Below are 56,528 nucleotides of genomic sequence, written 5' to 3'. Positions count from 1 at the left end.
CCGCACCGTCGCGCCCGGCGCGCCGGTGACCGCCGAGCCGGTCACCGTCGGCTGAACCCGAACCCACGAAAGGGGCTCATCCCATGACCTCGACCCTCGCCCGCCCCACCGTCACCGTGCAGCAGCTCGGCGGGAGGATCGGCGCCCGCATCGACGGCGTACGCCTCGGCGGTGACCTGACCGCCGACGTGGTCGCGACCGTCCGCGAGGCTCTCCTGCGCCACAAGGTCGTCTTCTTCCGGGGCCAGGACCACCTCGACGAGGCCGGTCACCAGGCGTTCGCCGAGACCTTCGGCCCGCTCACGTCGGCGCACCCGACGGTCAACACCGGCAGCGGCCGCGTCTTCAAGGTGACGGCCGACAAGGGCATGGCGGCCAACGCGTGGCACACCGACGTCACCTTCGTCGACCGCGTGCCGGCGATCAGCGTCCTCCGCGCGGTCCACCTTCCGCCCTACGGCGGCAACACCGTGTGGGCCAACACCGTGGCGGCGTACGACGCGCTGCCGGCGCCGCTGAAGGCACTGGTCGACGACCTTTGGGGGGTCCACACCAACAGCTACGACTACGCGCAGCGCGACGAGGAGTCGGAGGAGCCCGACGCCAACTACACGCGGGCCGACTTCGCCTCCCAGCTCTTCGAGACCGAGCACCCGGTCGTGCGGGTGCACCCCGAGACGGGGGAGCGGTCGCTGGTCCTGGGCCACTTCGTCAAGGCGTTCACCGGCCTGAACACGGCCGAGTCGATCGCGCTCTTCACGCTGCTGCAGAACCGCGTCACCCGGCTCGAGAACACGATCCGGTGGACCTGGCAGCCCGGCGACGTCGCGGTGTGGGACAACCGGGCGACGCAGCACTACGCGGTGGCCGACTTCGGCACGGAGTACCGGGAGATGGCCCGCATCACCGTCGCGGGTGACGTCCCGGTGAGCATCGACGGGCGACCGAGCCGGGTCATCCGCGGCAACGCCGAGGCGTACTCCCGGCTGGACGAGCTGATCAGCTGATCAGCTGCTCCTCCACCCCTGCGGAGGAACCAGCGGGGCGAGGGCGGGATTACGTTGGCGGGACTCGGGGGCCGGGCGTGGCCCCCACGCCCTCGGAGCGCCGCATGAGTCCTCGTCGCATCTTCGCAGTCCTCGTCCTCCTCGTTGCCGTGGTCCTGGCCTCCGGTGGACCCACCGTCGCGGCCAAGCCGCTGCCGAAGCCCCCGGAGATCACCTCGGCCGTCGCCGTCGACAGCCGCTCCGTCGACCTCACGTGGACGTCGGTCAAGGGGGCCGACCACTACGTCGTCACCGCGCCGGGGCTGTCACCCGTCTACGTGTCCACGACCACCGCTCGCATCACCGACCTCTCCCCGGGCGACCTGCACGCCATCTACGTCACCGCGGAGACGCGCCGCAACGCCTCGCTCGGCACGAGCCCAACGGTCTACGTCGCGACGCCGCCCGAGGGACCCAGGGGCCCGCTCGGCTGGGCGGAGGCGTCGGACGGCCAGGTGCGCATCTGGAGCGGGTCGGGGACCGGGTGCGTGACGCAGGACCTCGGGATCCTGGCAGCGGACGGGACCTGGACGTCGCTGGGGGACGGGCTCGACCAGGGCGGTCCCCGCACCTGGACGATCTTCCAGGGCGCCGGGACGACGGAGACCTACGCCGTCAGGTGCCAGGGCAGCGGCGGCCTGTGGTCCGGCTGGTCGGAGCCGCCGACCGTCGTCACGCTGTCCTAGCCGGGCCGAGGGTCCTCGACCGCTGTCGTCAGAGCAGCCCGAGGCCCTGTGCGTGACGGCGTACGGCATCGGTGTCCGCGGCCAGCACGAACGGCACGTCCGGGCCCCAGGCGTCGGAGACCTTCTCCACGCGACCGTCGCCCGGGTCCAGCCGCACCTCGCGGATGTAGACCGCCAGGATCCGCCCGGGGTGCTCGCGCACGATGTCGGCGTAGATCGCGGGGTCGTGCTCGCCGGAGTCGCCGAGGAGCACGAAGGACAGTTCCGGGTGGAGGTCGAGGACCTCCCGGATGCGGTCGTGCTTCTGCTCGCGTCCCCGCCAGGTGCCGAGCAGGTCGCGCAGCAGCACGGGCCCGAGCGGGAAGCCGCGGTGCCGCAGGAAGCCCACCAGGAACGTGTACAGGTTCCACGGGCTGGACGAGACGTAGAAGACCGGGTTCACCCCGGCGGCGAGGTCCTGGTAGAGCTCGACCGCCCCGGGGAACGCCGTGCGGGTGAGCGAGGAGCCGGTGAAGGTCTGGACGATCATCCGTACCACCCGCTGGACGCCGGTCTGGAGGATCGTGTCGTCGACATCCGAGACGATCCCGAAGCAGGCATCGGCGGACGGGACGCGTACGTCGACCGCCGCAGCGCGCTTGCCGCGCACGCCGCGGTAGTCCCCACGGAGCTCGACCGTTCCCGGTGTCCACGGGCTCTCGAGGGCGTCCGTCGGTGCGATCCTGGCCAGGAAGTAGCCGTCGCCGTCGGTGGCTGTGTCGACGCTGGCACCGCCGACCGTGATCCTGAGGGGGACGCCTGGCAGCTCGTCGGTCAGGAAGTGCCGCACGGTTCGGCGCGCAGCAGCCCTGATCCCCTCGCCGTCCACTGCCTCGGTGGCCAGGGGGTTGTCCAGCACGCGACCGCGTACGACGACGCCCGCTGGTCCGCCGTGGCCGATGTAGGGCTCGATCCGGAAGTGCTCGGGCGTCCCGGAGCGACGGCGGCGCAGCCGGACGCCGTCCCACGCACGCTCTGCGGAGACGACCAGGCGATGGAGGTTCAGGAGCCGGGCGCCGTCCCACGCGCGCTCCAGGGCGGCGACCAGGCGATGGAGGTTCACGCAGTCACCGTATGTGGACAGGAGGCGTCCGCCCCGCGCTCCCACGCCTCACGCGCGCAGGAATCCCAGGGGCCAGCTCGTGGCAGAAGCTGCTGCTGACGCTGATGCACCGGGGGCCGATGGGACGTCTCGTCGCCCGGGTGTGGGCCTCGTCCCTGGACGACCATGCACGGGCGGACGACGCCTGAGGACCGGCTCCACGACCCGGCCGACCCCGTGAGTTGCCTCACGCGGACCGGTCGGATCCCGGCGTCCCGGCACGCTCACGGCAGGAGTGCGGGCCGGGACCCTGCCCTGCCCGGGATTCGACATGACCGGTCGATCGTGTTCTGGTGGAGGAGCCGCAGGCCAGGGTCCCCGTCGTGAACGGGGCGCCTCCCATCGCGAGGTGTTGCCCGCCGCGGCCTCGACGCCTGACTCGACGGTGTCGCGTCCGAGCGCCCCCGGAGGCGCACAACCCGTGAGGTCCGAAGCACGTGCGTGCCACCACCACACCCGCCCTGTCCGCCCGCCTGCGAGGTGCCGCCGCCGGCGCCGCCGCAGCCGCTCTCGCCCTGACCCTGGTGCCCGGCAGCGCCGTCGCGCAGGAGACGAGCCGCGACGCCGTCGCCGTACGCCTCAAGGTGGCCGACCAGCCGCCCGTCGACGTGGCGACCGTGCCGCGCGTGTGGCCCGGTGAGCTCCTCGAGACGCAGGGCGTCCCCGTCGACGGCAACGACCTCGTCGACGTCGTCCGCGACGGCCGCGAGGTCAGCGGTCCCCGCAAGCGCCTGCGCCAGGGCGACGTCGTGCGCCTGACCGACGTGGTCAAGGAGCGCAAGTCCAAGCGCGAGCGCGTGCGTGCCGGCACCGTCGAGGTCCCGACGACCAAGCTCAAGCCCGGCCGCCGCAAGGTCGTGCGCGAGGGTCGCGCCGGCGTCCGCAAGGTCGTCGCCGTCAAGACCTTCCACAACGGCGAGCCCGTGAAGTACCGCGTGGTCAAGCGCAAGGTCGTCAAGGACCCGCGCCCGCGCCGCGTGCTCGTCGGCCGCCAGGCCTACGCCGTCACCGGCGCCGACGGCCTCAACTGGGGCGCGCTCGCCAACTGCGAGTCCGGCGGCAACCCGCGTGCGGTCAACCCGGCCGGCTACTACGGGCTCTACCAGTTCGACGTGGGCACCTGGCGCAGCGTGGGCGGCTCCGGCATCCCCACGAACGCCTCGGCGGCCGAGCAGACCTACCGCGCGAAGCTGCTCTACAAGCAGCGCGGCCGCTCGCCGTGGCCGAACTGCGGGCGCCTGCTCTGAGTCGGTGACGCCCTCACCGGGGCGGGCACAGCCTCACAAGCCGCGGCTGCGCACCATCCGCAGCACCTCTTCGGATCGCTCGGTGAGGGCGCTGACGACGACCGGCGCGGCCTTCGCCGCGGCAACCTCGCGGGCGCGCGCCACCCACGCCTCGTCGATCGCGAACAGCGGGAAGAGGTTGGCGGTCAGCGCCAGACCGGGAATCATCCCGCCCTCGTGGAAGGTGGACAGCCCCTCGAGGTAGCGCTCGGTGCAAGGCGCCAGCACCTCCTCCTGTCCTGGCCGCCACAACGCTGCGGCCACCGTGCTCGCCGACTGGATGGGCACATTGCGATCCACCACCTCGGTCCACGCCTCCTCCTTCGCCGCCGCGAAGGGCGAGCTCGCGCGCACCCGCAGGGCGCGGATCCACGAGTCGGGGTCGGGGTCGCGATGCTCCAGGGCCTGCACGGCGTCGGCGTCGACCGTGCCGAGCTCGGCACGGCGCTCGAGGACGTACCACTGGAGGTCGACGTCGTCCCCGACCTGCTCGAGGAGCGCGTCGAGGTCACCCTCGCTCGCCGCCGTGCGCACCAGCACCCGCCGCGCCGTCTGACGCGACACCCCGGAGTCGAGAAGGTGACGCGCAGCAGCGGCGACCCGCGCCTCGAGGCCGGCCCGCTCCGACTCGGGCGCCCACTGCTGGGCGGCGGTGATGGCCAGCTCGAGACACGGGTCGACGACCGTCTCGACGGTCTCGACCGACAGCACGTCGGTGATCGCTCCGACGGCCTCGGCGGCGGTCGCGTCGCCGCTGGCGAGCATGTCCCACACGGTCGCCATCGCCACTGCGCGCGTCAGCGTCGTGGGCAGTCCCGAGGGACGTCCCACCAGGACCCCACGACCGGCAGCGTCGGGTCGCGTCGTGGCGAAGGTGGTGTCGTCGTGGTTCACCAGGTAGAGGTCGGCAACGGGCAGGCCCTCGACCGGCGTGCGCTCGCCGTCGACCTCGACGAGGACGGAGCCGACCTCCTCGAGGGCGTCGCCCGCCCGGCGGTAGCCACCGACGCCCACCACCTGCGGGTGCGGGACGCCGTGAGCGCCGACCGCGGTGAGCACCAGGCCGTCGGCCGTCTGCTCGATGCCGAGCCTGTCGACGCCGGCGGTCTCGAGCCACGCCGTGCGCCACGGCTGCAGGTCGCGCCCGCTCGCCCTCTCCAGCGAGTCGACGAGGTCGTCGAGGGTGGTGTTGCCCCAGGCATGCTCGGCGAAGTAGTCGCTCATGCCCCTGCTGAACGTCTCCTCGCCCACGAAGTACATGAGCTGCTTGAGCACTGCGGCGCCCTTGGGATAGGTGATCGAGTCGAAGATCGACTCGGCGTCGGCGACCGATGGCACGGGCTGGCGGATCGGGTGCGAGCTGGGGCCCTGGTCGGCGAGGTAGGCGGCCAGCTTCTCGTGCACGAGGTTGTTCGCGGCGGTGTCGCCGTACGCCGTTGCCCGCTCGGCCGCCCACATGCACGCGAACTCGGCGAAGGCCTCGTTGAGCCAGAGGTCGTCCCACCACCGCATCGTGACGATGTTGCCGAACCACATGTGCGCCATCTCGTGCAGCAGCACGTTGACGAACCACTGCCACTCGCCGGTGGTCGGCTCGTGGCGGCGCAGGATGTCATCGGTCCACGTGACACAGCCGTAGTTCTCCATCGCCCCACCGAACTCGGGCAGGAAGACCTGGTCATAGCTGCGCTGCGGGAACGGCATGCTGAAGCGGTCACCGTAGAACGCGAGTCCCTGCTCGGTGAGGGTGAACAGCTGCTCGGAGTCGCGCTCGAGGACGGATGCGAGGGTCTGGCGGCCATACAGACCCATGTCGTAGCCGCCGGCCTCCTTGCGCAGCTCGACGAACGGACCGGCTACCACGACCGGGTTGTACGTCGACAGCGGCGGCGTGGGCGAGAACGTCCACCGGCGGCCACCATGGACCTCCTCGACGACCGGGTCGCCCGAGTTGCTGACCACGGTCCACGACTCCGGCGCGGTGACGGTGAACGCGTGCGGGGCCTTGAGGTCCGGCTGGTCGAAGCAGGCCCACGCGTAGCGCGCCTCGTCGGGCTCGAAGGAGGTCCAGATGTAGACGTTCTTGTCGGCGGGGTCGACGGCGCGGTGCACGCCGCGACCGTCCTTGGTGTCGCGCTGCACCGTGGCCACCACGAGCTCGTTGTCCTGCTGGAGGGTGGCAAGGGTGATGCGCCCCTCCTCGGCCGCCGGCAACGGCTTGCCGTTGAGGGTCGCCGACTCCACCTCGGCACAGCAGTCGACGAACGTCGACGCACCTTCGGTGGCCGTGAACTGCACGGTGCTGACGGCCCGGAACGCGGGCCCCTCGAGCAGGTCGGTGAGGTCGACGGCGATGTCGTAGGAGGTGACCGACAGAAGGGTCCCGCGCTCGATCGCCTCCTCCTGTCGAAGGCTGCGGACGGACACGGGTGTGGTCCTCAGGGTCGGTGGACGGCGCCAGGGTCGAGCGCCTCTCGCAGCCTAGAGCGCTGCGGTTCACCGGAGCGAGGTCATTCCGCTCAGCGCCCGGGCCTGACCCCGGTCCAGTCGTATCCGTTGCGCGACACGGCGACAGTGTCGTGCCCGGTGCGCGCCACGATCATCCCGCCGGACACGGAGATCCCGACCATGCCGAAGTGGCCGAACAGCTGGGGTGCCTCTGGGAGGAGCTCGAACTCCGCGCCGTGGGGCCCGAGCCGCCAGATCCGGCCGGGTCTGTCGCACGCCAGCGGATCACCACTGCCGCAGTACGCAGTGGGGCCCTGTACCTCGGCAAGCAGTAACGCGCCGTCCGAGGCATATGCGATGCCTCCGAAGAATTCGAAGTCCTTCGGCAGCCGGACCCGACGGAACGTCAGCTCGTCCTCGGTCTGCCAGAGTCCGTGCAGGAGCGACGGAAGGTCCAGCAAGGCCTCGGTCATGGCGACGGTCTGACGGTGCCCTGGTCCTACAGCATGGTCGGACACACCCGCGTAGATCGACGGGAACCTGCCCTTGAGAGGAAGGGGGACGTCCGCGGTGTGCCACGTGCGGCCGGCATCGGTGCTGGTGTCGAAGCGCCACGTCTGCGTCCGACGCTTGTAGCCCTGCATGCTGAGGACCGCTCCATCGCGACCTGGCACATGTTCCCAGAGCTCACCGAATCGGGACCCCTCGATCGGGAAGAGCTCTGCCGCGTCGACGTCCACTGCCCAGAGCCTTGTGGACCTGAAGTGACCGATGCCGAAGGCGAATCCGTAGCGTTCTGCATCGAGCAGCCGGGCGTTCCCGTCCAGCGTCCTTCGCCCCGGGGTCTGTAGGGGCGACACCGTCCGATCGGGGTGGAGGACGAAGGGCGGGATCGGGCGCCGCGAGTACTCGTCGCCGACCTTGACGACGGCGGCGCCATCGTCGATCAGGACAGATTCGAAACCGTTCGCAACGCTGTGCGGCACGACCAGCGTGGTGGCGTGTCTCCAGTTGTCCTTGGTGATCGCGACAGCAGTCGCCCAGTCGTCGATCCCACCGCCGGTGCGGACGAACTCTGCGATGGCGTCCCTTGCGGAGACGTAATGCACCTCGCGCAGCTCGAATCCGGGTTTCAGCCGATCCGGGAACCTGACGTTGCTCAGGAGCTTGTCGAGCCTGTCCAGCTGCTTCTGCGGAATGGGCTTCGGAGTCGACGGTGTCGGCTCCGACGCCTGGTTGGTCGCATCTGTGGGGGATGACGGGGTCACTGGCGCGCGGCCGGGCTCGCGCTCGTTCCCGCTGCAACCCATGGCAAGCACCGGAAGGACCAGCAGCGCAACGTAGGGCCGTGCTCCCGGCATGCCGCCTCCCAGATGCCCGGGGTGGGTGTCACCTTGACCTTCAGGTTGCCCACGCGTGGAGTGTCTGGCAAGCGCTTCGCATCGCCGGGGCGGAGACCTACTCCCCGATGCGCGTCCGCACCTCGTAGAGCTCCGGGAAGAAGGTGAGCGACAGCGCCCGCCTGAGGAAGTCGACGCCCGACGACCCGCCGGTGCCGACCTTGTGGCCGATGACCCGCTGCACGACCTGGAGGTGGCGGAAGCGCCACTGCTGGAAGGCGTCCTCGACGTCGACGAGCTCCTCGCAGGTCTCGTAGACGCCCCAGTGCTCGGCGGGCGCGGAGTACACGGACGCGAAGAGGTCGACGAGCTCGGCGTCGCTGGTGTGCGGCAGCGTCCAGTCGCGGTCGAGCAACCGCTGCGGGACGGCGTACCCCTGGCGGGCGAGGTAGGCCAGGAACTCGTCGTACAGCGACGGCTCGTGCAGCAGCTCGTCGAGCGCGGTGCGGGCGGCCTCGTCGTGGGAGAAGACCTTCACCATGTCGGCGTTCTTGTTGCCGAGGAGGAACTCGACCTCGCGGTACTGCGCGGACTGGAAGCCCGAGCTGGTCGCGAGGAACGGCCGGATCTCGGCGTACTCCGACGGCGTCAGCGTCGCGAGCACCGACCACTGGTCGGTGAGCGTGTGCTGGATGTGCTTGACCCGTGCCAGCCGCTTGAGCGCGGGGGAGAGGTCGTCGGTGCGCAGCAGCGCGCGGGCCGAGCGCAGCTCGTGGATCATCAGCTTGAGCCAGAGCTCGCTCGTCTGGTGCTGGATGATGAAGAGCAGCTCGTCGTGCTGCGGCGGGTCCGACAGCGGTTGCTGGGCCGCGAGCAGCGTGTCGAGGCGCAGGTAGTCGCCGTAGGACATCGACTTCGAGAAGTCTTTCTGGATGCCGTCCTCGAGGTCGCGTCGGTTCGGTGTCTCGCCCATGGCTGCAAGGTAGTCGACGGTCGCCACCACGCGGAGGACGTGCACGTCCTGGACTGAACGGCGTCGGTGGCCCCGTCGGTGTCCTCGTCTACCGTCGTCCCATGGCCACCCCGGACGAGCGCACCCGCACCTGGGTGCCCGACTGGCCGTGCGCGCCCGCGCAGGTGCTGCGTCCGCAGCGCCGGGGGGCGGGTGACCCGACGCAGCGGCACGAGGAGTCCGGCCGGATCTGGCGCGCCATGCGCACGCCGGAGGGGCCCGCGACGCTGTGCGTGCAGCCCAGGGCGTCGGCGGGCGAGGTCCTCGGCTGGGCCTGGGGGCCGGGAGCGGAGTGGGCGCTCGACCGGATGCCGGCACTGCTGGGCGCCGACGACGACCCGTCCGCCTTCGAGCCGCACCACCACCCCGAGGTCGCTGCCGGGTGGCGCACCCACCGCCACTGGCGCATCGGGCGCACCGGGCTGGTGACGGAGTCGCTGGTGCCCTCGATCCTCGAGCAGAAGGTCACGGGCAAGCAGGCGTTCGGCTCGTTCCGCGAGCTCGTACGCCGCCACGGCGAGCCCGCGCCGGGTCCCGTCGCGCCGCTGCGGCTGATGCTGCAGCCGACCCCGGACACGATCGCCTCCATCCCGTCGTGGGAGTGGCTGCGCCTCGGCGTCCAGCCCGCCCAGTCGCGCACCATGGTCACCGCCTGCCGGCTGGCGTCGTCTCTCGAGCGGGTGGCCGAGGTGTCGGGCGACGAGGCCGAGCGGCGGCTGTGCTCGATCCGCGGGGTCGGCGTGTGGACGAGCGCCGAGGTGCGCCAGCGGGCCCTCGGCGACCCCGACGCGGTCAGCTTCGGCGACTACCACCTCGCCAACTGGGTCGGCTGGGCGCTCGTCGGCCACGACATCACCGACGAGGAGATGGGGGAGCTGCTCGAGCCCTACCGCCCCCAGCGCGGCCGCGCGGCCGCGATGGCGATGGCCGGCGGTCAGGCACGGCCGCGGCGCGGTCCGCGGATGAGCATCCCGACGCACCTCCCGACCCGCTGACGGGCCGCCCGGACGCGGTCCAGACCCCCAGAAATGGTGTCGCCGCCCGCGGCGGGCCCGGAGTAGCGTCGAAGCCGATGTGAAGGCTTGAGGGAGGGCCGACATGGGAGACGTCGATCCCGTCCTGCTCCTGGCCACGACCGACGAGACGTCGAGGGACGTGCTGGGGTCGGAGCTGCGGCGCAGGTACGGAGGCGACTACGAGGTGGTCGTGTGCGCGAGCTACGAGCACGCCCGTGCGGTCCTCGAGGGGCTGCGCCGGTGGGGCCGGCAGGTGGCGCTCGTGATCGCCTGCTTCGGCCCCGACGACCGCGACGGCCTCGACTTCCTGCGCCGCGCCTACTCGCTGCACCCGTCGGCGAAGCGGGCGGTCGCCGCGATCTGGGGTGACTTCGCCAGCACCGGCGACGTCTTCGCCGCCGTCGCCCACGGGCACGCCGAGCTCGTCCTCCTGCGACCCGAGCGCCGGCGCGACGAGGAGTTCCACGGCGCGATCACCGACACGCTGGACGACTGGCACCTCGCCCAGGGCATCGGCTTCGAGGCGGTGCGGATGATCGGCGAGCAGCGCGACGAGCGCACCCACGCGCTGCGCGACCAGTTCGGGCGCAACCACATCCCGGTCGGCTTCCACCAGGTCGGCACGGAGTCCGCCAACCGGCTGCTGGCCGGGCTCGGGCTCAAGGACCCGGAGCTACCGGTGCTCCAGCTCGCCTTCACCAACCCACCGACGACGCTCGTCGCGCCGACCGACCTCGAGATCGCCGACGCCTTCGGGCTCATGGCACCGCTGCCGGCCGACCGCGTGTACGACGTCGTGGTGGTCGGCGCCGGGCCCAGCGGCCTGGCGGCCGCGGTCTATGCCTCCTCCGAGGGGTTGTCGACGATGGTCGTCGAGCAGTCCGCGGTGGGCGGCCAGGCCGGCACGTCCTCGCTCATCCGCAACTACCCCGGCTTCTCCCGTGGCGTCAGCGGCGCGCACCTGGCCTTCCGGTCGTTCCAGCAGGCCTGGTCCTTCGGCAGCGAGTACTCCTTCCTGCGCGAGGTGCAGGCGCTCGGCACCGACGGCGACCTGCGGACGGTCTCCATGTCCGACGGCAGCATCATCCGCACCCGCAGCGTCGTCATCGCCACCGGCGTCGACTACCGCCGCCTCGGCGTGCCCACGCTGGAGGGCCTCGTCGGACGAGGGGTGTTCTACGGGGCGGCCGTCGCCGAGGCGCCCTCGATGACCGGGACGGAGGTCTACGTCATCGGCGGCGGCAACTCGGCCGGGCAGGCCGCCCTCCACCTGGCCCGCTACGCGCGCCACGTGACGCTGCTGGTGCGGGGCGCGTCGCTCGCGGCCAGCATGTCCGAGTACCTCATCGCGCAGCTCGACGCCACGCGCAACGTCGGCATCCGCTACGGCACGGCGGTGCTGGACGGGCGCGAGGATGACGGGTGCCTGGCGGCGCTCACCCTGGGTGAGCAGCACGGTGGTCCCGGTGGCGGTGAGGAGGTCCCGGCCGGCGGCCTCTTCGTGCTCATCGGATCGGTGCCCCGCACGCAGTGGCTGCCCGCGGAGATCGAGCGTGACGCGGCCGGGTTCGTGGTGGCCGGCGGGGAGGGGCGGCTGCCGCTCGAGACGACCCTGCCGGGTGTCTTCGCCGTCGGCGACGTGCGCGCCGGGTCGATCAAGCGGGTCGCGACGGCCGTCGGGGACGGCGCGACGGTCATCGCGACGCTGCACGGCTACCTCGCGGCGCACCCGCAGGCGACCCCGACCGCATGAGCCGGCACCGGGCCGGGACCGGCGCGCCGGTGACGCGCGGGATGCGGGTGCTCCTCGTCGTCGCGGCGGTGCTCGTCTTCCTCGCCGGCTTCCAGCTGACCGTCTTCGCGACCCGGACGGCGGAGTGGTTCTCGTGGACCATCGACGTGCCCATGACGGCGGCGTTCCTCGGCGCGGCCTACTGGTCCAGCGCCGTCCTGGAGGTCGCCGGCGCGCGCTCGCGCACCTGGGGTCGAGCTCGCCTCACCGTGTGGACCGTGCTCGTGTTCACCGTCCTCACGCTGGTCGTCACGCTCGTCCACCTCGACAAGTTCCACCTCGGCGCCGCGAACCCCGCCAGCGCCCGCGCGATCACCTGGGGCTGGCTGGCGATCTATGCCGGGGTGCCGGTCGCCATGGTCGTCGGCCTGGTGCTGCAGGGGCGCGCCGGCGGCACGATGGTCGTGGACGTCCTACGCCTCCCGGCGGGCCTGCGGTGGCTCCTCGTCGGCCTGGCCGCGCTGCTGCTCACCACCGGCGTGGCGCTGCTGCTGGCGCCCGACTGGGCCGCTGACGCGTGGTCGTGGCCACTGACGCCGCTCACCGCCCGCGCCATCGGGGCGTGGTTGGTCGGGCTGGGCTGGGCCTCGGCCCACGCCCGGCTGGTCGACGACCGGGAGTCGGTGCGGCCCGTCGGGCTCACGGGGGCAGCGTTCGTCGTCCTCGAGGCGGTGGCACTGCTCCGCTACGGCGACGTGGTCGACTGGTCGGGCTGGCAGGCGGCGGCGTACGTCGCCGGGCTGGCGTGGATCGCGGTCGTGTCCGCCTGGATCCTCGCGCTCCGGGGTCCCCGGCTACCCGTCGCGTAGCGCGCTGACCGCCCGGGTCAGCCGACTCTCGAGGTCGGCCCGGTCGATGCCCTCGCCCGTGCTGAGCAGGGCGCGGTCGCGGTCCTCCATGACGGCAGCCGTCACGCCGTCGACGCCGGCGAGCGCGCCCTCGAGGTCGGCGTACGCCGCACGACCGAGTCGGGCGTCGATGTCCTCGGGGAAGGACACCTGCCACCGCCCCCGGTCGACTGCCGTGACCTCGACGAGGTCCACCTCCTGCTCGGGACGCGCGCTCCCCGAGGCAGGCAGCTGGGCCAGGCTGTGCTCCACCACGCTGCGCAGCCGGCCGGGGTCCGTTCCCGACTGCACCTGCCGCACGGTGCCGATCACCTGCCGCCACGGGGGAGCGATCCCCTCGACGGCCACCACCGGCTTCAGGTGGTAGGCGCTCTTGGGGTCCTCGTCCAGCACCCAGGGGAGCGGGCGGCCGAGTCGCGCGGCATAGACCTCCGCGACGAAGGCCGTCAGGCCCTCGGCGAGGGCGGCGCCGTACGCCGACCACCCCGCCGACGCCAGCGAGGCGTCGTACCACTCGGGGACGGGCTCGATCACGCGCTCCTCGCCGATCCGGTCGACGACCGCGACGACGAGGCCGTCGAGGGCCTCGGGGCCCGGTGCACCAGCGCCGACCTCCGCCACGAACCACGCCAGGCGATCGCGGAGGAGGCCCGGCCACCGGGCGACGAAGTCCCGCGCCCGCTCCGGCGACGCCGGGTCCCCGATCAGCATGGCGTCATCATGGCAGCCACACCTTCACCGCGATCCCCTTCGCCTTCAGCTGGGCGAGCAGGTCGGCGTCGGGGCCGACGCGGTCGGACCGACCGCTCGGGAAGAAGTTCCAGGTGTAGTCGTCCACGTCACCGTTGTTGACCAGGTAGGCGTCCTTGTCGATCTGGGTCTGCGCGCGGGAGTCCAGCCGCCCGTCGCCGGTCTTGACCTCGTTCACCCGGACGGTGCCGGCGTCGTCGACGAAGTCGTCCACGATGCGGAACTTCCCGCCGTTCACCGGCGCGGAGAACCGCTTGGCCTTGCCGCCGCTCGCACCCCTGACGAAGTCCTCGGCCTCCCGGCCCCAGTAGCCGCGCGTGGCGGTCTCGTCGAACCACTTGCCCCCGGTCGACGCGATCTCCACGGCGGCGTCGTCGATGAGCGCCTTGATGTGGTCGAGGTTCTGGCCACCGCGAGCCAGCCTCCGGATCGAGGCGTCGGACATCTTCCCGCTGAGGCTCGAGTAGGTGCCCGGCTTCAGGACCCGCATGATCGGGATGAAGAGGACCTCGAAGGCCTTGCTGTCCTTCGACGCCTTGGCGAGCCACACGATGAGCTCGTCCGCCTTCGCCGTGCGCGCCACCCACTTGCCCGCGTCCTTCACGATGCCCGGGATGTCGCCCGCCACGGGGACGAAGAAGCCCAGGGCCCCGGCGGCGACCTCGAAGATGGCCCAGCCCCACTCGCCGCGCATCGCTGCGCCGATGGTGTCGCGGACCGCGACGACGATGTCCACGAAGGGGATGAGGCCCAGCGTGATCATGCCGGCGAGGTACTCCGGCTGGTCGGCGAGGAACGGCTCGAACGAGATCAGGTCCTGGCAGTTGGCGAACGGGATGTCGCACGGGTCGATCGCGTTGATGCCAGGCACCAGGGTCGGCGGGATGGGTCCCGGCGGGTCCAGCACCTTGATGGTCGGCGTCAGGCCGCGGTCCGCGATCCAGTAGCCGATCTCGCCGAGGAGCGCGCCGGCGACGAACGCCCGGGTCCGGTCGCCGAGCGAGGGGTCGTAGGTGAAGGGGTCGGTGTCGCCCTCGAGCTCCTCGGAGTCGTCGAAGCGGTCGCCGTCCGCATTGCCCGCGAGGAGGTCCCAGCCGCGGACGTACTCCTCGCCGTCGTCGACGCCGTCGCCGTCGACGTCGCTGCGCATCGCGTCGCCGCCGGCGTCGACCTCCTCGGCGTCGGAGAGGCCGTCGCCGTCGGAGTCGCCCTGGTGGGGGTCGCTCACCATCCGGTAGAAGAACGCCGGGTAGGGCATGCCCCAGTCGCGCTCGAAGGTCAGCTCGTCGCCGTCCCACAGCCCGTCGTCGTCGGTGTCCGCGTCGAACGGGTCGGTCATCACCGTGAGGCCGGTGCCGGTGACGACACCGCGCACCTCGTCGCCGTCGAGCAGGCCGTCGCCGTCGGTGTCCGCGCCCTCGTCGATGTCGCCGCCGATGCGGTCGAAGACCTCGGGCAGGTCCTCCGCGTTGGCGACCGCGAAGTACTGACCGCCGGTCGCCTCGGCGATCTGTCGCAGCAACGTGTCGTCGACGAACTGGCCCAGACCGATCGTGTAGATCGCGATGTCGTTGTCGACCGCCTCCTGGGTGAGGCTGTCGGAGTAGGGGCCCTCGCCGTCGGTGAGCAGGATCTGCGCCTTGAGGTGCTCGGGGGCGCCGTTGTCGATCAGCTCGCGGTTGGCCACCGAGACCCCGGCGCCGATGTCCGTGCCCCCGCTGTCGTCGATCGCGTCGATCGCCGCCTTGGCGGTGGCGAAGTCGCGGGTCAGCGGCTGGGCGAGCGTCGCCCAGGAGTCGAAGTCGACGACGCCGACCCGGTCGCCCTCGATGAGGCCGTCCACGAAGCGCTTCCCGGCGTCCCGGCGCAGGCCCTCGGGGTCGTTCCACGACATCGACCCGGAGGAGTCCAGCGTGAGCATCACGTCCACGAACTCGGCGCCGCCCGGCTCACCGGTGCCCGGGTCGGTGGGGTCCCAGAGCTCGAAGACGCTGTTCCAGTTGGGGACGTAGAACAGCACGAAGGTCGTGAAGTGGTCGGTGGTCGCCGTCGCCACGCCGTTCCGGACAGTGGTCGGGAGCGGCACGATGGCGCCGGCCTCGTCGTCGTAGTAGCCGACGGCCAGTCCGTCGACGTTGCCGTCCGGCACGGCCGCCGGGTCGAAGGAGAAGCTCACTGCCGCGGACTCGAAGTCCGCGGTGGCGGACACGTCGACGGCGGCGGACAGGCGGCCCGGCATGTCGGCGTAGAGCGGCCGCGAGGTCTCGACCGTGGTCGCCGCGGTGCGGGCCACGTCGCCGACACCCGTCAGGCGGACCGACAGGCCCGCGCCCGGTCGCTCGACGGTCGAGGTGTAGACCTCCTTGCCGTCCGCGATCCCGTCGCCGTCGGTGTCGGCCTTGCGCGGGTCGGTCCCGAGCCGCAGCTCGCTGTCGTCGAGCAGGTCGTCGTCGTCGGTGTCCTGGTCGGAGGGGTCGCTGTAGCTGCCCTGCACCTCCCGGCCGTCGAGCAGGCCGTCACCGTCCGTGTCGGGCTCGATCGGGTCCGTTCCCGCCCGCTGCTCCTGGGCGCTGGTGAGGCCGTCGTCGTCGACGTCGACGTCCTGGTCGGCGATGCCGTCGTAGGTGGACGAGCGGGTGGGGTCGGTGAAGGTGTTGAGCAGCTCGACGGCATCGGTGAGCCCGTCGCCATCCGTGTCGGCCTTGTCGGGATCGGTGCCGGCGGAGATCTCCCGGTCCCGGGGGATCAGGTCTCCGTCCGGGTCGGACTGCGCCCAGTAGTCGGTGACCGCCGTGTAGGCGACCTGCCACGCGCGCCCGGCCTTGGTGCTGGCCTGCGCGAAGCTCTTGTCGCGCACGTGCTGGAGGACCTGGCGGTACTCCTTGTCGAACGCCGCGACGACGGCGTTGCGCGCGCCCTCGCCCCCGACCGCCGACGGCGGCAGCGCGAGGAAGGTGTCGAGCTCGGTGACGGCCGCGATGCGGTCTGCCTCGGCGATCCCGGCGCCGATGGTGTCGCGTGACCCCGCCGCCGAGGAGGACAGGGCGTTGAGCTGGTTGATCATGGCCGAGTCGGCGTCGAACAGGCCGAGGTCGAGGCCGCGGTCACCGCTCTGGTGCGGCAACGCTCGCTGGAGCTGGCGGTCGGCCTTCTCGAGGCTCTGCACGACCCCGCCGGTCGTGAACCGGGCCTGGACCCGGGCGAACTCCTCCAGGGCGGCGAACCTGGCCCGCACGCCGGAGCCGGGCTGGAGGTCCGTGACGTACGACGGCTCCGTGGGCGCCGCCGGCGCGGCGGACGCGGTGACCGTGCCGATGCCGGACAGCACCACGGCCAGGGAGACGAGCATCGCCACGATGCTCGAGAGGGTGGACGAGCGACGCGAGGCAAGCAACGTCTGAGCCATGGGCGGACTCCCGAACTGCACGAGTGCAGGAGTCCCCCGTCGGCCCCCTACGGTGCGGGAAACCTAGGTTCGGCGCCGTCGGGCGCACAAGGCTCTCCCCGAAGATCGCCTCTCCTGTCTAGACCTCAGCGTCCGCCGGACGCGCCGGCCCCGCTCAGAGCAGCGGGCGCAGGGGAGCGAGGAAGCTCTCGGTGAACTTCCGGTTGAGGTCGCGCGCCTCCCACTCCGACAGGGTCAGCTCGAGGCAGTTGGACTCGTCGTTCGTGAAGACCTCCTCCATCACCGCGGCGAAGGCCGGGTCGATGACCTCGAGGTTGATCTCGTAGTTGCCCTGCAGGCTGAGGCGGTCGATGTTGGCGGTGCCGACGGTCGACCAGCTGCCGTCGATGGTGGCGGTCTTCGCGTGCACCATCGCGTCCTTGAACCGCAGGATCCGCGCGCCGGCGGTGAGCAGCTGACCGTAGTAGCCGCGCGAGATCCAGTCGGCCACGATGTGGTTGGACTTCAGCGGCAGCAGGATGCGTACGTCGACGCCGCGCCGCGCCGCCTCGGCGAGCGCGTCGACGAAGTCCTGGTCGGGCAGGAAGTAGGCGGTGGTGAGCCAGATGTTGCGGGTCGAGCGGGCGATCGCCTCGAGGTACATGCTGCGGATGGGGAAGTTCCACTGCCGCGGGATGTTCTTGTGCACCCGGATATGGGGGTCCCAGTCGGACGCCGTCTCGATCAGCAGCGGCCGGTCGTTGCGCCGTAGCCGGTGGTGGCGGTTGAGGTTCCAGAAGTCGGCGAAGGCGCGCTTCATGTCCCACACGCCGGGCCCGCTGATCCGGACGTGGGTGTCGCGCCACTCGGTCGCGTAGGCCGAGCCGATGTTGTAGCCGCCGAGGAAGGCGACCTCCTCGTCCACGATCAGCATCTTGCGGTGGTTGCGGCCGTAGCGGCGCAGGTCCCAGACGCGGAAGCCGGCCGTCCAGACGGGGTAGCGCAGCACCTTCAGCGAGGGCGGGAAGCGCTTGAACGCCGGCGAGACGACCATGTTGGCGAAGCCGTCGTAGATGCAGTGCACGTCGACCCCGCGGTCGGCGGCGGCGGCGAGGGCGGTCTTGAACTTCCACCCGATCTCGTCGCCCTTCCAGATGTAGGTCTCGAAGAGGATCTGCTTCTTGGCGCCGTCGATGGCGGCGAGCATGTCGTCGTAGAGGTCGCGGCCGAAGGTGTACGTCGTGATCTCGCCGTCACCGACCGGCACCGTGCCCGGACCGGTCACGGGGAACGGCTTGGGCCGCTTGCCGCGCCGGCGGTAGGAGTCGACGAGCGAGAGCGCCACGGCGACCGTGAGCTGGAGACCGACGAGTCCCATCAGGGTGCGCCGGACGGCGGTCAGCGTGCGGGCGACGGTCACGGGCTCAATCTAGCGATGGCACCCAGCACGGGGCTCAGGCCAGGTCGAGGGCTGCGTAGCGCGCGACGTCGCACGGCTCGTCGGACAGCACCCGGAACAACGCGGCCCGCAGCATCGCCTGCCGCGCGACCCCGGCCCGCCAGTCGTCGAGCGCCGCCATCGGAGTGCCCAACCACAGCACCGCGTCGAGCACGCAGACCGCCTCGGCCCACAGCGGTGAGCGCCAGGCGGGGGAGAGGTCGATGACGAACGGGGTCCCGGCGGCGTCGAGCAGGACGTTGCCCGCGAGGTCGGCGTGGACCAGGTGCTCTCGGCCGAGGTCGGTGTCGTCCAACCCGGCCGCGAGCCGCTTGACGAGCCCCGCCAGGCCCGGTTCGGCGCGTTGCGCCGCCGCCGCGACGGCCGCGTCGGCGTCGTACGCCTGACGCTCGGCCAGTGCCCAGCGGTCGGTGCGCGCGTCGAGCTCGCCGGGTCGCTCGGGCACCGCACTGGCGAGGTGGGCGTGCAGGAGGTGGGCGGTCGCCCTCAGGGCTGCGAGGTCCAGGCACGGTGTCGTCGCTGGCTCGAAGCGGGTCGCGGCCCAGCCGTCGACGACGAGGTTGCCGTCGCGGGCGGGCACCGGCAGCACCAGCCGCACCGAGCGGGGCGACTGCTCGTCGAGCCGCACCGCCAGCCGCGCCTGGATCGGCGCCAGCCAGGCCTCGGAGGCGTCGTGCCCCGGGGAGAGCGCGAGGTCGCCGGCCCGCCAGGTCGTGCCGCGGCCGCCCGGGAGGGGCTCCAGGACACCCTCGGCCACGAACAGGTCGAGCACGTGGTCCGGCGGTCCTCCGGTGTCGCCGCGTGGATCCCGAGAAGGCATGGCAGCGAGCGTAGGACGGCGGGTCGACGGGCTGGGCAGGGGGAGGGCCGCTGTCGGTGGCTCCGCGTACGCTCGACGCATGCGTCCAGTCACCGATCTCCAGCGCCGGGTGGCCCCCTTCAAGGTGGTGTCCGACTACGAGCCGTCAGGCGACCAGCCGGCCGCGATCAAGGAGATCGTCGGCCGGATCCAGGGCGGCGAGCAGGACGTCGTGCTCCTCGGCGCGACCGGCACCGGCAAGACGGCCACCGTGGCGTGGGTGGCCGAGCAGCTGCAGCGTCCCGTCCTCGTGCTCCAGCCCAACAAGACCCTCGCCGCGCAGTTCGCCAACGAGCTGCGCCAGCTCTTCCCGGACAACGCCGTGGAGTATTTCGTCTCCTACTACGACTACTACCAGCCCGAGGCCTACGTCCCCCAGACCGACACCTACATCGAGAAGGACTCCTCGATCAACGAGGAGGTCGAGCGGCTCCGTCACAGCGCCACCAACAGCCTGCTCACCCGCCGCGACACGATCGTGGTCTCGACGGTGTCGTGCATCTACGGCCTCGGCACCCCGCAGGAGTACGTCGACCGGATGCTGCGGCTCAAGGTCGGCGAGGAGCACGACCGCGACTCGGTGCTCCGCCGCCTCGTGGAGATCCAGTACACCCGCAACGACATGTCCTTCACCCGCGGCACGTTCCGCGTGCGCGGCGACACCCTCGAGATCTTCCCGGTCTACGAGGAGCTCGCGATCCGGATCGAGTTCTTCGGCGACGAGGTCGAGCGGCTGATGACGCTCCACCCGATCACCGGTGAGGTGATCTCCGAGGACACCGAGCTCCACGTCTTCCCGGCCACCCACTACGTCGCCGGTCCGGAGCGGATGGAGCGGGCGATCAAGGGCATCGAGCTCGAGCTCGACGACCAGCTGGCCACCTTCGAGAAGCAGGGCAAGCTCCTCGAGGCGCAGCGGCTGCGGATGCGCACGACCTACGACGTCGAGATGATGCGCCAGGTCGGCTCGTGCTCCGGCATCGAGAACTACTCGATGCACATGGACGGTCGCAAGCCCGGCAGCGCGCCCAACACGCTGCTCGACTACTTCCCCGAGGACTTCGTCCTCGTCGTCGACGAGTCCCACGTCGCTGTCCCGCAGATCGGCGGCATGTACGAGGGCGACATGTCGCGCAAGCGCAACCTCGTCGACCACGGCTTCCGGCTGCCGAGCGCCATGGACAACCGTCCGCTGCGCTGGGACGAGTTCGTCGACCGGATCGGCCAGACGGTCTACCTGTCGGCGACCCCCGGCAACTACGAGCTCGACCGGGTCGGCGGCGTCGACAACACGGTCCAGCAGATCATCCGCCCGACCGGCCTCGTCGACCCGGAGGTCGTGATCAAGTCGACCAAGGGCCAGATCGACGACCTGATCCACGAGATCCGCACCCGCGCCGACAAGAACGAGCGCGTCCTGGTCACCACGTTGACCAAGAAGATGTCCGAGGACCTCACCGACTACCTCCTCGACGCCAACATCCGCACCCGCTACCTCCACTCCGAGGTCGACACGCTCCGGCGGATCGAGCTGCTGCGTGAGCTGCGCATGGGCGAGTACGACGTCCTCGTCGGCATCAACCTGCTGCGTGAGGGCCTCGACCTGCCCGAGGTGTCGCTGGTGGCGATCCTCGACGCCGACAAGGAGGGCTTCCTGCGCTCCGACAAGTCGCTCATCCAGACCATCGGTCGCGCGGCCCGCAACGTGTCCGGCCAGGTCCACATGTACGCCGACAAGATCACGCCGTCGATGGAGAAGGCGATCGACGAGACCAACCGGCGCCGGGCGATCCAGGTCGCCTACAACACCGAGCGCGGCATCGACCCGCAGCCGCTGCGCAAGAAGATCGCCGACATCACCGAGATGCTCGCCCGCGAGGACGAGAACACCGAGGAGCTGCTCCGCACCTGGGCCGACGTGGGCCAGAAGGGCCGCGCCGGTGGGGTGAAGGCCGGCAAGTCGCCGACCCCCGCGCTGTCCAGGATCCACGCCGAGGCGCCCGACACGGCCGGGATCCCGTCCACCGACCTGGCCGAGCTCATCCAGGCGCTCACCGACCAGATGAAGCAGGCCGCTGCCGACCTGCAGTTCGAGGTCGCGGCCCGGCTCCGCGACGAGATCGGCGACCTCAAGAAGGAGCTCCGCCAGATGATGGAGGCGACGAAGTGACGAGCGGTGCGCGCGAGCCGAGGAACGAGGTTCGTGGCGCACCCGAGGAGCGGGGAGCTGCGCGAGCGAAGCGAGCGCCGGCGACGCGATGAGCGCCTGACACGCACACCGACGGTTGCGCGCTGAGGCTGGACGTCAGGACTCGTCGTCGCCCTGCTGGAGCTCCTTGCGCTCCTTCTTCTCCAGCTTCCGGGTGTGCTCCTCGATGACGTCGCGCTTGTTGACGACGATGCGCACGAGGTTCATCAGCGCGAAGCCCATCGGGAAGAGCGGCCACGGGAACCCGCCCCACATCGTCACCGCCCAGATGGTCCAGAGGAGGGCCGAGAGCCCGATCAGGCCGAGGAGGGCCTCGCGGCGGTCGGCCTCCCACATGCGCACCGCCTGGTCGCGGAGGTCGCCGCTGCCCGACCGGCGCGTCGGGCCCACGGGCAGGTCGCCGATCAGGGGCACGAGCTCGCCGAGGGTACGGCTGGCGAGGGCCGTCTCGGTGCGCTCGTCGTACTCGTCGCGCGTGAGGCAACCCTCGGCGAAGGCGTCGGCGAGGACGGCCTCGACCACCGCGCGGTCGCGGTCCGACGCGCGGATGCCCGCGTTGGCGGGACTGCGGGGGTCGTGGTCGAACTGCCGCCACACCTCGATCTCGGGCACCTCGACATCGTAGGCGCGCCCACCCCTGCGGACGTGTGCGGTGTGTCATGGGCCGGCCCCGGGGCTAGCGTCGGCTCCATGAGCACTCCCATCGACCTCGGCCGCCCCGTCTCCGGTGACGTCATCGACCTGATCCTCGAGGACCACCGCCGCTTCGAGGCCCTCATGCGGCAGCTGCGCGACAGCACGTCGGACCGCGACGCCGTCCGCAGGGCGCTCGCCGCGCTGCACGTCGCGCACGCGGAGGCGGAGGAGAAGCACGTCTACCCCAAGCTGCGCACGAAGGACGCGATCACCGAGCACGAGGCCGAGCACGGCGAGGAGGAGCACGCCGAGGGGCACGAGGCGATGCTGAAGGTGCTCGAGCTCAAGGGCACCGACACCCAGGCCTTCGACGACGCCGTGGAGGAGCTCGCCACCGCGCTCAACCACCACCTCACCGAGGAGGAGCTGACGATCCTCAACCCGGCGCGCGAGGAGGTCAGCGAGAAGGTCCGCGTCGAGCTGGGCGAGGCCTTCGCGACCGAGCGCAACGCGCAGCTCGACGCCGACTGCGGCAGGATCGACAACGTCCGGCACATCGTGAAGGAGGCCGAGAAGGAAGGCCTGCTCGACGACGACGAGGACGAGGACGACTGATCGAGCCGCACACAGGCTGACCCGGCGGGAGGTGACCGCGTGGACGTGACGCAGGCGGAGGCGCTGTGCGCCGGGCTCCCCGGCGCGTGGCCCGACAACCCCTGGGACCACGAGCACCCGGTGTACAAGGTCGGACCGGGCGAGCGCGGCAAGATCTTCGCGTTCCTCGGCGCGACGACGGTCGGCGTCAAGGCCGGCGCGACGCGTGAGGTCGCCGACGAGTGGCTCGACCGCTACCCCGACGATGCCGGCGTGATGGCGTACATCGGCAGGTCGGGCTGGAACGACCTCTCCCTGGCCGGCGCGATCCCGGACGAGGAGCTGGTCGAGGCGGTGGAGGAGTCCTACCGGCTCGTCGTCTCGCGGTTGCCGAAGCGCGACCGGCCCGAGGGCTGGGAGGCCGTCAGCGGCGGTAACGCATCATCGTGAGGCCGACCATGCGGGCCACGACCATCGCGATGTAGAACACGCCGACCATCATCTCGATCATGACGACCGAGCGGGCCTGCTCACCGACGGCCACGATGTCGGACAGCCCCACGCTGGTGAGCGTCGAGAACGACAGGTAGAGCAGCTCGAACCACGTGAAGCGGAAGCCCTCGGCGTTGGAGAACGAGTCGGGCCACACCACCTGGGTGACGACGAAGAGGTAGGCGAAGCCCCACGCCACGACGGTGAAGGCCGCGCCGGTCGCGAAGTACTCGTCGGTGGTGACGACGTCGTCGTGGAGCAGGTAGCGCAGCATCGCGTAGGAGACGTAGAAGTAGAACGGCGCGTGCAGCAGGCCCGACACCAGCACGATCGGGTCGGTGGTGGGGAAGATCGCCTCGAGGAGCGTGAAGACGATCGTCGGGGCGCCGAGGAAGAAGACCACGCGGCTCACGTGGGGAGTACGCCGGACCGCGAGCACCGCGGAGCCGACGGCGAGCATCCCGATGACACCGAGGAACGCACCGCCGACCTTCGAGCCGCCGAGGAACGGCCACGCGAGCACCTGGAGCAGCTGGGCACCGAGCAGCATGCCGGACGGGTGCGCGGTCACCTGGTCGATTCGTCTGCCCACGACGACGCAGTCTAGGGACGCGCGGATCACCCGCACGGCGACGCTCCGCTGGGCTAGGTTCGCCCCGTGGGCGAGCGAGCGGGGCGATGGGTGGCCGGCGGCCTCGCCGTCGTGCTCGTCGCGCTGCTGGTCGCGATCGGGCTGGTCGTCACCCGGCAGGACGACGTCGACGCCGACCTCACGGCTGCTCAGCAGGACGTCGCCGGCGCGGCGCGCCGCGAGGCGATGGCCTTCCTCACGGTCGACCACCGCGACATGGACCCGCTGATCGACGCCGTCCTCGACGGTGCGACCGGAGGTTTCGCGAAGCAGTACGCCTCCCAGCGCGAGACGCTGACGAGCGAGGCCGTCCGCACCGAGGCGACCTCGACCCCGGAGGTCGTCGCGCTCGGCGTGGGGGACCAGGACGAGGAGTCGGCGACGGTGCTGGTCGCGGCCAACAGCACGGTGACCAACACGGGCACGGGCGCCGACGGCCAGGTCCGCTACTACCGGCTGCGCCTGCGGCTCGTCCGCGAGGACGACCGCTGGCTCACGAGCGACCTGCAGTTCGTGCGGTGACGACGTGACGGGCAGGACGACGGTGAACCGGTGGCTGGTGGCGCTCACGGCGTTGGTCGTGCTGGCCGCAGGCGCGCTGGTGTGGGTGCTGCGCGACGACGGGGACGACTCCGGCGCCGACGTCAGCAGCGCGGACTCGGCGGACGCCGCCGTGGTGTCGTCGGCGGTGAAGGAAACGGTGCGTGAGCGCGCCGCGGAGGGCGCCTCCACGGCCTACGGCTACTCCTGGAGGACGCTCGCCGACGACAAGGCCGCCGCGCGCGTGCTGATGACCCCGGCGATGCGTGACCGCTACGACCGCACGATGGCCGGCGTGACCACGTCGAGCCGACGTGACCGCAGGGTGGTCGAGGCCGAGGTCGTCGACACCGCGCTGGTGACCGCATCCTCGACGTACGCCCGGGTGCTGGTGTTCGTCAACCAGCGCACGTCGGGTGACGACCTCGACCGTCCGACGCTCGACCTGGATCGCGTGCTGGTGACGGTGCAGCGGGTGGGTGGCGACTGGAAGGTCAGCGAGCTCGACGCCCTCTGAGCACGACCCCGCACGGGGGACAGCCGCGGACCGGCCCTTGTGGCCGGGACGCCCCGACGGAAGGATCCGCGACGTGGACGACGTGACGACCGACCTGCTCATCATCGGCGCGGGCCCGACGGGGTTGTTCTCCGCCTACTACGCCGGCTTCCGCGGCCTGAGCGTCGCGGTGGTCGACTCGCTGCCCGAGCTCGGCGGCCAGATCACCGCGATGTACCCCGAGAAGGCGATCCTCGACGTCGCCGGCTTCCCCAGCGTGAAGGGCCGCGACCTCGTGGAAGGTCTGGTGGCGCAGGCCGCCACCGCCGACCCGACGTACCTGCTGGACCGCACGGCCACCACGCTCGAGCACGGCGAGGACCAGGTCGTCGTCACCCTCGACGACGGCACCCGCGTCACGGCCGGCGGAGTCCTCATCACCTCGGGCATCGGCAAGTTCAGCCCGCGGCCGCTGCCGGCCGGCGAGGGCTGGGTCGGGCGGGGCATGGAGTTCTTCGTGCCCAGCTTCGCGCCGTACGCCGGGAAGGACGTGGTCATCGTCGGGGGAGGTGACAGCGCGTTCGACTGGGCCCAGCACCTCGAGCCGATCGCCACGTCGGTCACGCTCGTCCACCGCCGCGACGCGTTCCGCGCCCACGAGCGCACCGTGGCCGCGGTCAAGGACTCCAGCGTCCAGATCATCACCAACGCCCAGGTGACCGAGCTGCGCGGTGACGCCCACCTCGAGGAGGTCGTGGTCAGCGTCGACGGCGAGGAGCCGCAGACCCTGAAGGCACAGGCGCTCGTCGCCGCCCTCGGCTTCATCGCGGACCTCGGCGCGATCCAGCAGTGGGGACTCGAGACGCAGAAGCGGCACGTCGTCGTCGACTCCTCGATGCGCACGAACCTGGCGCGGGTCTTCGCGGCCGGTGACATCACCGACTACCCCGGCAAGGTCCGGCTCATCGCCGTCGGCTTCGGGGAGGCCGCCACCGCCGTCAACAACGTCGCGGTGGTGCTCGACCCCTCGGCCCACGTCTTCCCCGGTCACTCCAGCGAGGGATGAGCGACGCGATGGGACTGTTCACACGATCGTCCGGGGCTGCCGACACGCGCGACCGGGACTACGTGCTCACCGGCTGTCCTGTGGTGGCGCGCGACGAGATGCTGGTGCTCGTCGACCTCACCGTGCGACTCGCGGTGCGCCCGGCACGTGACGACGAGTCCGAGCCGCTGGGCTACGACCCTTCCGACGAGAGGTCGTTCCACGCGATCTGCGTGCTGGTGCTGCGCCAGCTCGGCGCCGAGGTCCCGTCCGACGAGCTGCTCGTGGGGCGTGCGCGGATCGTCGCGGCGGTGGAGCAGGGGCTCGCGTTCGCGCCGGTCGGTGCCGGCGTCTCCGGGCGAGTGGCGGACGTCGAGGTGAGGCCGTACGACGCGGCCGGCGCGACCTTCGACCACGAGTTCCGGGTCGTCGCGGGTTCGTGAGGCCCGGAGCCGTCTCAGCCGCTACCGACGAGTAGGCATAATGGGGCACTCACGAAGCGCCACGAAAGGCAGACCACAGTGCGCATCGCCATGCTGTCCTACCGCAGCAAGCCGCACTGCGGCGGTCAGGGCGTCTACATACGCCACCTCAGCCGCGAGCTCGTCCGGCTCGGGCACGAGGTGGAGGTGTTCTCCGGCCAGCCCTACCCCGACCTCGACGAGGGGGTCGTGCTCACCAAGGTGCCGAGCCTCGACCTCTACCGCGAGCCCGACCCGTTCCGGGTGCCGAAGCTGCGCGAGTTCCGCGACCGGATCGACATCGAGGAGTTCCTCACCATGTGCACGGCCGGGTTCCCCGAGCCCAAGACCTTCAGCTCGCGCATCGCGCGGCTGATGAAGGAGCGCGCCGGCGACTTCGACGTCGCCCACGACAACCAGGTGCTGGGCACCGGGATCATGGAGCTGGAGTCCTACGGCCTCCCGGTGGTCGCGACCATCCACCACCCCATCACCATGGACCGGCAGATCGACCTCCAGACCGCGCCGACGTGGCGCAAGCGGCTGACCCTGCGCCGCTGGTACGGCTTCCTGCGGATGCAGACGAAGGTCGCCAAGCGCTACCGCACGGTGCTCGTGCCGTCGGAGTCCTCGCGTCGTGACGTGGCGCGCGACTTCGGGGTCGACCCGGCCCGGATGCGGACCATCCTGCTCGGGGTCGACGACGTCTTCGTCCCACCGACCATCCCGCGGGTTCCCGGCCGGATCCTGGCCATGGCCAGCGCCGACGCGCCGATGAAGGGCATCGCGACCCTGCTCGAGGCCTTCGCCAAGCTCGCCGTCGAGCGCGACGTCTCGCTGGTCCTCGTGACCCGGCCGGAGCCCGGCGGGCGCACCGAGCAGCTCATCGACCAGCTCGGCATCGCCGACAAGGTGACCTTCGTCAACGGCGTCAGCGACGCCGAGCTCGTCGAGGTGATGGGCTCGGCCGAGGTGGCCTGCGTGCCCTCGCTCTACGAGGGCTTCTCGCTCCCGACCGCCGAGCTCATGGCCTGCGCGACCCCGCTGGTGGTGTCGCGGGCCGGGGCGATCCCGGAGGTCGTCGGCCCGGACGGGGTCTGCGCCGACCTGGTCACCCCCGGCGACGTGGGCGAGCTCGAGCAGGCGGTCGCGGCGTTGCTCGACGACCCGGAGCGTCGTACGGCGATGGGTGCGGCCGGACGGGCCCGCGTCGAGGAGCTGTTCAGCTGGCGTGCCGTGGCCGAGGCCACCGCCGCCGCCTACGAGGAGACCATCGCCGCCTTCCACGGCGAGCAGGGCGCGCGGCGCCAGGAGGAGAGCTGACGTGCTGACCGTCGACTTCGACCGGCTCGGGCTGCGCCCGGGCGACCGCGTGCTCGACATGGGCTGCGGCGCGGGCCGCCACGCGTTCGAGATGTACAAGCGCGGTGCCGACGTCATCGCCTTCGACCAGGACGCCGACGAGCTCGCGACCGTGCGCGAGTGGTTCGCCGCGATGCGCGAGGCCGGCGAAGTGCCGGCGGGTGCCGAGGCCGACGTGAAGGAGGGCGACGCGCTCGCCCTGCCGTTCGCCGACGGGGAGTTCGACCGGGTCGTGGCCGCCGAGGTGCTGGAGCACATCCACGCCGACGTCGACGCGATCAAGGAGCTCGTGCGGGTCGTTCGCCCGGGCGGCACGCTGGCGATCTCCGTGCCGCGCTGGCTGCCCGAGGTCGTCAACTGGAAGCTGTCCGAGGACTACCACAACGCCGAGGGCGGCCACATCCGGATCTACACGGCCCAGGAGCTCGTGGACAAGGTCACCAAGGCCGGACGTCCCAACGACGGCACCCCCGGCGACGCGATGGTCTTCACCGGCCGCGACCACGCCCACGGCCTGCACACGCCCTACTGGTGGATCAAGTGCGCCGTCGGCGTCACCAACGACGACCACCCGCTCGCCAAGGCGTACCACAAGCTGCTGGTGTGGGAGATCATGAAGAACCCCAAGGCGCTGCAGTACGCCGGCAAGGTGCTCGACCCGCTCATCGGGAAGAGCATGGTGCTCTACTTCCGCAAGCCGGACGCGGCGTGAGCGGAGCCCCCGCCGTCGACGCGATCCTCACCCGCGCCCAGGTCGAGCAGACCGCTGCCACCATCGCGGCGGTGCAGGAGCCGTCCGGGGCGATCCCGTGGACGCCCGGCGAGCACACCGACGTGTGGAACCACCTCGAGGCGGCGATGGCGTTGGTCGTCGGCGACCAGCGGGACGCGGCCGAGCGAGCCTTCTCGTGGGCGCGCGAGACCCAGCGGGTCGACGGCTCCTGGCCGATGAAGATCGTGGTCGGCGAGGTGGAGGACCACTCCGGCGAGACCAACATGTCGGCCTACGTCGCCGTCGCCGCGTGGCACCACTGGCTGGTCGAGCGCGATGAGGCGTTCGTCCGGCTGATGTGGCCGACGGTGCGCCGCGCGCTGGACTTCGTGGTCTCGATGCAGCTGCCGTTCGGCGGCATCGCCTGGTCGCAGGAGTGGCACGACGGCCGACCGGGGCCGGTCAACGAGGACGCCCTGCTCGCGGGATCGTCGAGCATCTACCACTCGCTGCGCGCGGGCGTGGCGCTTGCGGAGCTGGTGGGGGAGCCGCAGGTCGAGTGGGAGCTCGCGGGCGGCCGCCTCGGCCACGCCCTGCGCGAGCACCGCGACCTCTTCCTGGACAAGTCGACGTTCTCGATGGACTGGTACTACCCGGTGCTTGGCGGGGCGGTGCGCGGGCCCGAGGCGCACGCGCTGCTCGCGGAGCGGTGGGACACCTTCGTCGAGCCGGGCCTCGGCATCCGGTGCGTCTCGGAGAACCCGTGGGTGACGGGCGCGGAGACCTGCGAGCTCGTGCTCGCCCTCGACGCCCTCGGCGACCGTGCCCGGGCGTTGCAGCTGCTCGCCGACATGCAGCACCTGCGCACCGCGGAGGGGTCCTACTGGACCGGCTACGTGTTCCCCACGGACGTCGACGAGGTGGGCGTGAACTGGCCCGCGGAGCAGACGACCTACACGGCGGCGGCGGTGGTCCTGGCCGTGGACGCGCTCAGCGACGGGACGCCGGGTGCGGACATCATGCGCGGCACGACGCTGGCGCCGGACTTCGCGGAGATCGGGCTGGAGTGCGGGTGCCCGTCGGCCGACGGTTCAGCCGAGCGGGTCGCCGGCGTCGCCGGACGTACGGCGTAGCACCCGCATCGACCCGACCGCCTCGACCTCGGTGAAGGCGCCGCTCGCCAGCGCGGGGAGGTAGATGTCCTCGTAGGGGGGACGGCCGCCGTCCGCGGGGTCGGGGAAGACGTCGTGGATGGCGAGCACGCCGCCCGCCATCACCCAGTGCGGCCAGGTGCGGAAGTCCGTGCGGGCGGGCTCGACCCCGTGGCCGCCGTCGATGAAGAGCAGCGAGAGCGGCGTACGCCACCACGCGCCGACCGTCTCCGAGCGGCCGACGACCGCCACCACCTGGTCCTCCAGACCCGCCGCCGCGAGGGTGCGGCGGAAGGTCGGCAGCGTGTCCATCACGCCGAGGTCGTGGTCGACGAGGCTGTCGTCGTGGTGCTCCCAGCCCGCCTGGTTCTCCTCGGATCCGCGGTGGTGGTCGACGGTGACGACCGTGCCGCCGACCTCGCGGGCGGCGGCGCCCAGCCAGACGGCCGACTTGCCGCAGTAGGTGCCGACCTCGAGGGCGGGACCGAACGGGAGCCGCTCGCGGGCCCAGCGGTGCAGCAGCGCCCCCTCGTCCTCGGGCATGAAGCCCTTCGCGGCGCGGGCATGGGCGAGCAGGTCGGCGGGCATCACGGGAGACGACCCTAGTGCGGTCACACCTGCGTCCCGGCACGCGTCAGGTGGGTGAAGGCATCCAGTCACCCACTCTCCGAGGAGCAGACATGAGCAACCACACGATCGTCATCCCCACCGCCGACCTCGAGGCCGCGACGGCGTTCTACCGCACGGCGTGGGGCGCCGAGCCGCACACCGAGACGCCCTACTACGTCGGGTTCAACCTCGACGGCCAGGAGGTCGGGCTGAACCCCAACGGCGAGCGCGACCGGATGACCGGTCCGGTCGTCTACTGGGCGACCGACGACCTCGCGGCCAAGGTGGCCGAGGTCGAGGCGGCCGGCGGGACCGTCGTACGTCCCGTGACGGAGGTCGGCGGCGGGACGTCGCTCGCGCTGCTGACCGACCCGGCCGGCAACCAGGTCGGGTTCATCACCCAGGGCTAGCTGGCGGCGCCGTCGAGCTCTGCGGGGTCGACGCCGCTGTCGGCCTCGAGGCCGTGGCGCCAGGTGTTCCAGTGCCAGGTGAGGTAGCGGTCGACGGCCCGCACCGCGTGGGCGCTGCGGATCGAGTGGAAGACGTCGAAGGCGTGCTGGGCGCCCGGCAGCTCGGCGTACACCACCGACTTCTCCGACGTGCGTCGCAGCTCGGCGACGAACATCCGCGCCTGGTCGACGGCCACCAGGCTGTCCAGCTCGCCGTGGATGACGAAGAAGTCCGACGCGTCGGGCGTGATGCGCAGGATGGGGGAGGCGGCCTCGTAGACGTCTGGTGCGTCCTTCCACGTCGTCTGCATGACGCGGGGGCCGAGGAAGGCGTCGCGCATGCCGATGGCGTTGGCGAGCCCGGTCGACCCGGCGAAGTCGTAGACCCCGTAGAACGGCACGGCCGCCTGCACGGAGGTGTCGGCGTCCTCGAAGCCGGGCTGGAACTGCGGGTCGCCGGGGGTCAGCGCCGCCAGCGCGGCGAGGTGGCCCCCGGCTGATCCGCCGGTGATCACGAGGTAGTCGGGGTCACCGCCGTGGTCGGCGATGTTGTCCCTGACCCAGGCGATGGCGCGCTTGACGTCGACGATATGGGCTGGCCACGGGTCGCGGGGGGCGAGGCGGTAGTTGATCGCCACGCACACCCACCCCTTGGCGGCCATCCGGTTCATCAGGGGCCGGCCCTGGTGCTCCTTGGCGCCGAGGGTCCAGGCCCCGCCGTGCACCTGCAGGAGCACGGGCGCGTCCTTGATCGCCTCGTCGCCGGCCGGCAGGTAGATGTCGAGGTGACCGCGGCGTCCGGCCTCGGAGTAGGGCAGGTTGCGGATCACCCGGACCGCGTCGTCCCGGAAGTCGAACGGCCGGGCCAGGCTGCGCCACGGCGTCGCCAGGTCGGCCGGGTCGGGAGCCGCGTCGAGCTGCTCCACGTAGTCGACGCCGAGCCCCTCCACGAGCGCGTCGTCCAGCACGTCGGCCGCGCGGCGGCTCTGCCGCACCAGGTGGGCCAGGCCGAGCGCACTGGCCCCGGCGAGGGCGAGTCCCGCCTTGGCGCGCAGGCCCGTACGACGGCCCTTCGTCAGGTGGGTGGCGGCGTCCAGCGCGGTCAGGGCGAGCATCTGCGGCGCGGTCTCGCCGAAGAGCCAGCCGGCGGCGAAGGACGGCACACCGGCACGCTGGCCGCGCGGTGGGCGCACGGCGTTGGCGGTGAGGGCTGCGATCACTGACTGGCGGAACAGGAAGCTCACGGGGTCAATGTTACTTGCCGGTACCGATTCCTCACGGGGTGGTCCCCGGCATCATCTCGGGGTGGACTCACGTGCTGCGGATCCCTGGACCTACGTCGTCACCGACGTCGAGCTCGACGGCCCGTGGCCGGGCATCAACTCCATGCGCTCCTTCGCGTCGGTCGCCGTGACCGCCGACGGCGTCGAGCACGGGCGGTTCGAGGCGGTCCTGGAGCCACTGCCCGGCACCTCCCCGGACGCCGCAACGATGGCGTGGTTCGAATCCCACCCGGGCGCGTGGGAGGCGGCGACCCTCGACCCCGAGCCGGTCGTCCGCGTGATGGAGCGCTACGTCTCGTGGCTGCAGGACCTGCCCTGGCCGCGCATGTTCGCGGCCTTCCCGCTGGCCCTCGACGGCATCTGGGTGGACCACTACCTCCGCCGCTTCACCCCCTACGGCATCAGGCAGGGCCACCACGAGGAGGACCGGCTGTTCGTCGGCGGCGGCCTGTGCCTGCGGAGCTATGCGGCGGCGGTGACGGGGGAGCCCGCGGGGCTCGTGGACGTCGACACGCTCCCGAGCGCGTGGTTCGGCGAGGTGGAGCACACCCACCGGGCGATCGACGACACCGTCGGCTACGCGAACCTGCTGGTCGAGCTGTTCCGGCGAGCCGGATGACGTCGTCCCGGAGGTCCGGGGCGCGCACGACTGCGCTCGGCGTCAGGTGGAGGCCTTCTCGGCGGCGGTCATGATGACGTCGGCGACGGTCTCGGCCTGGGTGAGGTAGACGGCGTGGCTGCCCTCGACGGTGGTGATCGTGGCGCCGGCACGCTCTGCCATGTGGCGCAGCATCGCCTGGTCGAACGCCTTGTCCTGGGTGCCCCACACCGCCCAGCTCGGTCGGGTGTGCCACGCCGCCTCGGAGACGGGCCGGGCGAAGACGGCCATGTTGACCGGGACCTGGGTGTCGCGCATGAAGGCGGCCTCGGCGTCGCTGGCATCGGCGGCGAAGCCCTTCTGGAACGCGTCGGGGCGGAGGAATCCGAAGCCGTCGTCGCCGACGTCGATGACGAAGTCCGGGGTGGCGGCGAAGCCCTCGTACTGCTGCCCCGAGGTCTGGCCGCTGTCGGGGATCAGGGCGGCGACGTAGACCAGCCCCGCGACGTGCTGGTGCGTGCCGGCCTCGGTGATGACGGTGCCTCCCCAGGAGTGCCCGACGAGGATCGTGGGGCCGTCCTGCTGGGCCAGGACGCGGCGGGTGGCGGCTACGTCGTCGTCGAAGGACGTGAGGGGGTTCTGCACCACGGTGACCCGGTAGCCGCGATCGGTGAGGAGGTCGTAGACCCTCCGCCAACCGGAGCCGTCGGCGAAGGCGCCGTGGACCAGGACGATGTTCGTGATGGAGGTGTCGCTGCTGCTCATGAGTTCTCCTTCGATGGAAGTGGTATGCGATATATTGGAGCGTTGTTGCCGGCCCCGGACGATGGGCAACCTGCACACACTTCGCAGGCGCCCGGCTCGGCACGGGTGAGGCATCAGGTCCCCGCGGTCAGCGGATCCTCAGCTGGGTGACCAGGTCGCCGTCGAGGACGAACGCGTACTCCAGGTCCGCGACGCCGCCGGGGAAGTCGCCCTCGAGATGGAGGACGGCCACCCAGTGCGTGTCGTCCGTGCGTCGGGCGCCGACGAGCTCGGAGGTGTAGGTGAACTCGGTGCCGGCGTCGGTGAGGAAGTGCCGCACCTGCGCGGTCCCCTGGAACGTCTCGTCCTGGTCGACGACCAGCGGGTCTGCGGCGAACGCTCGCATGGCGGCGTCCACCTCGCGGGCGGCGTGCGCGGCCAGGAAGGCGCGGATCGTGGCGGGGAGCTGGGCGGTGTCGATGTCGTTCGTGTGTGTGGTCATGCCACGAGCGTGCGGCCGCCCCCGGACGGAGGGTCAAGGACGGATGTCTCCCGCCGGGAGAGGGTCCGGCCGGGGACGTGGACGCGGCACCCGGTGTCGCGGGAGGGTGGGCCGGTGACCCGGACCTCCGCCGCCCTCGAGCTCGAGGTGCTGCGCAGCGTCGCCGACGCGGTGGGGTCCGACCCGGACCTCCGGGTCGTCTGCTCGCGGGTCGCCGAGGCCGTGCGGAGCGCACGACCGACCCGGGACGTCTACGTCTACCTGTACGACTCGGGCGCCGACGACCTCCTCCTGGTCGGCGCCACCGAGAGCCCCGCCGCGCGCGAGGTCGGGACCCTGCGGGTTCCGTACGGCGGCGGCGTGACCGGCTGGGCGGCCGTCTCGCGGGAGAGCTACGTGGTCCCCAGTGAGCCGGCCAGCGACCCGCACTTCCTGCCGTACCCGGGGATCGGCGAGGAGCGGTACGGCGCGATCTTCTCGGTGCCGGTGGTGTCGTCGGCTGACGAGCTGGTCGGAGGCATCACGGTGTGGGCGACGCCCGACGACGGGTTCGCGGCGTACGAGGTCCCGCTGGTCGAGCACGTGGCGTCGCTGCTCGCGCCGTCGCTCGAGAGGGAGCGCCTGCGCGAGCAGGTCGGCACCCTGACCCGCACCGAGGAGGGTCTGCGCGAGCTCGGCGACCTGGTCGCCACGCGGGCGGCCGCCGGCAGGGTCGTGGACAGCGCCGCTCAGCTCGCGCTGACCGGCCTCGCGGCGGACCTGGTGGTGGCGGTCGTCGCCGACCCGTCGGGAGGCGACCGCATGGTCGTCGCCGTGGCCTCCGGCGCCGACCCGGACCGCCGCGCGCCGGCCGCGGGCCTGCGCCGCGCGCTGCTCGAGATCGACGGCGACCTGCGCCGGGCGCGGATCACGTGGCAGGTCGCTGCCGAGCGCGTCGCCCGCGCCCTGGAGGGCCAGTCCCAGCCGCTCGCGACCGCCGCCGTGCGGTGCGGGCCCGACGAGCTCGGCAGGATCGAGGCTCACGTCCTCGTGCCGGGCCGCCCTCATCCGACCCCCGCCGGGCTGCTCCCCGCCATCGCGGGGCACGTGGCGGTGGCGACGCGGCTCGGGATCGCGCTGGAGGAGCTCGACGACCGCAACGGCCTGACCTGGTTCCTCCGGGCCGTCACCTCCGGACGACTGGCCGGGGACGACCTGCGTCGTCGGGCCGAGGCGCTCGGTCTTGACCGCGCGGGCGCCCACGTCTTCGTGGCGGCGTGCACGTCGGACCCGATCGCGGCCGAGCTCGACACCGTCCTCGAGCGGGTCGCGGCGTTGCCGGCCGGGACGCTGACGGGGTCGACGCCCCACCAGGCCGTCGCCGTCGTGCCGTGGCCGTCGGCGAGCGGGTCGGTGGACGCGCTCCGCGGGCCCCTGCTCCGCGCGTGCGCCCACGCGCGGGCCGCGGGCGCCGCGCTGACCGTGGGTGTCTCGCGACCGGTGGCGTCGGTGGACGGCTTCGCCGACGCGCTCGCCGAGGCTCGCGAGGCGATGAGCGTCGCCAGCTCGCTGCCGCAGCCGGCCGGCGTGTTCACGCTCGACGACGTCGGGCACCACCTGCTGCTGAGCCGCGTCGCGAGCGTGACGGGCGTCCGGGACCGGTACGCCGTGGCCGTCGAGAGCATCGCCGAGTACGACCGCGTCAAGGGCACCGAGCTGCTGGGCACGGTCGCGACGTACCTGCACCTCCGGAGCCGGAGCGCCGCAGCGCGGGACCTGGTGATCCACCGCAACACGCTCGCCCAGCGCCTGACCCGGGCGTCACAGCTGAGCGGCTTCGACGTCAGCGCGCCCGACGCGTGGTTCCCGCTGCAGCTGGCGCTGCAGGTCCACCTGGCCCGCTCCGGGACGCGGTCCGACGGGCCGGTCGACGCTCAGGGCGTGGTGCCCGACGCGGACTGACCGGCGCCCGTGGCCACCGAGAAGACGGGCCACCCGATCTCGGTGCGCCACGCCGAGGCGTCGTCGGTGTCGCGCGGGCCGACGAGGTACGTCTCGCGCACGGGACCGGCCACCTGCAGGGCGTTGGCCACGACCCAGGCGCCGACCTCGCCGTAGGTCACCTCGATGTCGTCGTGGTCGCCCACGTGGGTCGCCACGGCGAGCTCGACCGCCGGCAGCTCCACGGGGTGCACCCGGCCGGTCCGCGGTGGGTCGTCGACGGGCCGGTGCACCAGCACGTGACCCCGGCCGACCTCGAAGAGCGCGTTGTCGTACACCCCTCCGGGAGGTCCGACGAGCAGAGGCAGGGCGGCGTCGAGCTCGGCCATCGCCCCGGCGTACCAGCTCAGCACCTCGTCGAGCACGACGTCGGCCTCGATGGCGGCCACCGACGTCGCCGGGACCGCGCGCACCTCGACGTGCATCGCTGCTGGTTCGGGTGCCAGGAGCCGCCGCAGCGAGCGGACGGCCGCCCGCGTGCGGTCGAGCTCGGCCTCGAGGCGGTGCAGGTGCTCGGCCACCAGGTCCGCGCGGGTGCCGGGGTCGGGCGCGTCCAGGATGCGTCGCACGGCCGCGAGTGGCACATCGAGCTCGCGGAGGCGGTGGATGACCTGGGCCGTGGGGATCTGCTCACCCGTGTAGTAGCGGTAGCCCGTCACCGGGTCCACGGTGGCGGGGACCAGCAGCCCGGCCTCGTGGTGGCGCCGCAGGGTGCGCACGCTCACGTGGGTCAGGCGGGAGAACTCACCGATACTGAGGCGGGCCGACACCCGGGCAGTCTGCACCCTCTCCCGGGGGGAGGGTCCAGACCGGCTCGCGGCCGCCGCCGGCTACTGCAGGTAGTTCTCCACCACGCCGGTGGGGCGGGCGTCGGCGTCGTCCGGGTCCCCTCCGAACTCGGACCTGGCACGGCGCTGCCGGAGGAGGTCCCAGCACTGGTCGAGGGCCTCCTCGACGCGCTGCATCTCGTCCCGCTCGTCGGCACTGCTCAGCTCACCGCTCGCGCGCAGGGCGCGGAGCTCGTGCTCCCGCTCGACGAGGGAACGCACCCGGCCCGGGATGTCGTCGTCGCTCATGCCTGCCACCGTACGCCGGTGCTGGCCTCGCACGACCGTCGTGCGGGCGCCCGCGTTGACGGTGACGAGTCGGCAATGTGCAATACGTTGCATGCCGATACCCCAGTCCGCCCCCGGTGTCGGGCGTCAGCTGCTGCGCGACGACGTGTACGGCCGGCTGCGGGACGCGATCATCGACGGGACCTTCGAGCCGGGCGAGCAGCTGCGCGACGCCGAGCTGGCCGCGTGGCTCGGCGTCAGCCGTACGCCCGTCCGCGAGGCGCTGCTGCGACTCGCGCAGACGGGGCTCGTGGTCGCCCGCCCGGGACACTCGACGACCGTGAGCACCATCAGCGCGACAGCCGTGCGCGAGGCCCGCGACGTGGTCGCCGCGATGCACGAGCTGGCGGTCCTCCAGGCGGTGCCACGGCTCACGCCCGACGACCTCGACGAGATGCGCGCGGCCGAGGCCCGCTTCGCGGAGGCCGTCGCCGCGGGTGACGTCGACGCCGCGCTGCGTGCCGACGACGAGCTCCACGGCGTGCCGGTCCGGGTGTGCGGCAACCGCGCCCTCGCGACGGTGCTCGACCAGTTCGTCCCGGTCCTGCGACGCGCGGAGCGGCTCCGCTTCGCGTCGGCTGGCGCTCGCGAGTCGGTCGCCCGGCACCACGACCTGGTGCGGCTGTGCGGCGAGGGGGATGCCGAGGGCGCGGCGTCGGTCGTCCTCGACACCTTCCACGCGCTCTCGACCGACGACGGGGAGTGAGCCGGTCGGCTCACGGCGCCTGCTGCAGCTGCTCGCCGAAGAACGCCAGCACGGCGTCGACGGCCACCTGCGAGCGGTGGGCGGTCACGGTGGAGTGCCCCTTGCCCTCGAGCTCCACGCGGATGAAGGCGTCGCCCAGCTCGGTGGTGAGTGTCTCGAAGCGCTTGCCGACCGCGGGGTCGGACCGGTAGCGCACGCCCAGCACCTGCTGGCCGGCGGCGCACCGGCCCTTGACGATGTCGAGGTCGGCGGGGGAGAGGTTGACGTCGCGCGACCTGGTCGGGCCGATCGCGAACGGCGTGCTCGGTTGGCAGAGCACTGGTGCCACCACGGCCGGGTCCACCAGCATCGCCAGGGCGAACCCGCCCGTGAAGCACATCCCGAGCGCGCCCACGCCGGGGCCTCCGAGCTCGGCGTGCAGGTCGCGCGCGAGCGAGCGCAGCCACACCGCGACGGGTGTCGTCTCTCCGGTCCTCAGCTTGGTGAACTCTCGGCTGACGCAGACCTGGCGCAGGGTGCGGGCGACCGACCCGGCGGTCATCCCAGCGCCGTCGGTGCCGAACAGGCTCGGCATGACCACGGTGTGCCCCGCGTCGACGACCTCCTGGGCGAAGGCCGCGACCTCGGGGGTGATGCCGGGGATCTCGTGGATCACGATGACGCCCGGTCCACTGCCCCGCCGGTACGTCGGATGGGTGACGCCGTCGTACGTGTGCGTGCCCTGGGCCCAGCCGTCCGGGAAGCTCATGCGCGCATCATGCCGCGCACCCGGGATCAGAACGTGTAGCCGAACGCCTCGAGGTCGCGCGCGTAGACCTCGGCGACCTTCGCCCGGGTCGCGTCGGTGTAGTAGTCGCGGTAGCTGCCGTGCGGCGACTTGTTGCGGTGCGGGACGTGGACCGGCTCGCTGCCGAGCCGCCGCTCGACGTGGGCGAGGTCGTCGGCGAAGGTCTCGGTCCGTCCGACGAAGTCGACCTCGCGGTCGGGCGCGCGGAGGTAGTCGACCTGCGGCCGGCCGACCCGGGGCAGCTCGTCGGTGCCGCGCAGAACGAACTCGTCGAAGCCGGCGTACGCCGCCGCCGCCCGCCACATGTCGTTGCCGCGCATCCGCGTGGCCTCCCCGCCCTGCGGGCGGCCGCTCGACGGGCCCCACTCGAGGTCCCAGTCCTGGATCATCGACCACCACGACACCATCCGCGCCCAGGGGTTCCGCACGAAGGCGAAGGACCAGTAGCCGGCCGTCTGCGGCTCCGCGCGCAGGATCCGGGCGTACGGCGCGTGTCGGCCGAGCGGGGGAGTGACGCCGGGTGCCTTGCTCCGCGCATCGGGACAGCAGCGCTCGAACGCGACCCCGACCGACACCCCGCCGGTCTTGGGCACGTGCACGAAGAGCGCGCGCTTGTCGTCGGAGATGAGCACGGGCGCGAGGCTAACCCACGCACCGGTGACAGGCGCCGCCTGCGTCTCGCCCGGCCGCCGACCGGACGCGCCGGTGCGGGATGATCGGCCCGTGATGACGTTCCTCGAGCTCGGGCCCGGTCGGGACTTCGTGCTCCTCGCCCTGCCCAAGACGGCGAGCACGGCCCTCGAGCGGACGCTGTCGCCGTACGCCACCGAGTCGGTCAGCGCACCCCCCGGCCGCAAGCACCTCCCGGCACGCGGCTTCGTGCACACCAAGGCCCACGAGCTCGCCGAGCAGGGGCACCCGCGCGAGTCCTACGAGCTCGTCGCGATGTTCCGTGAGCCGATCGCCTGGCTCGAGTCGTGGTGGCGCTACCGGGCGCGCGAGGACAGCCGGCAGTCGACCGCCGACATGACGTTCGAGGAGTTCGCCCTCCACTACCTCGCCGGCCACGACGACGCGCCGGTCCCCAAGGGGCGCCCGGCGAGGTTCATCCACGCCCAGGGTGCGGTCGCCGTCGACCGGGTCTTCGCCGTCGACCGGCCCGATGTCTGGTCGGCGTGGTTCAGCAAGCGGATCGGCCGGCCGTTGGACTTCGAGCGGCGCAACGCCTCCACCGCCGAGCACGGGGAGCTCGGCTTCGCCACCCGCGAGGCGCTGGTGGCCCACTTCGCGCCGGAGTACGACGTGTGGCGCCGGCTCGAGGCCACGGGCGAGTGGTCGGGCGCCCGCGGCACCCGCCTGCCGGACCTCGACGGCCCGGCACGCCCTGGCCGTCAGTCGTAGGTGTAGCCGAAGACCTCGATGTCCTCGGCGTAGACCTCGGCGATCCGCTGGCGCGTCTCGTCGGTGTAGTAGTCGTGGTACGTGCCGTGCTTGGACTTGTTCTTGTGCACGGGCGTCGACGGCTCGAGGCCGAGCTGCACCTGCACCCGCTGCAGGTCCGCGACGAAGTTCTCCGTGCGACCGATGAAGTCGACCTCGCGACCGTGCTTCGGCGCGCGCAGGTAGGTGATCTGCGGCGTGCCGACGCGCGGCAGCTCCTCGGTCCCGCGCATCACGAACTCGTCGAAGCCGGAGTAGGCCGAGGCCGCTCGCCACATCTCGTTGCCGTCGCGCATCGAGCCGTGCTTGACGTCCTGCGGCTTGCCGCTGCTGGGTCCGTGCCGACGGTCCCAGGCCGAGATCATCGAGTACCACGAGACCATCCGGGCCCACGGGTTGCGGACGAACCCGAAGGTCCAGTAGTCGATCACCTGCGGCTCGTTCATGATGATCTTGCCCAGCGTCGCGTGGCGGCCGATCGGGACACGCGCCTTGCGCGCGTCGGGGCAGGCCTCCTTGACGGTCTCCTCCACCGACACGCCGCCCGTCTTGGGGACGTGGACGAAGAGGACCTTGCGCGAGTCGCTGATCAGCACGCGGCGAGGTTATCCCACGCTCCGCCTGACTACTCTGGGCCCGTGACCGGCACCCTCGTCGCGAAGGACCTGGCCGGTGGCCACGGGCCGCGCACCCTCTTCGAGTCCCTGAACCTGACCGTCTCCCCGGGCGACGTGGTGGGGGTCGTCGGGGCCAACGGCGCCGGGAAGTCCACGTTGCTGCGGCTGCTCGCCGGCGAGTCGGCGCCGATGGCCGGGCGGGTGTCGACCGCCCCCTCGGACGCCTTCGTGGGCTGGCTGCCGCAGGAGCACGAGCGCATCGCCGGCGAGACGATCGCCGGCTACCTCGGCCGCCGCACGGGCGCGACCCGCGCCACCCGGGCGATGGAGGACGCGGCCGCGGCGCTCGAGTCGGAGGACCCCGAGGCGCCCGACGTGTACGCCGTCGCGCTGGACCACTGGCTGGCGACCGGCGCGCCGGACCTCGAGGACCGTGCTCCCGCGGTCCTGGCGGAGCTCGGCCTCGACCTCGGCCTGGACGCCCTCATGACCACGCTCTCGGGTGGTCAGGCGGCCCGTGCGGCCCTCGCCGCGCTGCTGCTGAGCCGGTTCGACGTGGTGCTCCTCGACGAGCCCACGAACGACCTCGACCTCGCCGGTCTCGACCGGCTGGAGTCGTTCGTCCGTGGCCTCCGCGCCGGCGTCGTCGTGGTCTCCCACGACCGGGAGTTCCTGGCCCGCTGCGTCACCCGGGTCGTCGAGGTCGACCTCGCCCAGCGGCAGGTCGCGGTCTACGACGGCGGCTACGACGCCTACCTCGAGGAGCGGGCGGTCGCCCGGCGGCACGCCCGCGAGGCCTACGAGGAGTTCGCGGACAAGAAGGCCGACCTCGTCTCCCGCGCTCGCACCCAGCGGGAGTGGAGCTCGCAGGGCGTGCGCAACGCGATGCGGAAGGCGCCCGACAACGACAAGATCCGCCGGCGCGCCCAGAGCGAGTCGTCGGAGAAGCAGGCCCAGAAGGTGCGGCAGATGGAGTCCCGGATCGCGCGCCTCGAGGAGGTCGAGGAGCCCCGGAAGGAGTGGGTGCTGCAGTTCGACATCGCGGCCGCGCCCCGCTCGTCGAGCGTCGTCGCCGTCCTCGACGCGGCGGTCGTCCGGCTCGGCGACTTCCAGCTGGGGCCGGTCTCGCTCCAGGTCTCGGCCGGGGACCGCATCGCCATCACCGGCCCCAACGGCGCCGGCAAGACCACCCTGCTGCGGCTGCTGCTCGGACACCTGGCGCCCGACGAGGGCCGTGCCTCGCTCGGCGCGAGCGTCGCGGTCGGCGAGATCGACCAGGCACGTACGTCGCTGGCGGAGGCGCTGCCGCTCGGCGAGGCCTTCGAGGCCGCCGTACCGGCGATGACCCCGGCGGAGGTGCGCACCCTGCTGGCCAAGTTCGGCCTCAAGGCCGACCAGGTCGGCAGCCTCGTCCACCGGCTCTCGCCCGGCGAGCGCACCCGCGCCGCCATGGCGCTCCTGCAGGCCCGCGGCGTCAACCTGCTCGTCCTCGACGAGCCCACCAACCACCTCGACCTGCCCGCCATCGAGCAGCTCGAGCAGGCGCTGGCGACGTACGACGGCACGCTGCTGCTGGTCTCCCACGACCGCCGGATGCTGGCCAACGTCACCCTCGACCAGCGCTGGGACGTCGACGGCGGCCGGGTCACCGCTCGCTAGCATCCCCGGCGTGACGACGACGGGGGAGACGACCGAGGAGGCGACGGGGGAGAGGCGCGGCTACCGCGCCTCGCAGAAGGTCCTGCACTGGCTGACGGTGCTGGCCGTGGCCGCCCAGCTCGCGGTCGGCTACCTCCTCGACCTCGACGGCGACTGCGACCCGCCCGGGGAGGGCCGGAGCGGCGGCGACACCAGCGACGTGGAGGAGGACCGGCTCGACCGGCTCGAGGACCAGTGCGAGGCCCGCGCCGACGACTACGACCTGCTCGGTGGCGGGTTCGACCTCGCCGAGGTGCACCTGATCCTCGGCCTCACCGTGCTGGCGCTGGGCGTCGTGCGCCCGCTGTGGCGCAGGGTCGCCGGCCTGCCGCCGTGGTCCGAGCACCTCTCCGCAGGCCAGAGACGACTGGTCCACTGGACCGAGCGCGCCCTGCTGGCGCTGCTGGTCGTCGTGCCGCTCAGCGGGATCGTGCTGGTCGCCACCGGGGACGACGCCTGGCTGCCGCTGCACGTCGCCGCCCACGTCGCGTTCTTCGTGGCGCTCGCGGCGCACCTCTCGACCAACCTGCGGCCGGTCATCCTGCGTCGGATGCTCTGACCGCCGGTCGGACACGCTGTCAGGAGAGCCGGCCTCAGGCCTCGAGCGGCCAGCCCCGCTGCGCCCAGCCGCCCGTGCCGCCGGCGACGTTGATCGCGGTGATGCCCTTCGCGCGCAGGTGGTCGACGACCGCGCGGCTGCGGTTGCCGGACTGGCAGATGACGAAGACCGGGACGCCCGTCGGCAGCTCCTCGACCCGCGTCGGGACGTCGTTCATCGGGATGTGCACCGCGCCGGGTACGCGCCCGCCGGCCACCTCGGCGTCCTCACGGACGTCGACGACGTAGGCGCCCTGGCTGTGGGCGGCGGCGAACTCGTCGAGGCCGACCTCGTCCTGCGGGCCGTTGGCGGCGGCCTCCTGCGCGGCGGCCACCTCCTGCCGCACGGCGTCCATGTCGAGCTCGCGGGCCTGCTCGATCACGCCGGTGAGGGCCTGCGGCGGCATCGCGCCCGCCTGGTTGAAGAGGAGGATGCCGTCGCGGAAGAGCATGAGGGTCGGGATGGACGAGATCGCGGCCATCTGGGCGAGCTGCTGCTCGGCCTCGGTGTCGACCTTGCCGAAGACGATGTCGGGGTTGTCCTCGGAGGCCTTCTCGAAGACGGGGGCGAACTGGCGGCACGGTCCGCACCACGCAGCCCAGAAGTCGACGAGGACGATGCCCTCGCCGCTCACGGTCTGCTCGAAGTCGGCCAGGGTCAGCTCACGCGTGCTCATGGCTCAAGCGTGCCACGGCGGTCCGCGTCGAGCAGGACCCCCGGGTTCAGCACCCCCGCCGGGTCGAGGACGGACTTCGCCGCCGCCAGGGCGGCGGCGAACGCGTCGGGCCGCTGCTCGTCGTACCAGGGGCGGTGGTCGCGGCCCACCGCGTGGTGGTGGGTGATGGTGCCGCCGTGGTCCACGATCGCGCGCGAGACGCTCGCCTTCACCTCGTCCCACTGCTCGACCAGCGCGCCCCAGCGACCGGGGGCGTAGACGCCGTAGTAGGGCGCCGGGCCGTCGGGGTAGACGTGGGTGAACCGGCAGGTGACCACCGCTGCGCCGCAGACCCGCTCCGCCGACTGCTGGGCGGCGGCGGTGACCGCGGCGTGCAGCGCGGGGAAGCGGTCCCAGGTGCACGCCGTCTCAAACGTCTCGACGACCATCGAGCGCCGGGACATCGCGTCGCGCTGGTAGGGCATCCGGAGGAACGACGAGCGCCAGCTCGTGGCCGTGCCGGCGGCGTCGCCCTGCTCGTGGGGGGTCGCCTCGCCGCCGTGCTCCGCGGTGATCGCGAGGGCTCGGTCGAGAGCGTGGTCGACCGCGTGGTCGGCCGACTCGAAGCCGAGCACGAGCACCCCGCCGCCGGTCGACGTGCCTGCGTTGAGGAAGGCCTCCGCCGGGTCGAGCAGCCGGCAGTTGCTCGGGTGCAGGCCGGACTGCGCGATCGCCCGGGTGGCGTCGACCGCTCGCTCGAACGAGGCGAACGTCACCGATGCCGTACGCCGCCACCGCGGCCGCTGCTGGAGCCGGACCCAGGCCTCGGTGATCACGCCGAGCGTGCCCTCCGAGCCGAGGAACAGCCGGTCGGGCGAAGGCCCTGCCCCCGAGCCGGGCAGCCGCCGGGTCTCGGTGACACCGGCCGGGGCCACGACCCGCATCGACTCGGTCAGGTCGTCGATGTGGGTGTGGAGGGTGGCGAAGTGACCGCCCGCCCGCGTCGCCAGCCACCCGCCCAGCGTCGAGAACTCGAAGGACTGCGGGAAGTGCCGCAGGGTCAGCCCGTGCGGGCGGAGCTGGTCCTCGAGGTGCGGGCCGAGGACGCCGCCCTGCACGCGGGCGGCGCGGCTGGTCGCATCGACCTCGAGCACCCGGTCGAGCCGTCCGAGGTCGAGGGTGACCGCCGGGCCGTCGAAGCGCGGCTCGACGCCGCCGACGACCGAGCTGCCGCCGCCGTACGGCACCACGGCGACCTCCTCTCCGCTGCACCACTCGAGGACCGCGGCGACCTCGTCGTCGTCACGGGGCCGGACGACGACGTCCGGGAGCGGCCCGACGTCGCCCTGGAGGTTGCGCACCACGTCGCGGAAGGCCTTGCCGCGGGCGTGGGAGAGCCGGTCGGTGGCGTCGGTGGACGCGATCGCCCGCAGCCGCGGCGGGACGTCGATGCGGGGAGGGGGCAGGTCGAGGGACGCCGGCTCCGGCGGGTCGTGCGGGGTGAAGTCGTGGTCGGGGAGCAGGGCCGAGGCGCGGGCCACCAGGCTCCCGGCCTCCTCGGCCGTGACCGCCTGCTCGACCTCGCCCCAGCCCCACCACGAACGCGTCATGGGAGCAGTGTGGCGGCGTGGTCGGGGCCGCGTCACCAGCCGCGTTCGCGCCACTCCGCGAGGTGGGGTCGCTCGTCGCCGAGCCGGCCGTCGCCGCCGTGCCCGGGGTAGAACCACGTCTCGTCCGGGAGCCGGCCGAAGATCTTGGTCTCCACCTCGCCGACGAGCTGGGTGAAGGCGTCCGCGTCCCCGAACGTCGCGCCCACGCCGCCGGGGAAGAGGGAGTCGCCGGTGAAGAGGTGCGGGGTCGGCGCGACCGAGCGGTCGTCCAGCAGGAGGCAGATGGACCCGGGCGTGTGCCCGGCCACGGGGATCACCGCCAGGTCGCACGTGCCGACCGCGATCTTGTCGCCCGCGCCCGCGCGGCGCTCCACGCGGACGCCGGTCTGCTCCTCGATGGCGTCGGCGTCGGGGGCGCCGGCCACCACCGTCGCGCCGGGGTGGGCGGCCTTCACGGCGGCGAGCGCGCGGTGGTGGTCCCAGTGCTGGTGGGTGGTGACGATCGAGGTGAGCGAGCGGTCGCCGACCAGCTCGAGCAGTCGCTCCGGCTCGGCCGCGGCGTCGATGAGGACCAGCTCCTCGGTCTCGCCGCAGTGGAGCAGGTAGCAGTTGTTGGACATCTCGGGGTCGACGGCGACCTTGGTCAGCGTCAGGCAGCCGAGCGTGCGGACGTCGGGGGCGCCGCCGGGCGAGACGTCGCCCGTGTAGTCGTTCACCATGTCTCCACCTCCGGGAGGTCGTTCGAGTCGGACGTGAGGTCCTCGCCGGCGCCGCGGCCGGTCAGCCACCACCCCAGCGCCGCCGACGTACCGGTGACGACGGGTCCGCCGTCACCGTCCTCGGACGTGGCTCCGTAGTGCCACTTGTGGTCGAGGTCGGTGGGGCGTACGTCGAAGGGCGTGGGGTAGGGGCGCTTGGTCATCGACTCCAGCAGGATCGCCCGGAAATCGGCCGGCCAGTCGTCGGCGGTGTAGCCGACGCCGAGGTCGGCGTGGTGGATCTCCACCTCGCGCAGGCGCATCAGCACGACGTTGCGCAGCGCGAAGTCAGGTCCGCCGGGCGTGCGCTCGAACCGTCCCTCCCAGTCGGCCTCGTGCATCGCCGCGAGCGCCTCGCCGAAGCGGCCGGTGGCCGCGAGGAAGCGCTCCCGCAGCTCGTCGGGCGCGGCCGCGGCGAGCTCCTCGATGTCGGCGACGCGCGCCTCGGGCGAGGCGTACATGGGCTGCGGCCGGCCGACGTGCGCGCCGTGCAGGACGCCCGCCAGGCCCTCGCCGTTGAGCGTGAGGTGGGCCACGACGTGGGCGCGCGTCCAGCCGGGGAGTTGGGACGGCTCGTCATACTGGGACTCGGAGAGCGCGTCGACCGTGCGGACGAGCGCTCGATCGGCTCGGGCGATGGTGTCCGGGTCGGGTCTCGGGACGTCGATCACCCGCCCATCGTGCCACTTCGCCAGACACCTCACGGTCCACCCTGCCGGGTGGACGATGGGCCCGCTGTCGGTGGCGCGTGAGAGTGTTGACCGGTGCGTCGACTTGCCAGCGACGGCGCTCCGGGACGAACATGTGTTCGACTCCGTCAATGCCAGAACGAGGACCACTGTGGCCGACCAGCTCATCATCCGGGGCGCCCGGGAGCACAACCTCAAGGACGTCTCCCTCGACCTCCCGCGTGACTCGCTCATCGTCTTCACCGGGCTGTCCGGGTCGGGCAAGTCGAGCCTGGCGTTCGACACGATCTTCGCCGAGGGCCAGCGCCGCTACGTCGAGTCCCTCTCGGCCTACGCGCGCCAGTTCCTCGGCCAGATGGACAAGCCCGACGTCGACTTCATCGAGGGCCTGAGCCCGGCGGTCAGCATCGACCAGAAGTCGACCTCGAAGAACCCGCGCTCGACCGTCGGCACGATCACCGAGGTCTACGACTACCTCCGCCTTCTCTACGCACGCGCGGGACGCGCCCACTGCCCGACCTGCGGCGCCCCGATCGAGCGGCAGACCCCGCAGCAGATCGTCGACCGCGTCCTCGCGCTGGAGGAGGGTCGCCGCTTCCAGGTGCTGGCGCCGGTCATCCGGGGCCGCAAGGGCGAGTACGTCGAGCTGTTCCGCCAGCTCCAGCAGCAGGGCTTCAGCCGCGCGCGCGTCGACGGCCAGACCCACACGCTCGACGAGCCGCCGACGCTCGACAAGAAGCTCAAGCACACGATCGAGGTCGTGGTCGACCGCCTCGCGGTCAAGGAGTCGTCCAAGCGACGCCTCACCGACTCGGTCGAGACCGCGCTGGGCCTCGCCGGTGGCCTGGTGGTCTTCGACTTCGTCGACCTCGACGCCAAGGACCCCGGGCGCGAGATGAAGTTCTCGGAGAAGATGGCGTGCCCCAACGACCACACCATCGACACCGACGACCTCGAGCCCCGCTCGTTCTCCTTCAACTCGCCCTTCGGTGCGTGCACGGTCTGCTCGGGCCTCGGCACCCGGATGGAGGTCGACCCCGAGCTGGTCGTCCCCGACCAGGGGGCCACCCTCGGCGAGGGCGCCATCGCGCCGTGGAGCGGCGCCCATGTCGCCGACTACTTCCTCCGCCTGGTCAACGCGCTGGGCGAGGAGCTCGGCTTCGACCTCAACACACCCTGGGACCAGCTGACGCCCAAGGCGCGCACCTCCCTGCTCGAGGGCCACAAGACCAAGGTCCACGTGGTCACCAAGAACCGCTACGGCCGCCAGCGCGCCTACTACGCGGCGTTCGAGGGCGTCCGCCCCTACGTCGAGCGTCGGCACCGCGAGGCCGAGTCCGACACGAGCCGCGAGCGGTTCGAGGGCTTCATGCGCGAGGTGCCGTGCCCGGCCTGCCGCGGCACCCGCCTGAAGCCGGTCTCGGTGTCGGTCACCCTGGGTGCCCGCGACCAGGGCGGCAAGAACATCGCCGAGGTCTGCGCGCTGCCGATCAACGAGGCCGCCCACTACCTCCGCACCGTCGACCTGTCCGTGCGCGAGCGCCAGATCGGTGAGCGGGTGCTCAAGGAGATCCAGGAGCGCCTGCAGTTCCTGCTCGACGTCGGCCTCGACTACCTCTCCCTCGACCGGCCGAGCGGCTCCCTCTCCGGCGGTGAGGCGCAGCGCATCCGCCTCGCGACCCAGATCGGCGCCGGCCTCGTCGGCGTCCTCTACGTCCTCGACGAGCCGTCGATCGGGCTCCACCAGCGCGACAACCAGCGCCTCATCGAGACACTGGTGCGGCTCAAGGAGCTCGGCAACACCCTGATCGTGGTCGAGCACGACGAGGAGACCGTCCGCGTCGCCGACTGGGTCGTCGACATCGGGCCGGGCGCCGGCGAGCACGGCGGTCAGGTCGTCCACTCCGGCACGGTCGAGGACCTCCTCACCCACCCCGACTCGATGACCGGCCAATACCTCAGCGGTCGCCGTGAGATCCCCGTCCCGGCCGTGCGCCGTCCGCGCACCAAGGGTCGCGAGCTCACCGTCCACGGCGCCCGCGAGCACAACCTGCGCGACGTCGACGTCAGCTTCCCGCTCGGCGTGTTCACCGCCGTCACCGGCGTCTCCGGCTCCGGCAAGTCGACCCTGGTCAACGACATCCTCTACACGTCGCTGGCCAAGCAGATCTACAACGCCCGCACGGTCCCCGGTCGCCACACCAAGATCACCGGCCTCGAGCACGTCGACAAGGTGATCCACGTCGACCAGTCGCCGATCGGTCGCACCCCGCGGTCCAATCCGGCCACCTACACCGGCGTCTTCGACCACGTCCGCCGGCTCTTCGCCTCCACCCCTGAGGCCAAGATGCGCGGCTACCTGCAGGGCCGCTTCTCGTTCAACGTCAAGGGCGGCCGCTGCGAGGCGTGCTCCGGCGACGGCACCATCAAGATCGAGATGAACTTCCTCCCGGACGTCTACGTCCCGTGCGAGGTGTGCCACGGCGCCCGCTACAACCGCGAGACGCTCGAGGTCCACTACAAGGGCAAGACGATCGCCGAGGTCCTCGACATGCCGATCGAGGAGGCTGCCGAGTTCTTCGCGGCGGTGCCGGCCATCGCGCGCCACATGACGACGCTGGAGGAGGTCGGGCTCGGCTACGTCCGCCTCGGCCAGCCGGCGACGACGCTCTCCGGCGGCGAGGCGCAGCGCGTCAAGCTCGCCAGCGAGCTGCAGAAGCGCTCCACCGGTCGCACCGTCTACGTCCTCGACGAGCCGACGACCGGCCTGCACTTCGAGGACATCCGCAAGCTGCTCGGCGTGCTGTCCAGCCTGGTCGACAAGGGCAACTCCGTCCTGGTGATCGAGCACAACCTCGACGTCATCAAGACGGCCGACTGGATCATCGACATGGGTCCCGAGGGCGGGTCCCGCGGCGGCATGGTCGTCGCCGAGGGCACGCCCGAGGACGTCGCGGCCGTCCCGGAGAGCCACACCGGCACGTTCCTCGCACCCATCCTCGAGGGTCGTGGCGCGCAGCAGCCCGGCGCGCCGCGGCGACAGAAGGTCGTGGCCGCGAAGTCGGCCCCGGCGTCGAGGACGACCAAGAAGGCGCCGGCGAAGAAGACGACGACCGCGAAGACGGCTGCGAAGACGGCGAAGACGGCGGCGAAGAAGGCCCCGGCCCGGAAGGCTGCTGCGAAGAAGTCCTCGTGAGCACCATCAGGGTCCTCACGGGTCCTCTGGCTAGGGTCGCGGCATGACCGCCATGAACAGACGTCGCGCCCTGACCGGCACCGCCGCCATCGCCGTCGGCGTCCCCGTCCTCGCCGCCTGCGGCTCCGACGAGCCGACGGCCACCGATCCGTCCACCTCTCCGTCCCCGTCGCCGAGCGACGCGTCGCCCTCGTCGCCGAGCACCGACGGGACGGAGACCCCGAGCGCCGCGGCGGCGCTGGCCACCACGTCCTCCGTGCCCGTGGGCGGCTGCTTCGTCAACGCCGACGCCAAGGTCGTGGTGACCCAGCCGACCGAAGGTGACTTCAAGGCGTTCTCCGCCGTGTGCACCCACCAGGGCTGCCTCGTCGAGTCCAGCAGCGACGGCGAGATCCCGTGCCCGTGCCACCTCAGCCACTTCTCCCTGGAGGACGGCTCGCCGATCTCGGGGCCGGCGTCGTCGCCCCTCGCCCCGGTCGAGATCACCGTCGACGGCGACTCGATCACCCAGGCCTGAGCCCACCCCGGGCTGACCCACGACCGGGCGCCCCCCACCCCGACCGACGGTGTCGGGGGCCGCCCGTAGGGTTGGCGGGTGGCCATGCCGAGCTCCTATCGACCCGCGCCCGGGTCGATCCCGACCAAGCCGGGGGTCTACCGCTTCCGCGACGCCAAGGGCCGCGTCATCTACGTCGGCAAGGCCAAGAGCCTGCGCCCGCGCCTGTCGTCGTACTTCCAAGACATCGGCAACCTCCACCCGCGCACGGCGACCATGGTCACCACCGGCGCGAGCGTGGAGTGGACCGTCGTCGACACCGAGGTCGAGGCCCTGCAGCTGGAGTACAGCTGGATCAAGGAGTTCGACCCGCGCTTCAACGTCAAGTACCGCGACGACAAGTCCTACCCCTGGCTGGCGGTGACCGTCGGCGAGGAGTTCCCGCGGGTGATGGTCGGTCGCGGCGCCAAGCGCAAGGGCACCCGCTACTTCGGCCCCTACAGCCACGCCTGGGCGATCCGCGAGACCGTCGACCTGCTGCTGCGCGTCTTCCCGATGCGCTCGTGCAGCAACGGCGTCTTCAAGCGCTCGTCCCAGATCGGCCGCCCCTGCCTGCTGGGCTACATCGACAAGTGCGCGGCTCCGTGCGTCGGCAACGTGACGCCCGAGGAGCACCGCGAGATCGTCGACGACTTCTGCGACTTCATGGCCGGCAACACGACCGCCTTCACCAAGCGCATCGAGCGGGAGATGTACGCCGCCTCCGAGGCGCTCGACTTCGAGAAGGCCGCCCGGCTCCGTGACGACCTCGGCGCGCTCACCAAGGCGCTGGAGAAGCAGGCCGTGGTGCTGCGCGACGGCACCGACGCCGACGTGGTCGCGCTCGTCGAGGACCCGCTCGAGGTCGCCGTGCAGATCTTCTACGTGCGCGGCGGTCGCATCCGCGGCCAGCGCGGCTGGGTCGCCGACCGCACCGACGAGGGCGGCACGCCCGAGCTGGTGCAGGACTTCCTCCTCCAGCTCTACGGAGGCGAGGACGACTCGATCCCGCGCGAGGTGCTGGTGCCGGCCCTGCCGCCCGACACCGACGTGCTGGAGCAGCTGCTCACCGAGCGGCGGGGGAGCAAGGTCGCGATCCGCGTCCCCCAGCGGGGCGACAAGCGCGACCTGCAGCAGACGGTGGCCAACAACGCCGCCCAGGCCCTTGCCCTCCACAAGACGAAGCGGGCCAGCGACCTCACCACCCGCAACCGCGCCCTCGAGGAGATCCAGCAGTCGCTGGGGCTCGACGAGGTGCCGCTGCGGATCGAGTGCTACGACGTCTCGAACCTCCAGGGCACCGAGGTCGTCGCCTCGATGGTCGTCTTCGAGGACGGCCTCTCCCGCAAGTCCGAGTACCGGCGGTTCGTGATCCGGGGCGTCGACGGCCAGAACGACGTCGCGTCCATGCACGAGGTGATCACCCGGCGGTTCAAGCGCCTGCTCGACGAGCAGGCCCGCAGCGAGACCGTGTCGACCGACTCCGGTCCGATGCTCGTCGATCCAGAAACGGGCCGCCCCCGCAAGTTCGCCTACGCCCCCTCGCTGGTCGTCGTCGACGGCGGACCGCCCCAGGTGGCGGCGGCCCAGCAGGCGCTCGCCGAGCTCGGCATCAACGACATTCCCGTGTGCGGGCTGGCCAAGCGGCTCGAGGAGGTGTGGCTGCCGGGGGAGGAGGACCCGGTGATCATGGCCCGCACCAGCGAGGGCCTCTACCTCCTGCAGCGGATCCGCGACGAGGCCCACCGCTTCGCCATCACCCACCACCGCAACCGGCGCTCCAAGTCGATGGTGGAGAGCACCCTCGACGACGTCCCGGGCCTCGGCGAGGTGCGCCGCAAGACCCTGCTCAAGCACTTCGGGTCGCTCAAGAAGCTGCGCGAGGCCGACGTCGACCAGATCGCCCTCGTGCCCGGCATCGGACCGCGCACGGCCACGGCCATCAAGGACGCCGTCGCCAACGCCGACGCGACCCGCAAGACTGCTCCCAAGGAGCCGACGATCAACACCGCCACCGGCGAGATCCTGGAGGACTGACGAGTGGAACCCACGCCCGGCGAGCTCGTGATCGTCACCGGCATGACCGGCGCCGGTCGCAGCACGGCAGCCAAGGAGCTCGAGGACCTCGGCTACTTCGTCGTCGACAACCTCCCGCCGACGCTGGTGCGCGACGTCGTGCGCCTCGTCGACGACAGCCGCGGCATCCACCAGCCGATCGCGGTGGTGGTCGACGTCCGGTCGGGCTCGTTCTTCGACTCCCTGCAGGCCAACCGCCACCAGCAGGTGACCGGCCGCCCCACGACGCTGCTCTTCCTCGAGGCGACCGAGGAGGTGCTGGTGCGTCGCCAGGAGGCTGCCCGCCGGCCGCACCCCCTCCAGGGTGGCGGACGCCTGCTCCACGGTCTGCAGCGCGAGCGCGGCGTGATGGCCGACCTCCGCGGCGACGCCGACGTGCTGCTCGACACCTCCAACTTCAACGTCCACCAGCTCCAGGACAGGATCACCGAGCTGTTCGGCACGGCCGCGACGACGCGCCTCAAGGTCACGGTCATCAGCTTCGGCTTCAAGTACGGCATCCCCGTCGACGCCGACTGGGTGGCCGACATGCGCTTCCTGCCCAACCCGCACTGGGTCCCGGAGCTGCGCCCGCAGAACGGTCGCGACCCCGAGGTGTCGGACTACGTGCTCTCCCAGCCCGGCGCGGGCCGGTTCCTGGAGCAGTACCTCCCGGTCCTCAAGACCGTCGCCGAGGGCTACCTGGCCGAGGGCAAGCGGTTCATGCAGGTCGCCATCGGCTGCACGGGCGGCAAGCACCGCAGCGTCGCGATGACCGAGGCGATCGCCGGGCTCCTCCGCGAGTCCGGCTACGACGTCAGCACCTCCCACCGCGACCTCGGCAGGGAGTGACGTGGCCCGCGACACCGCCCAGGCTGCGGTGGCCCTCGGCGGCGGACACGGGCTGTTCGCCACCCTGTCGGCGCTACGTCGGCTCCACGACGACCTCACGATCGACGACCTGACCGCCGTCGTGACCGTCGCCGACAACGGCGGCTCGTCCGGCAGGCTGCGCGGCGAGTTCGGCGTCCTGCCGCCGGGCGACCTGCGGATGGCGCTCGCGGCGCTCTGCGGCGACGACGAGTGGGGCCGCACCTGGGCCGACGTCCTGCAGCACCGGTTCGCCGGCCAGGGCGAGATGAACGGCCACGTCGTCGGCAACCTGCTGATCGTCGGGCTCTGGGAGCTGATGGGTGAGCCGGTGCGGGCGCTCGACTGGGTCGGGCGGCTCCTCGGCGCCCACGGTCGCGTGCTCCCGATGGCGACGACGCCGATGGACATCACGGCGCGGGTCCGGGGCGCCGAGGAGGCCGACCCCGAGGCCGTCACCGTCGTACGCGGCCAGGTGGAGGTGGCCACCACGGGAGGCCGCATCGAGTCCGTCGCCCTCGTCCCGGAGGACCCGCAGGCCTGTGCGGAGGCCGTCGACGCGATCCTCGCCGCCGAGTGGGTCGTGCTCGGTCCGGGGTCGTGGTTCAGCTCGGTGATCCCGCACCTGATGGTGCCCGGGCTCCGTCGTGCCCTTGCCGAGACCGCCGGGCGGCTCGTCGTGGTGCTCAACCTCGAGGCGCAGGCGGGGGAGACGACCGGCTTCGGTCCCGCCGACCACCTCGCCGCCCTGTTCGAGCACGCGCCCGACCTGACGGTCCACGCGGTGCTCGTCGACGCGTCCGCGATCGCGGACGACCAGGCCCGGCTGGAGAAGGACGTGGCCGACCGCGGAGCCCGTCTGGTGGTCGCCGACATCGCCGTCCCGGGGGAGCCGCGCCACGACCCCGACCGGCTTGCCGAGGCGTTCCGGAAGGTCGTCGACGAGGCCTGAATCACGCCTGCGCGGCTGGCTCGACCGTTCCCGCCGAGGGTCGTTGACCTACGTGGCAGGATTCGCCCCATGGCTATGACGGCACAGGTGAAGGCAGAGCTCGCCTCCACCCAGATCACCAAGACCTGCTGCCGCAAGGCCGAGGTCGCCTCGATGCTCCGCTTCGCCGGCGGCCTGCACATCGTGAGCGGCCGCATCGTCGTGGAGGCCGAGCTCGACACCGGCGCCGCGGCGCGCCGCCTCCGCACGGACATCTCGGAGGTCTACGGCCACCCGTCCGACGTGGTGATGGTGCAGGGCAACGGCATCCGCAAGGGCAGCCGCTACATCGTGCGCGTCACCAAGGACGGCGAGGCGCTGGCCCGCCAGACCGGCCTGCTCGACAACCGCGGCCGACCCGTGCGTGGCCTCCCGCCGGCCGTCGTGAGCGGGGGCGGCTGCGACGCCGTCGCCGCGTGGCGCGGTGCCTTCCTCGCGCACGGCTCGCTCACCGAGCCCGGCCGCTCGTCCTCGCTCGAGATCACCTGCCCCGGCCCCGAGGCCGCGCTCGCCATCGTCGGCGTCGCCCGGCGCCTCGGCATCTCCGCCAAGGCGCGCGAGGTGCGCGGCGTCGACCGCGTGGTGATCCGCGACGGCGACGCGATCGGCGCGCTGCTGACCCGGCTCGGCGCCCACGAGTCGCTGATGGCCTGGGAGGAGCGCCGGATGCGGCGCGAGGTCCGCGCCACCGCCAACCGCCTCGCCAACTTCGACGACGCCAACCTGCGCCGCTCGGCCCGTGCCGCCGTGGCCGCCGGTGCGCGCGTGGAGCGCGCCCTGGAGATCCTCGGCGAGGAGATCCCCGACCACCTCCGCCAGGCCGGCCACCTCCGCCTCGAGCACAAGCAGGCCTCGCTCGAGGAGCTCGGCCAGCTGCACGAGCCCGTGCTCACCAAGGACGCGATCGCCGGCCGCATACGGCGTCTGCTGGCGATGGCCGACAAGCGCGCCGAGGACCTGGGCATCCCCGACACGGAGTCGTCGCTGACCCCGGAGATGCTGGCCGACGAGGGCTGATCGGCCCGGAGGACCCCCGGAGAAGCTAGCGGGCCTTCTCCCGCAGGGATGCCCCGCGGGCCTGTCGTACGGTCGCCCAGGCGCTCAGCAGCGCGACCGTCCCGAGCAGGACGGCCACGACCAGTGCGGTGCCGCTCAGCAGCACCGGATCGATCCGCGCGACCACCCGTGGCCACGAGGCCTCCTCGACCTGCCCCAGGGTGATCCGACCCAGCACGATGAGCTGCGCGGCCGCACCGGCCAGCAGGCCCGCGACGGCAGCGGCGCCGAGCACCACGAGCTGCTCCACGGCCACCGACGACAGCACCGAGCGACGTCGTACGCCCACGACGCTCAGCGCGGCGGCGTCCATCCGGCGCCCCGGCAGCTGGATGGCCGTGGTGACCACGAGGCCGGCCACCGCCATCAGCAGCACGAGGACCGACGCGACGAGGTAGAGGCGCAGGGCCAGGGCGTACGCCGTCCCGTCGAGGCGCTCGCGCTCCTGGGCGAAGACGCGCTCCACGGTGAGACCCTGCCCCGCCAGCGCGGTCGTGACCTGGTCGGGGGTGCCGGCCGCAGCCAGGACGCGTACCTCGAACTCCTCCTCGTAGACCGTGCGGTTGGTCGTCAGGACGGAGTAGTCGATCAGCACGCCCTCGGGACCGAGGAAGGGCACGCTCTCCGCGACCAGCACGGCCTCGGAGGGCGGGGGACCGCCGACGGACGAGGTCGCGGCGCCCGCGGCGACGCGGCCGAGGCGGTCCACGGCCTCCCGGCCAGCCACGACGGGACGCAGGCCCCCCATGCCGGACGTCAGGGCAGCCTTGCCGGTCCCGTCGGCGGTGACGACGAGGCCGCTGCCGTCGACCTGCACGTCCTGCGCGGCCTGGGTGACGCCCTCGTCGACGAGGTGCCAGTCGCCGCGGGTGAGGACGTCGGAGGCATCGGTGCCATCGGCCTCGAGCGGACCGACGACGTAGTCCCCGGAGAGCTCGGTGGGCAGGCCGGCAGGTCCGGCGAGGGCGAAGCCCTCGACCGTGCAGCCGCGCTCGCACGGGACGCGCTCGGTGGCGGTGGACGTGCCGGGCCCGAACGGTCCGACGTACGCGTTGAACGTGTCGCCGCCCGAGGTGCGCATCCGCATCTCGACGGTGACCTCCCCGGCGGCGCGGGGCACGGTCAGGTCCAGCCGGAGGCGTGCGCCGGTCAGTGGGGGTGTGCGCGGCCGGGTGATGAGGTCGACGACGTCGTCCACGCTGTGCCCCGGCGTCCACGAGGGGTCCCACAACGAGGCGGTCGGCAGCCGCGGCACGTCGGCGACCACGTAGACGCCGTCCTGGGCGTTCCAGGTGCCCGTGGCCATCAGCCATCTGCCGTCGGGGTCGAGGCGGTGGGTCAGGGCGACGGCCTCGCTCATCGGCAGCTCGCTCGACCAGACCGTGCTGGCCGGGGCCTGGGTGGCGGCCACGCTGGCCCGCCAGGCGCCGGCCGCGTCGAAGGTGCCGGCGCCGAAGGTGACGACAGCGATCGCGATGGTCAGGGGGAGCACGACGAGGGTGCCGACCGAGCGCCGCGCGACGGCCCGCACGGCGAGGAAGCCCGCGACACCGCGCGCCGGTCGGCGGGCCAGCGCACGTGGCGCACGTG

General features: G+C 72.2%; 54 protein-coding genes (1 of these 54 running past the window's edge). 30 read left to right on the top strand and 24 right to left on the bottom strand.

Annotation, left to right across the window (positions count from 1 at the left end; all coding sequences use genetic code 11):
• From AC1DP1_RS18715 to AC1DP1_RS18705, 3 genes are all read left to right on the top strand, one after another.
• Positions 1–55, top strand: the 3' portion of a protein-coding gene (locus tag AC1DP1_RS18715) for an ABC transporter permease (protein WP_477508120.1). It extends 851 nt beyond the left edge of the window; only the last 55 of its 906 coding nucleotides appear in the window; its start codon lies beyond the left edge, outside the window; the stop codon is at positions 53–55.
• A 28-nt stretch (positions 56–83) separates the two neighbouring features.
• Positions 84–1,007: a TauD/TfdA dioxygenase family protein gene (locus tag AC1DP1_RS18710; protein ID WP_477508119.1), complete on the top strand. Its 924-nt coding sequence runs from the start codon at positions 84–86 to the stop codon at positions 1,005–1,007.
• A 104-nt stretch (positions 1,008–1,111) separates the two neighbouring features.
• Positions 1,112–1,732 (top strand): hypothetical protein, encoded by a 621-nt coding sequence (locus tag AC1DP1_RS18705; protein ID WP_477508118.1) that lies wholly within the window; start codon positions 1,112–1,114, stop codon positions 1,730–1,732.
• Positions 1,733–1,760: 28 nt separating this feature from the next.
• On the opposite strand, the gene AC1DP1_RS18700 is transcribed toward AC1DP1_RS18705, so the two are convergent.
• The gene (locus AC1DP1_RS18700; protein ID WP_457186755.1) at positions 1,761–2,834 is read right to left on the bottom strand and encodes an App1 family protein; all 1,074 of its coding nucleotides are present in this window, start codon (positions 2,832–2,834) and stop codon (positions 1,761–1,763) included.
• A 476-nt stretch (positions 2,835–3,310) separates the two neighbouring features.
• On the opposite strand from AC1DP1_RS18700, the gene AC1DP1_RS18695 reads away from it, so the two are divergent.
• Positions 3,311–4,120, top strand: a complete 810-nt coding sequence (locus AC1DP1_RS18695; RefSeq protein ID WP_477508117.1) for a resuscitation-promoting factor — start codon at positions 3,311–3,313, stop codon at positions 4,118–4,120.
• Between the two features lie 33 nt (positions 4,121–4,153).
• Here AC1DP1_RS18695 and pepN read toward each other — a convergent pair whose 3' ends face one another.
• The 3 genes from pepN to kynA all read right to left on the bottom strand — a co-directional run bounded on the left by pepN (position 4,154) and on the right by kynA (position 8,920).
• On the bottom strand, positions 4,154–6,586 hold the full coding sequence (gene pepN, locus AC1DP1_RS18690) for an aminopeptidase N (protein WP_477508116.1): 2,433 nt from the start codon (positions 6,584–6,586) through the stop codon (positions 4,154–4,156).
• 92 nt (positions 6,587–6,678) lie between these two features.
• Positions 6,679–7,968, bottom strand: coding sequence for a hypothetical protein (locus AC1DP1_RS18685; protein WP_477508115.1), 1,290 nt, complete (start codon positions 7,966–7,968; stop codon positions 6,679–6,681).
• Between the two features lie 97 nt (positions 7,969–8,065).
• A complete protein-coding gene (gene kynA / locus AC1DP1_RS18680; RefSeq protein ID WP_477508114.1) occupies positions 8,066–8,920 on the bottom strand; it encodes a tryptophan 2,3-dioxygenase in 855 nt (284 codons plus the stop codon).
• A 101-nt stretch (positions 8,921–9,021) separates the two neighbouring features.
• On the opposite strand from kynA, the gene AC1DP1_RS18675 reads away from it, so the two are divergent.
• The 3 genes from AC1DP1_RS18675 (at position 9,022) to AC1DP1_RS18665 (ending at position 12,576) form a co-directional block, all read left to right on the top strand.
• Positions 9,022–9,954: a DNA-3-methyladenine glycosylase family protein gene (locus tag AC1DP1_RS18675; protein WP_477508113.1), complete on the top strand. Its 933-nt coding sequence runs from the start codon at positions 9,022–9,024 to the stop codon at positions 9,952–9,954.
• 103 nt (positions 9,955–10,057) lie between these two features.
• Positions 10,058–11,728: an NAD(P)/FAD-dependent oxidoreductase gene (locus AC1DP1_RS18670; protein WP_477508112.1), complete on the top strand. Its 1,671-nt coding sequence runs from the start codon at positions 10,058–10,060 to the stop codon at positions 11,726–11,728.
• Positions 11,725–12,576 carry a hypothetical protein gene (locus tag AC1DP1_RS18665; protein ID WP_477508111.1) on the top strand — a complete coding sequence of 284 codons (852 nt, stop codon included), beginning with the start codon at positions 11,725–11,727 and terminating at the stop codon, positions 12,574–12,576. Before AC1DP1_RS18670 ends, AC1DP1_RS18665 begins: the two co-directional genes overlap by 4 nt.
• On the opposite strand, the gene AC1DP1_RS18660 is transcribed toward AC1DP1_RS18665, so the two are convergent.
• The 4 genes from AC1DP1_RS18660 to AC1DP1_RS18645 form a co-directional block, all read right to left on the bottom strand.
• The gene (locus AC1DP1_RS18660) at positions 12,562–13,326 is read right to left on the bottom strand and encodes a hypothetical protein (protein WP_477508110.1); all 765 of its coding nucleotides are present in this window, start codon (positions 13,324–13,326) and stop codon (positions 12,562–12,564) included. The two genes, AC1DP1_RS18665 and AC1DP1_RS18660, sit on opposite strands and share 15 nt — an antisense overlap.
• A gap of 7 nt (positions 13,327–13,333) precedes the next feature.
• Positions 13,334–16,771 carry a VWA domain-containing protein gene (locus AC1DP1_RS18655; protein ID WP_477508109.1) on the bottom strand — a complete coding sequence of 1,146 codons (3,438 nt, stop codon included), beginning with the start codon at positions 16,769–16,771 and terminating at the stop codon, positions 13,334–13,336.
• Positions 16,772–16,925: 154 nt separating this feature from the next.
• Complete coding sequence (locus tag AC1DP1_RS18650; RefSeq protein WP_477508108.1) at positions 16,926–18,170, bottom strand: phospholipase D-like domain-containing protein; 1,245 nt, start codon at positions 18,168–18,170, stop codon at positions 16,926–16,928.
• A 34-nt stretch (positions 18,171–18,204) separates the two neighbouring features.
• Positions 18,205–19,029: an aminoglycoside phosphotransferase/kinase family protein gene (locus tag AC1DP1_RS18645; RefSeq protein WP_477508107.1), complete on the bottom strand. Its 825-nt coding sequence runs from the start codon at positions 19,027–19,029 to the stop codon at positions 18,205–18,207.
• 79 nt (positions 19,030–19,108) lie between these two features.
• Between AC1DP1_RS18645 and uvrB the strand changes: the two genes are divergently transcribed.
• Positions 19,109–21,238 (top strand): excinuclease ABC subunit UvrB, encoded by a 2,130-nt coding sequence (gene uvrB / locus AC1DP1_RS18640; protein WP_300044892.1) that lies wholly within the window; start codon positions 19,109–19,111, stop codon positions 21,236–21,238.
• A 135-nt stretch (positions 21,239–21,373) separates the two neighbouring features.
• On the opposite strand, the gene AC1DP1_RS18635 is transcribed toward uvrB, so the two are convergent.
• Complete coding sequence (locus AC1DP1_RS18635; RefSeq protein WP_477508106.1) at positions 21,374–21,889, bottom strand: DUF1707 SHOCT-like domain-containing protein; 516 nt, start codon at positions 21,887–21,889, stop codon at positions 21,374–21,376.
• A gap of 78 nt (positions 21,890–21,967) precedes the next feature.
• Between AC1DP1_RS18635 and AC1DP1_RS18630 the strand changes: the two genes are divergently transcribed.
• Positions 21,968–22,528: a hemerythrin domain-containing protein gene (locus tag AC1DP1_RS18630; protein WP_477508105.1), complete on the top strand. Its 561-nt coding sequence runs from the start codon at positions 21,968–21,970 to the stop codon at positions 22,526–22,528.
• Positions 22,529–22,567: 39 nt separating this feature from the next.
• Complete coding sequence (locus AC1DP1_RS18625; protein WP_477508104.1) at positions 22,568–22,957, top strand: MmcQ/YjbR family DNA-binding protein; 390 nt, start codon at positions 22,568–22,570, stop codon at positions 22,955–22,957.
• Here AC1DP1_RS18625 and AC1DP1_RS18620 read toward each other — a convergent pair.
• On the bottom strand, positions 22,932–23,591 hold the full coding sequence (locus AC1DP1_RS18620; protein WP_477508103.1) for an ion channel: 660 nt from the start codon (positions 23,589–23,591) through the stop codon (positions 22,932–22,934). The genes AC1DP1_RS18625 and AC1DP1_RS18620 overlap by 26 nt on opposite strands.
• 66 nt (positions 23,592–23,657) lie before the next feature.
• Here AC1DP1_RS18620 and AC1DP1_RS18615 point away from each other — a divergent pair, with 66 nt between their 5' ends.
• From AC1DP1_RS18615 to AC1DP1_RS18585, 7 genes are all read left to right on the top strand, one after another.
• On the top strand, positions 23,658–24,152 hold the full coding sequence (locus AC1DP1_RS18615) for a hypothetical protein (protein ID WP_477508102.1): 495 nt from the start codon (positions 23,658–23,660) through the stop codon (positions 24,150–24,152).
• Positions 24,153–24,156: 4 nt separating this feature from the next.
• Positions 24,157–24,687 (top strand): hypothetical protein, encoded by a 531-nt coding sequence (locus tag AC1DP1_RS18610; RefSeq protein WP_477508101.1) that lies wholly within the window; start codon positions 24,157–24,159, stop codon positions 24,685–24,687.
• 73 nt (positions 24,688–24,760) lie between these two features.
• A complete protein-coding gene (locus tag AC1DP1_RS18605; RefSeq protein WP_477508100.1) occupies positions 24,761–25,732 on the top strand; it encodes an NAD(P)/FAD-dependent oxidoreductase in 972 nt (323 codons plus the stop codon).
• Positions 25,733–25,740: 8 nt separating this feature from the next.
• Complete coding sequence (locus tag AC1DP1_RS18600; protein ID WP_457186790.1) at positions 25,741–26,154, top strand: hypothetical protein; 414 nt, start codon at positions 25,741–25,743, stop codon at positions 26,152–26,154.
• 78 nt (positions 26,155–26,232) lie between these two features.
• The gene (locus AC1DP1_RS18595; RefSeq protein ID WP_477508099.1) at positions 26,233–27,495 is read left to right on the top strand and encodes a glycosyltransferase family 4 protein; all 1,263 of its coding nucleotides are present in this window, start codon (positions 26,233–26,235) and stop codon (positions 27,493–27,495) included.
• A 1-nt stretch (position 27,496) separates the two neighbouring features.
• Positions 27,497–28,246, top strand: a complete 750-nt coding sequence (locus AC1DP1_RS18590; protein WP_457186794.1) for a class I SAM-dependent methyltransferase — start codon at positions 27,497–27,499, stop codon at positions 28,244–28,246.
• A complete protein-coding gene (locus AC1DP1_RS18585; RefSeq protein ID WP_477508098.1) occupies positions 28,243–29,379 on the top strand; it encodes a prenyltransferase in 1,137 nt (378 codons plus the stop codon). The genes AC1DP1_RS18590 and AC1DP1_RS18585 overlap by 4 nt, the downstream gene beginning before the upstream one ends.
• On the opposite strand, the gene AC1DP1_RS18580 is transcribed toward AC1DP1_RS18585, so the two are convergent.
• The gene (locus tag AC1DP1_RS18580; protein WP_477508136.1) at positions 29,338–29,985 is read right to left on the bottom strand and encodes a class I SAM-dependent methyltransferase; all 648 of its coding nucleotides are present in this window, start codon (positions 29,983–29,985) and stop codon (positions 29,338–29,340) included. The two genes, AC1DP1_RS18585 and AC1DP1_RS18580, sit on opposite strands and share 42 nt — an antisense overlap.
• A gap of 92 nt (positions 29,986–30,077) precedes the next feature.
• On the opposite strand from AC1DP1_RS18580, the gene AC1DP1_RS18575 reads away from it, so the two are divergent.
• Positions 30,078–30,416, top strand: a complete 339-nt coding sequence (locus AC1DP1_RS18575; protein ID WP_477508097.1) for a VOC family protein — start codon at positions 30,078–30,080, stop codon at positions 30,414–30,416.
• Here AC1DP1_RS18575 and AC1DP1_RS18570 read toward each other — a convergent pair.
• Positions 30,413–31,699, bottom strand: a complete 1,287-nt coding sequence (locus AC1DP1_RS18570) for an alpha/beta hydrolase fold domain-containing protein (protein WP_477508096.1) — start codon at positions 31,697–31,699, stop codon at positions 30,413–30,415. The two genes, AC1DP1_RS18575 and AC1DP1_RS18570, sit on opposite strands and share 4 nt — an antisense overlap.
• Before the next feature lie 61 nt (positions 31,700–31,760).
• Here AC1DP1_RS18570 and AC1DP1_RS18565 point away from each other — a divergent pair, with 61 nt between their 5' ends.
• Complete coding sequence (locus tag AC1DP1_RS18565) at positions 31,761–32,357, top strand: hypothetical protein (protein WP_477508095.1); 597 nt, start codon at positions 31,761–31,763, stop codon at positions 32,355–32,357.
• A 42-nt stretch (positions 32,358–32,399) separates the two neighbouring features.
• On the opposite strand, the gene AC1DP1_RS18560 is transcribed toward AC1DP1_RS18565, so the two are convergent.
• Together AC1DP1_RS18560 and AC1DP1_RS18555 are read right to left on the bottom strand one after the other, a co-directional pair.
• Positions 32,400–33,101 carry an alpha/beta fold hydrolase gene (locus AC1DP1_RS18560; RefSeq protein ID WP_477508094.1) on the bottom strand — a complete coding sequence of 234 codons (702 nt, stop codon included), beginning with the start codon at positions 33,099–33,101 and terminating at the stop codon, positions 32,400–32,402.
• Between the two features lie 127 nt (positions 33,102–33,228).
• A complete protein-coding gene (locus AC1DP1_RS18555) occupies positions 33,229–33,582 on the bottom strand; it encodes a nuclear transport factor 2 family protein (protein WP_477508093.1) in 354 nt (117 codons plus the stop codon).
• A 114-nt stretch (positions 33,583–33,696) separates the two neighbouring features.
• Here AC1DP1_RS18555 and AC1DP1_RS18550 point away from each other — a divergent pair, with 114 nt between their 5' ends.
• The gene (locus AC1DP1_RS18550; RefSeq protein WP_477508092.1) at positions 33,697–35,523 is read left to right on the top strand and encodes a helix-turn-helix domain-containing protein; all 1,827 of its coding nucleotides are present in this window, start codon (positions 33,697–33,699) and stop codon (positions 35,521–35,523) included.
• Here the strand turns inward: AC1DP1_RS18550 and AC1DP1_RS18545 are convergent.
• Together AC1DP1_RS18545 and AC1DP1_RS18540 are read right to left on the bottom strand one after the other, a co-directional pair.
• Complete coding sequence (locus AC1DP1_RS18545; RefSeq protein ID WP_477508091.1) at positions 35,496–36,332, bottom strand: MerR family transcriptional regulator; 837 nt, start codon at positions 36,330–36,332, stop codon at positions 35,496–35,498. The genes AC1DP1_RS18550 and AC1DP1_RS18545 overlap by 28 nt on opposite strands.
• A gap of 60 nt (positions 36,333–36,392) precedes the next feature.
• A complete protein-coding gene (locus AC1DP1_RS18540) occupies positions 36,393–36,638 on the bottom strand; it encodes a DUF2630 family protein (RefSeq protein ID WP_477508090.1) in 246 nt (81 codons plus the stop codon).
• 91 nt (positions 36,639–36,729) lie between these two features.
• Between AC1DP1_RS18540 and AC1DP1_RS18535 the strand changes: the two genes are divergently transcribed.
• Positions 36,730–37,383, top strand: a complete 654-nt coding sequence (locus AC1DP1_RS18535; protein WP_477508089.1) for a GntR family transcriptional regulator — start codon at positions 36,730–36,732, stop codon at positions 37,381–37,383.
• A 10-nt stretch (positions 37,384–37,393) separates the two neighbouring features.
• Here AC1DP1_RS18535 and AC1DP1_RS18530 read toward each other — a convergent pair whose 3' ends face one another.
• Complete coding sequence (locus tag AC1DP1_RS18530) at positions 37,394–38,131, bottom strand: dienelactone hydrolase family protein (protein WP_477508088.1); 738 nt, start codon at positions 38,129–38,131, stop codon at positions 37,394–37,396.
• 26 nt (positions 38,132–38,157) lie between these two features.
• Positions 38,158–38,802: a sulfotransferase family 2 domain-containing protein gene (locus tag AC1DP1_RS18525; protein ID WP_477508087.1), complete on the bottom strand. Its 645-nt coding sequence runs from the start codon at positions 38,800–38,802 to the stop codon at positions 38,158–38,160.
• Between the two features lie 91 nt (positions 38,803–38,893).
• Between AC1DP1_RS18525 and AC1DP1_RS18520 the strand changes: the two genes are divergently transcribed.
• The gene (locus tag AC1DP1_RS18520) at positions 38,894–39,571 is read left to right on the top strand and encodes a hypothetical protein (protein WP_477508086.1); all 678 of its coding nucleotides are present in this window, start codon (positions 38,894–38,896) and stop codon (positions 39,569–39,571) included.
• Here AC1DP1_RS18520 and AC1DP1_RS18515 read toward each other — a convergent pair.
• Positions 39,562–40,206 (bottom strand): sulfotransferase family 2 domain-containing protein, encoded by a 645-nt coding sequence (locus tag AC1DP1_RS18515; RefSeq protein ID WP_477508085.1) that lies wholly within the window; start codon positions 40,204–40,206, stop codon positions 39,562–39,564. The two genes, AC1DP1_RS18520 and AC1DP1_RS18515, sit on opposite strands and share 10 nt — an antisense overlap.
• 42 nt (positions 40,207–40,248) lie before the next feature.
• On the opposite strand from AC1DP1_RS18515, the gene AC1DP1_RS18510 reads away from it, so the two are divergent.
• Both AC1DP1_RS18510 and AC1DP1_RS18505 read left to right on the top strand, forming a co-directional pair.
• Positions 40,249–41,886, top strand: coding sequence for an ABC-F family ATP-binding cassette domain-containing protein (locus AC1DP1_RS18510; protein WP_477508084.1), 1,638 nt, complete (start codon positions 40,249–40,251; stop codon positions 41,884–41,886).
• Positions 41,887–41,896: 10 nt separating this feature from the next.
• Complete coding sequence (locus tag AC1DP1_RS18505; RefSeq protein ID WP_477508083.1) at positions 41,897–42,484, top strand: cytochrome b/b6 domain-containing protein; 588 nt, start codon at positions 41,897–41,899, stop codon at positions 42,482–42,484.
• 34 nt (positions 42,485–42,518) lie between these two features.
• On the opposite strand, the gene trxA is transcribed toward AC1DP1_RS18505, so the two are convergent.
• The 4 genes from trxA to AC1DP1_RS18485 are packed head-to-tail and all read right to left on the bottom strand — an operon-like array spanning position 42,519 to position 46,217.
• Positions 42,519–43,199, bottom strand: a complete 681-nt coding sequence (gene trxA / locus AC1DP1_RS18500; RefSeq protein ID WP_457186818.1) for a thioredoxin — start codon at positions 43,197–43,199, stop codon at positions 42,519–42,521.
• Positions 43,196–44,788, bottom strand: a complete 1,593-nt coding sequence (locus AC1DP1_RS18495; RefSeq protein ID WP_477508082.1) for an FAD-binding oxidoreductase — start codon at positions 44,786–44,788, stop codon at positions 43,196–43,198. The genes trxA and AC1DP1_RS18495 overlap by 4 nt, the downstream gene beginning before the upstream one ends.
• Positions 44,789–44,820: 32 nt before the next feature.
• Positions 44,821–45,507 (bottom strand): MBL fold metallo-hydrolase, encoded by a 687-nt coding sequence (locus AC1DP1_RS18490; protein ID WP_477508081.1) that lies wholly within the window; start codon positions 45,505–45,507, stop codon positions 44,821–44,823.
• The gene (locus AC1DP1_RS18485) at positions 45,501–46,217 is read right to left on the bottom strand and encodes a maleylpyruvate isomerase family mycothiol-dependent enzyme (RefSeq protein WP_477508080.1); all 717 of its coding nucleotides are present in this window, start codon (positions 46,215–46,217) and stop codon (positions 45,501–45,503) included. The genes AC1DP1_RS18490 and AC1DP1_RS18485 overlap by 7 nt, the downstream gene beginning before the upstream one ends.
• Before the next feature lie 169 nt (positions 46,218–46,386).
• Between AC1DP1_RS18485 and uvrA the strand changes: the two genes are divergently transcribed.
• From uvrA to whiA, 6 genes are all read left to right on the top strand, one after another.
• Positions 46,387–49,431, top strand: coding sequence for an excinuclease ABC subunit UvrA (gene uvrA, locus AC1DP1_RS18480; protein WP_477508079.1), 3,045 nt, complete (start codon positions 46,387–46,389; stop codon positions 49,429–49,431).
• A gap of 43 nt (positions 49,432–49,474) precedes the next feature.
• Complete coding sequence (locus AC1DP1_RS18475) at positions 49,475–49,948, top strand: Rieske (2Fe-2S) protein (protein ID WP_477508078.1); 474 nt, start codon at positions 49,475–49,477, stop codon at positions 49,946–49,948.
• 78 nt (positions 49,949–50,026) lie between these two features.
• The gene (uvrC, locus tag AC1DP1_RS18470) at positions 50,027–52,003 is read left to right on the top strand and encodes an excinuclease ABC subunit UvrC (RefSeq protein WP_457186829.1); all 1,977 of its coding nucleotides are present in this window, start codon (positions 50,027–50,029) and stop codon (positions 52,001–52,003) included.
• A gap of 3 nt (positions 52,004–52,006) precedes the next feature.
• A complete protein-coding gene (gene rapZ, locus AC1DP1_RS18465) occupies positions 52,007–52,873 on the top strand; it encodes an RNase adapter RapZ (protein ID WP_457186831.1) in 867 nt (288 codons plus the stop codon).
• Between the two features lies 1 nt (position 52,874).
• The gene (locus AC1DP1_RS18460; RefSeq protein ID WP_477508077.1) at positions 52,875–53,843 is read left to right on the top strand and encodes a gluconeogenesis factor YvcK family protein; all 969 of its coding nucleotides are present in this window, start codon (positions 52,875–52,877) and stop codon (positions 53,841–53,843) included.
• A 69-nt stretch (positions 53,844–53,912) separates the two neighbouring features.
• Entirely contained in the window at positions 53,913–54,899 is a 987-nt protein-coding gene (gene whiA / locus AC1DP1_RS18455; RefSeq protein ID WP_477508076.1) for a DNA-binding protein WhiA, read from the top strand.
• Positions 54,900–54,924: 25 nt separating this feature from the next.
• Here the strand turns inward: whiA and AC1DP1_RS18450 are convergent.
• Positions 54,925–56,528, bottom strand: a 1,604-nt coding sequence (locus tag AC1DP1_RS18450; RefSeq protein WP_477508075.1) for an FtsX-like permease family protein, incomplete at its 5' end; no start/stop codon positions are given.

It is taken from the genome of Nocardioides sp. P4_G10, from assembly GCF_056401175.1.
The sequence above is the reverse complement of the archived record's forward strand: the minus strand, read 5'-3'. Positions and strand labels throughout refer to the sequence as shown.

What these genes read in the sequence shown, in the direction of transcription:
- AC1DP1_RS18600 (WP_457186790.1), top strand. Translation starts at nt 25,741, where the DNA reads ATGGGACTGTTCACACGATCGTCCGGGGCTGCCGACACGCGCGACCGG.
- AC1DP1_RS18655 (WP_477508109.1), bottom strand. Translation starts at nt 16,771, where the DNA reads ATGGCTCAGACGTTGCTTGCCTCGCGTCGCTCGTCCACCCTCTCGAGC.
- AC1DP1_RS18580 (WP_477508136.1), bottom strand. Translation starts at nt 29,985, where the DNA reads ATGCCCGCCGACCTGCTCGCCCATGCCCGCGCCGCGAAGGGCTTCATG.
- AC1DP1_RS18670 (WP_477508112.1), top strand. Translation starts at nt 10,058, where the DNA reads ATGGGAGACGTCGATCCCGTCCTGCTCCTGGCCACGACCGACGAGACG.
- AC1DP1_RS18535 (WP_477508089.1), top strand. Translation starts at nt 36,730, where the DNA reads ATGCCGATACCCCAGTCCGCCCCCGGTGTCGGGCGTCAGCTGCTGCGC.
- kynA (WP_477508114.1), bottom strand. Translation starts at nt 8,920, where the DNA reads ATGGGCGAGACACCGAACCGACGCGACCTCGAGGACGGCATCCAGAAA.
- AC1DP1_RS18705 (WP_477508118.1), top strand. Translation starts at nt 1,112, where the DNA reads ATGAGTCCTCGTCGCATCTTCGCAGTCCTCGTCCTCCTCGTTGCCGTG.
- AC1DP1_RS18630 (WP_477508105.1), top strand. Translation starts at nt 21,968, where the DNA reads ATGAGCACTCCCATCGACCTCGGCCGCCCCGTCTCCGGTGACGTCATC.
- AC1DP1_RS18495 (WP_477508082.1), bottom strand. Translation starts at nt 44,788, where the DNA reads ATGACGCGTTCGTGGTGGGGCTGGGGCGAGGTCGAGCAGGCGGTCACG.
- whiA (WP_477508076.1), top strand. Translation starts at nt 53,913, where the DNA reads ATGGCTATGACGGCACAGGTGAAGGCAGAGCTCGCCTCCACCCAGATC.
- AC1DP1_RS18560 (WP_477508094.1), bottom strand. Translation starts at nt 33,101, where the DNA reads ATGAGCAGCAGCGACACCTCCATCACGAACATCGTCCTGGTCCACGGC.
- AC1DP1_RS18530 (WP_477508088.1), bottom strand. Translation starts at nt 38,131, where the DNA reads ATGAGCTTCCCGGACGGCTGGGCCCAGGGCACGCACACGTACGACGGC.
- AC1DP1_RS18685 (WP_477508115.1), bottom strand. Translation starts at nt 7,968, where the DNA reads ATGCCGGGAGCACGGCCCTACGTTGCGCTGCTGGTCCTTCCGGTGCTT.
- AC1DP1_RS18540 (WP_477508090.1), bottom strand. Translation starts at nt 36,638, where the DNA reads ATGAGCGACGACGACATCCCGGGCCGGGTGCGTTCCCTCGTCGAGCGG.
- AC1DP1_RS18675 (WP_477508113.1), top strand. Translation starts at nt 9,022, where the DNA reads ATGGCCACCCCGGACGAGCGCACCCGCACCTGGGTGCCCGACTGGCCG.
- AC1DP1_RS18645 (WP_477508107.1), bottom strand. Translation starts at nt 19,029, where the DNA reads ATGCCTTCTCGGGATCCACGCGGCGACACCGGAGGACCGCCGGACCAC.
- AC1DP1_RS18660 (WP_477508110.1), bottom strand. Translation starts at nt 13,326, where the DNA reads ATGCTGATCGGGGACCCGGCGTCGCCGGAGCGGGCGCGGGACTTCGTC.
- trxA (WP_457186818.1), bottom strand. Translation starts at nt 43,199, where the DNA reads ATGAGCACGCGTGAGCTGACCCTGGCCGACTTCGAGCAGACCGTGAGC.
- AC1DP1_RS18665 (WP_477508111.1), top strand. Translation starts at nt 11,725, where the DNA reads ATGAGCCGGCACCGGGCCGGGACCGGCGCGCCGGTGACGCGCGGGATG.
- AC1DP1_RS18475 (WP_477508078.1), top strand. Translation starts at nt 49,475, where the DNA reads ATGACCGCCATGAACAGACGTCGCGCCCTGACCGGCACCGCCGCCATC.
- AC1DP1_RS18555 (WP_477508093.1), bottom strand. Translation starts at nt 33,582, where the DNA reads ATGACCACACACACGAACGACATCGACACCGCCCAGCTCCCCGCCACG.
- uvrB (WP_300044892.1), top strand. Translation starts at nt 19,109, where the DNA reads ATGCGTCCAGTCACCGATCTCCAGCGCCGGGTGGCCCCCTTCAAGGTG.
- AC1DP1_RS18490 (WP_477508081.1), bottom strand. Translation starts at nt 45,507, where the DNA reads ATGGTGAACGACTACACGGGCGACGTCTCGCCCGGCGGCGCCCCCGAC.
- AC1DP1_RS18575 (WP_477508097.1), top strand. Translation starts at nt 30,078, where the DNA reads ATGAGCAACCACACGATCGTCATCCCCACCGCCGACCTCGAGGCCGCG.
- AC1DP1_RS18710 (WP_477508119.1), top strand. Translation starts at nt 84, where the DNA reads ATGACCTCGACCCTCGCCCGCCCCACCGTCACCGTGCAGCAGCTCGGC.